Annotated in this window: 46 protein-coding genes, 1 tRNA gene and 2 pseudogenes (1 of these 49 running past the window's edge); 18 read left to right on the forward strand and 31 right to left on the reverse strand. The window is 42.7% G+C overall.

Annotated elements, in window-relative coordinates:
• A pseudogene (locus V7K97_RS01705) lies at positions 1 to 272 on the forward strand (hypothetical protein); the annotation flags it as partial.
• On the opposite strand, the gene V7K97_RS01710 reads toward V7K97_RS01705, so the two are convergent.
• Positions 273 to 1,478, reverse strand: coding sequence for a histidine kinase (locus V7K97_RS01710; RefSeq protein WP_334798979.1), 1,206 nt, complete (start codon positions 1,476 to 1,478; stop codon positions 273 to 275).
• Positions 1,479 to 3,095: 1,617 nt separating this feature from the next.
• Between V7K97_RS01710 and V7K97_RS01715 the strand changes: the two genes are divergently transcribed.
• The 3 genes from V7K97_RS01715 (at position 3,096) to V7K97_RS01725 (ending at position 6,923) form a co-directional block, all read left to right on the forward strand.
• A complete protein-coding gene (locus V7K97_RS01715; RefSeq protein ID WP_334798980.1) occupies positions 3,096 to 4,490 on the forward strand; it encodes an S-layer homology domain-containing protein in 1,395 nt (464 codons plus the stop codon).
• A gap of 290 nt (positions 4,491 to 4,780) precedes the next feature.
• A complete protein-coding gene (locus V7K97_RS01720; RefSeq protein WP_334798981.1) occupies positions 4,781 to 5,839 on the forward strand; it encodes an SGNH/GDSL hydrolase family protein in 1,059 nt (352 codons plus the stop codon).
• A 13-nt stretch (positions 5,840 to 5,852) separates the two neighbouring features.
• On the forward strand, positions 5,853 to 6,923 hold the full coding sequence (locus V7K97_RS01725) for a M42 family metallopeptidase (protein WP_334799164.1): 1,071 nt from the start codon (positions 5,853 to 5,855) through the stop codon (positions 6,921 to 6,923).
• 36 nt (positions 6,924 to 6,959) lie between these two features.
• Here V7K97_RS01725 and V7K97_RS01730 read toward each other — a convergent pair whose 3' ends face one another.
• Complete coding sequence (locus tag V7K97_RS01730; protein ID WP_334798982.1) at positions 6,960 to 7,223, reverse strand: hypothetical protein; 264 nt, start codon at positions 7,221 to 7,223, stop codon at positions 6,960 to 6,962.
• Positions 7,224 to 7,343: 120 nt separating this feature from the next.
• Positions 7,344 to 7,415: transfer RNA gene (locus V7K97_RS01735), tRNA-Thr, on the reverse strand.
• Positions 7,416 to 7,448: 33 nt separating this feature from the next.
• Here V7K97_RS01735 and V7K97_RS01740 point away from each other — a divergent pair.
• On the forward strand, positions 7,449 to 7,742 hold the full coding sequence (locus V7K97_RS01740) for a DUF3493 domain-containing protein (RefSeq protein WP_334798983.1): 294 nt from the start codon (positions 7,449 to 7,451) through the stop codon (positions 7,740 to 7,742).
• Positions 7,743 to 7,907: 165 nt separating this feature from the next.
• Here V7K97_RS01740 and V7K97_RS01745 read toward each other — a convergent pair whose 3' ends face one another.
• A complete protein-coding gene (locus V7K97_RS01745) occupies positions 7,908 to 8,639 on the reverse strand; it encodes an ankyrin repeat domain-containing protein (RefSeq protein WP_334798984.1) in 732 nt (243 codons plus the stop codon).
• 169 nt (positions 8,640 to 8,808) lie between these two features.
• Here V7K97_RS01745 and V7K97_RS01750 point away from each other — a divergent pair, with 169 nt between their 5' ends.
• Entirely contained in the window at positions 8,809 to 9,033 is a 225-nt protein-coding gene (locus tag V7K97_RS01750; RefSeq protein ID WP_334798985.1) for a hypothetical protein, read from the forward strand.
• Positions 9,034 to 9,113: 80 nt separating this feature from the next.
• On the opposite strand, the gene V7K97_RS01755 is transcribed toward V7K97_RS01750, so the two are convergent.
• The 8 genes from V7K97_RS01755 to V7K97_RS01790 all read right to left on the reverse strand — a co-directional run bounded on the left by V7K97_RS01755 (position 9,114) and on the right by V7K97_RS01790 (position 20,775).
• Positions 9,114 to 10,808, reverse strand: a complete 1,695-nt coding sequence (locus V7K97_RS01755; protein ID WP_334798986.1) for a DUF1565 domain-containing protein — start codon at positions 10,806 to 10,808, stop codon at positions 9,114 to 9,116.
• Positions 10,809 to 11,836: 1,028 nt separating this feature from the next.
• Positions 11,837 to 12,034: a hypothetical protein gene (locus tag V7K97_RS01760; RefSeq protein WP_334798987.1), complete on the reverse strand. Its 198-nt coding sequence runs from the start codon at positions 12,032 to 12,034 to the stop codon at positions 11,837 to 11,839.
• Between the two features lie 195 nt (positions 12,035 to 12,229).
• Positions 12,230 to 12,850: a low-complexity tail membrane protein gene (locus V7K97_RS01765; RefSeq protein ID WP_334798988.1), complete on the reverse strand. Its 621-nt coding sequence runs from the start codon at positions 12,848 to 12,850 to the stop codon at positions 12,230 to 12,232.
• A gap of 105 nt (positions 12,851 to 12,955) precedes the next feature.
• The gene (gene infB, locus V7K97_RS01770) at positions 12,956 to 16,117 is read right to left on the reverse strand and encodes a translation initiation factor IF-2 (protein WP_334798989.1); all 3,162 of its coding nucleotides are present in this window, start codon (positions 16,115 to 16,117) and stop codon (positions 12,956 to 12,958) included.
• A 600-nt stretch (positions 16,118 to 16,717) separates the two neighbouring features.
• Entirely contained in the window at positions 16,718 to 16,987 is a 270-nt protein-coding gene (locus V7K97_RS01775) for a YlxR family protein (protein WP_292822895.1), read from the reverse strand.
• 148 nt (positions 16,988 to 17,135) lie between these two features.
• Complete coding sequence (gene nusA, locus V7K97_RS01780; RefSeq protein ID WP_334798990.1) at positions 17,136 to 18,419, reverse strand: transcription termination factor NusA; 1,284 nt, start codon at positions 18,417 to 18,419, stop codon at positions 17,136 to 17,138.
• A 247-nt stretch (positions 18,420 to 18,666) separates the two neighbouring features.
• On the reverse strand, positions 18,667 to 19,128 hold the full coding sequence (gene rimP, locus V7K97_RS01785) for a ribosome maturation factor RimP (protein WP_334798991.1): 462 nt from the start codon (positions 19,126 to 19,128) through the stop codon (positions 18,667 to 18,669).
• Positions 19,129 to 19,326: 198 nt separating this feature from the next.
• Positions 19,327 to 20,775 carry a hypothetical protein gene (locus V7K97_RS01790; protein ID WP_334798992.1) on the reverse strand — a complete coding sequence of 483 codons (1,449 nt, stop codon included), beginning with the start codon at positions 20,773 to 20,775 and terminating at the stop codon, positions 19,327 to 19,329.
• A gap of 456 nt (positions 20,776 to 21,231) precedes the next feature.
• Here V7K97_RS01790 and V7K97_RS01795 point away from each other — a divergent pair, with 456 nt between their 5' ends.
• Positions 21,232 to 21,921 (forward strand): peptidoglycan-binding domain-containing protein, encoded by a 690-nt coding sequence (locus V7K97_RS01795; protein WP_334798993.1) that lies wholly within the window; start codon positions 21,232 to 21,234, stop codon positions 21,919 to 21,921.
• Between the two features lie 31 nt (positions 21,922 to 21,952).
• On the opposite strand, the pseudogene V7K97_RS01805 reads toward V7K97_RS01795, so the two are convergent.
• Together V7K97_RS01805 and V7K97_RS01810 are read right to left on the reverse strand one after the other, a co-directional pair.
• A pseudogene (locus V7K97_RS01805) lies at positions 21,953 to 23,131 on the reverse strand (RNA-guided endonuclease TnpB family protein); the annotation flags it as partial.
• A gap of 31 nt (positions 23,132 to 23,162) precedes the next feature.
• On the reverse strand, positions 23,163 to 25,058 hold the full coding sequence (locus V7K97_RS01810) for a serine/threonine-protein kinase (protein WP_334798994.1): 1,896 nt from the start codon (positions 25,056 to 25,058) through the stop codon (positions 23,163 to 23,165).
• 289 nt (positions 25,059 to 25,347) lie between these two features.
• Between V7K97_RS01810 and V7K97_RS01815 the strand changes: the two genes are divergently transcribed.
• On the forward strand, positions 25,348 to 26,256 hold the full coding sequence (locus V7K97_RS01815; protein WP_334798995.1) for a c-type heme family protein: 909 nt from the start codon (positions 25,348 to 25,350) through the stop codon (positions 26,254 to 26,256).
• Between the two features lie 55 nt (positions 26,257 to 26,311).
• Here V7K97_RS01815 and V7K97_RS01820 read toward each other — a convergent pair whose 3' ends face one another.
• Both V7K97_RS01820 and V7K97_RS01825 read right to left on the reverse strand, forming a co-directional pair.
• Positions 26,312 to 27,550: a serine/threonine-protein kinase gene (locus V7K97_RS01820; protein ID WP_334799166.1), complete on the reverse strand. Its 1,239-nt coding sequence runs from the start codon at positions 27,548 to 27,550 to the stop codon at positions 26,312 to 26,314.
• Between the two features lie 661 nt (positions 27,551 to 28,211).
• The gene (locus V7K97_RS01825) at positions 28,212 to 29,045 is read right to left on the reverse strand and encodes a Uma2 family endonuclease (RefSeq protein ID WP_334798996.1); all 834 of its coding nucleotides are present in this window, start codon (positions 29,043 to 29,045) and stop codon (positions 28,212 to 28,214) included.
• Between the two features lie 349 nt (positions 29,046 to 29,394).
• On the opposite strand from V7K97_RS01825, the gene V7K97_RS01830 reads away from it, so the two are divergent.
• The 3 genes from V7K97_RS01830 (at position 29,395) to V7K97_RS01840 (ending at position 34,110) form a co-directional block, all read left to right on the forward strand.
• Entirely contained in the window at positions 29,395 to 30,297 is a 903-nt protein-coding gene (locus V7K97_RS01830) for an alpha/beta hydrolase (RefSeq protein WP_334798997.1), read from the forward strand.
• A 283-nt stretch (positions 30,298 to 30,580) separates the two neighbouring features.
• The gene (locus V7K97_RS01835) at positions 30,581 to 32,251 is read left to right on the forward strand and encodes a phosphatidylglycerol lysyltransferase domain-containing protein (RefSeq protein WP_334798998.1); all 1,671 of its coding nucleotides are present in this window, start codon (positions 30,581 to 30,583) and stop codon (positions 32,249 to 32,251) included.
• A 476-nt stretch (positions 32,252 to 32,727) separates the two neighbouring features.
• Positions 32,728 to 34,110: a hypothetical protein gene (locus V7K97_RS01840; protein WP_334798999.1), complete on the forward strand. Its 1,383-nt coding sequence runs from the start codon at positions 32,728 to 32,730 to the stop codon at positions 34,108 to 34,110.
• Between the two features lie 298 nt (positions 34,111 to 34,408).
• On the opposite strand, the gene V7K97_RS01845 is transcribed toward V7K97_RS01840, so the two are convergent.
• On the reverse strand, positions 34,409 to 34,912 hold the full coding sequence (locus tag V7K97_RS01845) for a site-2 protease family protein (protein WP_334799167.1): 504 nt from the start codon (positions 34,910 to 34,912) through the stop codon (positions 34,409 to 34,411).
• Positions 34,913 to 34,936: 24 nt separating this feature from the next.
• Here V7K97_RS01845 and V7K97_RS01850 point away from each other — a divergent pair, with 24 nt between their 5' ends.
• Together V7K97_RS01850 and V7K97_RS01855 are read left to right on the forward strand one after the other, a co-directional pair.
• Positions 34,937 to 35,134 carry a DUF485 domain-containing protein gene (locus V7K97_RS01850; protein WP_334799000.1) on the forward strand — a complete coding sequence of 66 codons (198 nt, stop codon included), beginning with the start codon at positions 34,937 to 34,939 and terminating at the stop codon, positions 35,132 to 35,134.
• A 163-nt stretch (positions 35,135 to 35,297) separates the two neighbouring features.
• A complete protein-coding gene (locus tag V7K97_RS01855) occupies positions 35,298 to 36,866 on the forward strand; it encodes a sodium:solute symporter family transporter (protein ID WP_334799001.1) in 1,569 nt (522 codons plus the stop codon).
• A 355-nt stretch (positions 36,867 to 37,221) separates the two neighbouring features.
• Here V7K97_RS01855 and V7K97_RS01860 read toward each other — a convergent pair whose 3' ends face one another.
• The 3 genes from V7K97_RS01860 to V7K97_RS01870 form a co-directional block, all read right to left on the reverse strand.
• Positions 37,222 to 38,064 (reverse strand): tetratricopeptide repeat protein, encoded by an 843-nt coding sequence (locus V7K97_RS01860; protein ID WP_334799002.1) that lies wholly within the window; start codon positions 38,062 to 38,064, stop codon positions 37,222 to 37,224.
• 233 nt (positions 38,065 to 38,297) lie between these two features.
• Positions 38,298 to 39,218, reverse strand: coding sequence for a ribonuclease D (locus tag V7K97_RS01865; protein WP_334799003.1), 921 nt, complete (start codon positions 39,216 to 39,218; stop codon positions 38,298 to 38,300).
• Entirely contained in the window at positions 39,187 to 39,423 is a 237-nt protein-coding gene (locus V7K97_RS01870; RefSeq protein ID WP_334799004.1) for a hypothetical protein, read from the reverse strand. Before V7K97_RS01870 ends, V7K97_RS01865 begins: the two co-directional genes overlap by 32 nt.
• A 259-nt stretch (positions 39,424 to 39,682) precedes the next feature.
• Here V7K97_RS01870 and V7K97_RS01875 point away from each other — a divergent pair, with 259 nt between their 5' ends.
• Complete coding sequence (locus V7K97_RS01875) at positions 39,683 to 40,168, forward strand: BON domain-containing protein (RefSeq protein WP_334799005.1); 486 nt, start codon at positions 39,683 to 39,685, stop codon at positions 40,166 to 40,168.
• 361 nt (positions 40,169 to 40,529) lie between these two features.
• On the opposite strand, the gene V7K97_RS01880 is transcribed toward V7K97_RS01875, so the two are convergent.
• Entirely contained in the window at positions 40,530 to 42,110 is a 1,581-nt protein-coding gene (locus V7K97_RS01880) for a protein kinase domain-containing protein (protein WP_334799006.1), read from the reverse strand.
• 223 nt (positions 42,111 to 42,333) lie between these two features.
• Between V7K97_RS01880 and smc the strand changes: the two genes are divergently transcribed.
• Positions 42,334 to 45,945, forward strand: coding sequence for a chromosome segregation protein SMC (smc, locus tag V7K97_RS01885; RefSeq protein WP_334799007.1), 3,612 nt, complete (start codon positions 42,334 to 42,336; stop codon positions 45,943 to 45,945).
• A 58-nt stretch (positions 45,946 to 46,003) separates the two neighbouring features.
• The gene (locus V7K97_RS01890; protein WP_334799008.1) at positions 46,004 to 46,999 is read left to right on the forward strand and encodes a PRC-barrel domain-containing protein; all 996 of its coding nucleotides are present in this window, start codon (positions 46,004 to 46,006) and stop codon (positions 46,997 to 46,999) included.
• A 243-nt stretch (positions 47,000 to 47,242) separates the two neighbouring features.
• Here V7K97_RS01890 and V7K97_RS01895 read toward each other — a convergent pair whose 3' ends face one another.
• From V7K97_RS01895 to V7K97_RS01925, 7 genes are all read right to left on the reverse strand, one after another.
• Positions 47,243 to 47,800, reverse strand: a complete 558-nt coding sequence (locus V7K97_RS01895) for an NUDIX hydrolase (protein ID WP_334799009.1) — start codon at positions 47,798 to 47,800, stop codon at positions 47,243 to 47,245.
• Positions 47,801 to 47,831: 31 nt separating this feature from the next.
• The gene (gene hpxZ, locus V7K97_RS01900; RefSeq protein WP_334799010.1) at positions 47,832 to 48,218 is read right to left on the reverse strand and encodes an oxalurate catabolism protein HpxZ; all 387 of its coding nucleotides are present in this window, start codon (positions 48,216 to 48,218) and stop codon (positions 47,832 to 47,834) included.
• 72 nt (positions 48,219 to 48,290) lie between these two features.
• Positions 48,291 to 48,557, reverse strand: a complete 267-nt coding sequence (locus tag V7K97_RS01905; RefSeq protein ID WP_334799011.1) for a hypothetical protein — start codon at positions 48,555 to 48,557, stop codon at positions 48,291 to 48,293.
• Between the two features lie 292 nt (positions 48,558 to 48,849).
• Positions 48,850 to 49,626: a sulfite exporter TauE/SafE family protein gene (locus tag V7K97_RS01910; RefSeq protein WP_334799012.1), complete on the reverse strand. Its 777-nt coding sequence runs from the start codon at positions 49,624 to 49,626 to the stop codon at positions 48,850 to 48,852.
• Positions 49,626 to 50,279: an HAD family hydrolase gene (locus tag V7K97_RS01915; RefSeq protein ID WP_334799013.1), complete on the reverse strand. Its 654-nt coding sequence runs from the start codon at positions 50,277 to 50,279 to the stop codon at positions 49,626 to 49,628. The genes V7K97_RS01910 and V7K97_RS01915 overlap by 1 nt, the downstream gene beginning before the upstream one ends.
• 42 nt (positions 50,280 to 50,321) lie before the next feature.
• Entirely contained in the window at positions 50,322 to 51,590 is a 1,269-nt protein-coding gene (locus V7K97_RS01920; protein WP_334799014.1) for a tetratricopeptide repeat protein, read from the reverse strand.
• A gap of 328 nt (positions 51,591 to 51,918) precedes the next feature.
• Positions 51,919 to 52,587, reverse strand: coding sequence for a 2OG-Fe dioxygenase family protein (locus V7K97_RS01925; RefSeq protein WP_334799015.1), 669 nt, complete (start codon positions 52,585 to 52,587; stop codon positions 51,919 to 51,921).
• Between the two features lie 240 nt (positions 52,588 to 52,827).
• On the opposite strand from V7K97_RS01925, the gene sfsA reads away from it, so the two are divergent.
• A complete protein-coding gene (sfsA, locus tag V7K97_RS01930; protein ID WP_334799016.1) occupies positions 52,828 to 53,553 on the forward strand; it encodes a DNA/RNA nuclease SfsA in 726 nt (241 codons plus the stop codon).
• Positions 53,554 to 53,797: 244 nt separating this feature from the next.
• Here the strand turns inward: sfsA and V7K97_RS01935 are convergent, their stop codons facing one another.
• Positions 53,798 to 54,202: a fasciclin domain-containing protein gene (locus V7K97_RS01935; RefSeq protein ID WP_334799017.1), complete on the reverse strand. Its 405-nt coding sequence runs from the start codon at positions 54,200 to 54,202 to the stop codon at positions 53,798 to 53,800.
• 299 nt (positions 54,203 to 54,501) lie between these two features.
• On the opposite strand from V7K97_RS01935, the gene V7K97_RS01940 reads away from it, so the two are divergent.
• Positions 54,502 to 56,955: a HEAT repeat domain-containing protein gene (locus V7K97_RS01940; RefSeq protein ID WP_334799018.1), complete on the forward strand. Its 2,454-nt coding sequence runs from the start codon at positions 54,502 to 54,504 to the stop codon at positions 56,953 to 56,955.
• Between the two features lie 139 nt (positions 56,956 to 57,094).
• Here V7K97_RS01940 and V7K97_RS01945 read toward each other — a convergent pair whose 3' ends face one another.
• Both V7K97_RS01945 and V7K97_RS01950 read right to left on the reverse strand, forming a co-directional pair.
• Entirely contained in the window at positions 57,095 to 57,493 is a 399-nt protein-coding gene (locus V7K97_RS01945) for a hypothetical protein (RefSeq protein ID WP_334799019.1), read from the reverse strand.
• A gap of 93 nt (positions 57,494 to 57,586) precedes the next feature.
• Positions 57,587 to 57,671, reverse strand: partial view of an ester cyclase gene (locus V7K97_RS01950; RefSeq protein ID WP_334799020.1) — the end only. It continues 599 nt past the right edge of the window; only the last 85 of its 684 coding nucleotides appear in the window; the start codon falls outside the window, past its right edge; it ends in the stop codon at positions 57,587 to 57,589.

A 57,671-nucleotide genomic window follows, 5' to 3' on the forward strand; every position in this document is an offset into this window, starting at 1 on the left:
CTTCGGGGATCTTGCTACGCGTAGCGTCTCCAAGAGTTGCCGTTGGCGCAGCCTCTCCAAGAGTTGTATTGGGCACTTGTACTGAGCGTACCCCTCCGGGGATCTTGCTACGCGTAGCGTCTCCAAGAGTTGCCGTTGGCGCAGCCTCTCCAAGAGTTGTATTGGGCATGGGGAATGGGGCATTGGGAGTTAAGAATTATTCTCCTTGTCCTCTTCACACCCTCATTTCCCCTATGCCCCATGCCCCATGCCCCATTCCCAATGCCCATTAGTTAAGAAGGATAAACTGGGAGTGTGAAGTGAAACCATGCTCCGTTATTGGGGGCAGAGTCCACCCAAATTTGACCATAATGTGCTAAGACAATACGTTGGCATAAACAAAGACCAATGCCGTAACCTTCTGTGCCTTCATCTCGTTGCAGGCGAAAGTGGTTTTCAAAGATGCGATCGCGATTCTCTACAGGAATACCAGGTCCAGTATCGCCAATACTAAACTGGACTTTTTGGGTAGTGCGATGCAATCCAGAAATGCTAATCTTGCCTCCTTCTGGGGTGTATTTGATGGCATTATCCAACAGATTTACTAGCACTTGACGGATACGTTCTGGGTCAGCGTATACATAAGGTAAGTCGTTGGGAATATCAGTTTCTACCTCTTGGGATTTGGCGGTGTAGCGATCGCACAATTCTTCCAGTATTTCTAAGCACAATTTACCTAGCTGTACTTTTTGTGGTAAAATTGGAAACTCTGTATCTTGGCCACAACCTACCTGTAAAAGGTCGGCAATCATCCGATCAATGATCTTAGTTTGATTGCGGGCTTGCTTTAATAGATGCGCCGTCATGGATGGTTTGAGGCGCTGAAATTGGCCTGTCTCTAAATTGTAATTAGATTGAAGAGTTTCTATGGCGATCGCGGTAGCAGTTAGCGGATTGCGGAGATCGTGCGCCAGCATCGCAATTACCCGATCTTTAAACTGTAACTGCTCTTGGAGGTGCTCTTTTTCCTGTTTCAAGCGAAAAACTTCGTCTGAGAGTCGGATGAGTTCAGCAGAAACAGCAACTGAACGGATAGTAGATTTGGGTGATGTCGCCCTAGCATTGTCGTCTATCCGTTCTTGTAAGTCTTCCTGTAATTTTAAGTAAGCATCTACAGAGGCTTGCCAGCGAGGCCACCAGTTTTTCAATTGCGCTATGATATTACTCCCAGCTAAAACCTGTCGTGGTTCCGGGTGGATTTTGATTAAAGCTGGCGTTGCTACCAATTTAAAGTGTTCTGCTAAGTAAGGTTGTTGTCCAACATCAATAGTCTGAAGTTCAAAACTATACTCAGCCTGCAATTCTTTTAAGTAAGCACGTATTCGCTGTACCTGTTGGCGAGACTTAGGGCGTCCATCGACAAACAGTAACAGCTGGAGTGGAGCCTCAGAATAAATAGGCTGATCCTGGGAAACTTGCATGTAATCGTGTTTCAGCACTGGTAACAACCCGGTGACGCTTTACAGAAAGAAATGGACTGACGGTTGTAGATGGTCGTTGTTTTTTCTTCAATTTAATATGTATTTTAGATTTTCGTACTCTGATCCGATCTGCGTTTTTGACATCTGATATATCTTTTTCAGCCTTTTGCAGCCTTTTGGCTAACTTCATCTCCAAGAAACACCCAAGCCCCTTGAATATAAGTCTTAATTTGCCCTTAATCAAAAATTTTCGCCAGAGGCAGCAGGTGAAAGGTTTATTTAGGAAACTCCAAGAAATAAATTATCCAATATTGTGGGGTGGGCAACATGAGCGCCCTATGGGTTGGGCGGGCGAGACGCCCACCCCACAGGAGTTAATTGGATATTTTTTTATTTGTCAGTCCCTTAATACTATGTCAATTTGAGTAATCGCTTTGAACAAGCGATGCCTAGGTTGGGCAAAGCCTACGCCCAAGCAAACGCAAATGCTAATTGTATCTAATCTATCAGGAAGCTGGTAACTGTTCAGACCAAGTTTGTAGAGGTTTTTTCAACCGCCAGTGGATTCGATGAAGTGTCTTTTTGACTATGTACTGCTTCTATGTCTATGAATTGTGAAGCGCAACGTGTGCCTAGCTTTCCTAAAATAACAGTTGCCCTATCCCAGATGAACAGGGGATGGGTTGCCTGAGGAAAAGCTTTGGATAACAATAGAGGCGATGCCTAGGTTGGTAAACTACGCACTTTTAGAGGAAGTACTCACTCCTTTCGAGGTGTACAAGTAGCACTTTCCCCAGAAAATCAATTTAGAGATACTAGAGAAACTGCTGCGACACTTGACTGCTTTGCATCTAACCTCAGTCACCAAGAAGAATGAACTTACGCTAAGTTCCTGGAATTGTTTAACAGTGGCATTTTCCAGCTATTGCCTTACTCAGCTTACCATCCTTAGATGAATAATTTCCAAAATCGATTGTAAGCCAGTGTTAGCAAACTTTATCCATTCCCCTCTTTGGGTGAGGCTAAGGGGGGCTTTAGTCCTAGTCTATCACTTCAGCTGGTTGGCGATCGCACTAAGATAGTACAACACGGCGTAAATAAACCACCCATTGCAAATAACCTGTCATAATCCCTGTAGTGGAGTAATAGCTTAGTGCGATCAAATCACAAAACTCTTATCTAGCAGCTATTCCAGATTTATTTATGTTTTTTCCCGAAAATGTTAGTTTTTCAGAATTTTAGGGAACTCTATAAATAAGCATGGGAATTATCAAAACCTAATGGCTGTAAAACGAAGACAATACGGTAGCTTCTGCTACCGTTTACTCAAATTTTGAGATATCATTTTCACCAATAGAGACATTTACGAAGAAGATGCCGTGAGTCGGTAGTGTCTTTTGGCGATATAAAGAGTTAGAGGAACAGGGGGATAAGGAATACAAGGGGACAAGGAGAATAATTCTTAACTCTTAACTCAGCACTCCCAATGCCCCATACTTCTCTTCTTAGGCTGCGCCAACGACTGCGCGGTAGTTGAGCGTAGTCGAAACTCAGTACAAGTGCCCAATGCCCCATTCCCATTTAATGAACAGTCTGCGCTAGGGTAGGAATTGAAACATCAATTTGTGATTTCCTGTGCTTCCCTGTAAACCTCCAGCTGTATTTCTAATTTGGGCTGTTCTCCTCACTTCGTTAACAGCCTGTGCTAACAGTCCAGTCGCCAAAAACCTTGAGCAATCTTTGGCGGCAGATCCGAAACTGCAAAGCAATCCAGTTGTCTTTGGAGAATCTCAGGTTAACCAACAGCAAGCACAGCAAAACCAATCAACTGTTCAGTTACCAGGCGATTTTCCTAAAGATATCCCCCTATATGCCAATGCCAAGCTACAGGAAGTTACACCTGCTAGCGGTTCAGAAAACAGAATCTCAACTCGTTGGTTGAGTTCTGATCCCAGTAACTTTATTGCTAGCTTTTATCGCAGCCAGTTTCAAGCAAATAACTGGCAGATTTTGCAACAGCCAACAGATGATGGGGGAGGCGCTTTTGAAGCACGTCGTAACGATTTGCTGTTGAAGGTTTCCATTCAGCCAAAATCAGTTAGTAAGGTCACACCCAATCAACCCCAAACATCCACAGAATTACTGATTGATTACATACCCAATAGTACTGCAACGGCACAACCTACCCCAACTACAAGTTCTAACGAAACTACTAACGCCGTTCCTCAACCAGGAAATCCACAGTTCATTGGCCCAGCACCACCCGCAAACTTGGCAGTACAGCCACCAAGCACGGCTAATAACCAAACAATCCCTACAGTCACACCTGAATCGCAGGTATTCAACGATCTGAATAAGGTACCGCAAGAATGGCGGGAACATATCCAAGACTTGGCTGCATTAGGTGTTTTGTCTATAGAACCAAAGACAACTAAGAGTGATTCTAGTACCACAACTAACCAGTTTGAACCGAGTAAAGTCATTACACATCGGGAATACGCCCGTTGGCTAATTGCTGCTAACAATGCAATGTATGCCAGCAATCCAGCTAAACAAATTCGTTTGGCATCAGAAAGTACTCAACCAGCTTTTAGTGATGTGTCCGCAAAAGACCCTGATTTTCCAGCAATTCAGGGATTAGCCGAAGCTGGGTTAATTCCTAGTCCTTTGTCTGGAGATTCTACAGTAGTTTTGTTTCGTCCTGATGCACCCCTAACGCGGGAACAGTTACTACTGTGGAAATTACCCCTAGATACTCGCCAAGCTTTACCCTCTGCTAACTTAGATGCGGTTAAACAAACCTGGGGTTTCCAAGATGCAGCGCGAATTGACCCCAAGGCTTTAAGAGCAGTGTTGGCTGATTACCAAAATGGCGAACAATCGAATATTCGGCGGGTGTTTGGTTATACGACTCTGTTTCAACCCAAAAAACCAGTAACTCGTGCTGAGGCTGCTACGACTTTGTGGTACTTTGGCACTCAGGGTGACGGTGTATCGGCTGCTGAGGCTCTGAAATTAAAGCGAGGTTAAAAGCCAGTTACTTTATCCATATCATAAAAGTGAGCAATTATCACCTTTTATGAGGTAATTTTTGCCATTTCTTTGTACAATCCCGATTTTTTTGAAGAGAATGTAAATCTAAGTATTTTCAGCGTTTTTATCTGTGTTTGATGAATTTTTGAGGCATAGTTAAGTACAATAACGCAGAATGGCTGAATAAAGGTACTTAGTTTTGAAGTAACTGAGAAAAGATAAGTTGTCAGATTATTGCCCCTTGATTACTTTTAAACAGATTAAAAAATACCACAGGTAAAACAAATATGAAAAAACAAGCGATCGCAGTCGGATTTGTTCTATTTTCTTTCATGTTGCCGAACAAAGCCTCGGCTGCGAGTTTTGATCAGCTTTATGTGTTTGGCGATAGTCTTTCCGATACAGGTAATATATATAATGCTTCGGGTAAAACATACCCTCTAAGCCCACCTAACTTTGAAGGACGTTTTTCCGATGGACCGATCTGGGTGGATTATCTCGGAAATCAGCTAGGATTAAAGCCCACTTTATTAACTGATATTAATTTCACGACTATTCCTCCCACACCAATTCCTACCCAAGGGATAAACTTCGCTTTCGGTGGTGCTAGCTCTGGTTTAGATAACGCTATCCTTCCCAATGCAAATTTACCGGGAGTGCTTCAACAAGTCCTTGATTTTGCTGGAACTCTGCAAGCAAATCATCAAACTGCTGATCCAAATGCACTTTATACATTATGGGGAGGCGCGGATGATTTATTATTTGTTAACCCTAAAGATCCGACGACACCAATCAGTAATATATCTAAGGCGTTGAACATTCTCGCAGGAGTCGGCGCGAAAAATATTTTGGTGTTTAATTTGCCAGATTTAGGAAAGCTACCAGCTGATCAAACCTACGATCTCAACCCTACAACCCTTAGTGAATCGACTAATGAGTTTAACTTGGGTTTAGCAACAACTGTCAGCGCTTTGAGTGAAAACCCGGATCTCAACATCATCTCTGTTGATACTTATTCTTTATTTAATCAGGCAAGTGCATTGGGTTTGACAAATGTAACTGAGTCTTGTCTATCTAACCTAGATATATGTAACCCAGGTAACAACAAATTTCTGATCTGGGACGGTTTGCACCCAACAACGGCTGCTCAGAAGGTGATCGCAGATGCTGCACTGGCGGCGATTGATGCTAAATCTGTCCCTGAACCTTCGATCAACTTGGGGATTTTAGCCCTTGGTGCTTTTGGTGCCATAGGAGTACTGAAGCGTCAACAAAAAAGATCAGCACTTATGTTAGCCGGTCGGGTTATTGATGCACAATTGTCTCATACAACAGTTGAAAATTAAACGAACTGTATTGATGTGGGATTACGATCGCTTATTTCAAATTATTGAAGAATTAGTCATGCACCATTCCCCTAGTGGTGTAGAAGCTGAGATTAACCAGTTCTTGATGCAGCGATTTGCGGCGCTGGGTGTGGAAGTATGGTGCGATCGCGCCGATAATATTATTGCCAAGATTCCAGGGAAAAGTCCCGACCGAGCGATGTCTAACGACAAGCCGCTTCGCGTCTACGCTATCACTGCACACAAAGACGAAATTGGCGCAATTGTCAAAACTATCGGTGATCAAGGTCGTGTCAAAGTCAGTAAACTCGGTGGTTCTTTCCCGTGGGTTTACGGTGAAGGCGTTGTCGATTTACTAGGAGACAATGAAACCATTAGCGGTATTCTCAGCTTTGGTTCCCGCCACGTTTCCCACGAATCGCCCCAAAAAGTGCAGCAGGAAGATACTACTGTGAAGTGGGAAAATGCCTGGATTGAAACGAAGCTGACATCTGCTGAATTAGAAGCAGCTGGCATTCGACCTGGAACTAGAATGGTAATCGGCAAACATCGCAAGCGTCCAATTCGGTTAAAGGATCATATTGCCGGTTACACCTTGGATAACAAAGCCTCTGTTGCTATTTTGCTAGCGTTGGCTGAAAACCTGAAACAGCCAGTTGTTGATGTTTATTTAGTAGCGTCAGCTAAAGAAGAAGTAGGGGCAATTGGGGCGCTATTTTTCACTCAAAACCAGCGTTTAGATGCTTTAATTGCTTTAGAAATTTGTCCCTTATCTGAGGAATATCCTGTTAAAGATGGGGAAAGTCCTGTACTCTTATCTCAAGATGCCTATGGGATATATGATGAAGGGCTAAATGGCCAACTGGGCCATAGTGCCAAGCAGTTGAATATGCCAGTACAGTTAACAACTCTGAGTGGATTTGGTAGTGATGCTTCAATTGCCATGAAATTTGGTCATGTTGGGCGTGCTGCTTGTTTGGCATTTCCCACCCAAAATACACATGGCTTTGAAATTGCTCATTTGGGAGCGATCGCTAATTGTATTGATTTGTTAAAAGCTTTCTGCGAAACTGAGTTTGAGTGATAATTCTAGGCTTTTATTTGAAAGAGCGATCGCATATCAACCCAAAATAGCCAGAAAAAGGTTTTGCAAAGCCTGAAGGTCTGGCTCCTCAAGTCGTCCTAACTTTTTAATCACTAGCCCTTTATCCCAGATTTTAAGCAGAACTGGTTCAGAAAGTTTTGCTGCTGCAAAGGTCAGGCTATGGTCTGTATCTTGCTGATCCAGAGAATCAATAAAATTTTCAACTAGCAAAACTTTTTCGGGAGGTAGCTGGCGAATTTTTTCAAGTAGTCTTTGCTCTGAAATGCTATCAGTCTGCATTATTCATATTCTCCTTGCTGCCTTAATTATTTTGGTCATGCGTTCATTATAGTTTTTACACCCATTTTGCTAAATGCTTGATTTATGTCAAACTTTAGTATTGAATAATACTTTTATCAAAGCCGATGATGGGATTTGAACCCACGGCCTGCTGATTACGAATCAGCTGCTCTACCACTGAGCCACATCGGCGTACACAATCTAATAGTATAACATGATTTAATCATGGTAGATCAAAATCCCAAAAATCGCCTTAACCCTGAACAGTATGCCAGCCTCAAAGCAGAAATAGCTGCTCCTTATCGCGGCTTACGACAATTTTTCTACATCGCTTTCGGCGCTTCTGGCTCACTTGGTGCATTTGTCTTTTTCTTCCAAGTGCTTGCCGGACGCAATATTGAGAGTGCAATGCCAAGTTTGGCTCTCCAAGTAGGAATAGTTGCCTTAATGGTCTTCCTCTGGCGGTGGGAACAGCGTCGGCAACAACGCCCCCAATCGGGTAAAAATCCTAATTCCTGAAGGAAGTCCACCAGTTGAAATTCAAACTTGGTGTCGATAACCCTGTGTTAACATTATCGCCACAACACCCAGACTACGGCAATTTAAAAAATGTTATAGCGGTTCCCATTCAGATACGGTACAACATAACATCACGAGGTGTAGGGGCACGGCAGTGCCGTGCCCCTACGGGTGTACCTCACGTAAACGAGAACCGCTATAATCCAACTTTTGAGAGTGTGGAAATAGTTGATCAATTGCCTGCTCAACTAACCTAAATACAGGTTCAGGATACAGCGATGGATTTTGGGTGACATTTTCAATGAACTGATAGCTAATGGTTTTAATATCAGCACCTTTCTCTAAGAGAATTGGTATTAAGGATGAATACAAGCGTCTACCAAGAGCAAGTGTTAGAGGTGTCAGTCCATCGTGACTTAAGTAGTTAACATCTGCTCCTCGCTCAATTGCTTGTTGCACATCAGCAACTCTACCAACCATAAGAGCATAAATCAAAACTTCATTGGGATGGAATTTTTCAAAGCCTTTCTTACTCGCATTTCTTGCTTCTTGCCATCGGGATATATTCTTAGCGGATACTTCTACCTGTCTTTTTGAGTCCCAAGACCGAAAAAACGATCCTTTTAGCTTTGGTAAATAGACGTATCGTGCCCGCCAATTCGTTAGTCGCTTCTCATGGATAACCATTGCGATCAATTTGGATGAGCCACGATGACGACCTGCAACAACTATTCTCTCGTAACCATCACCCCAAGTTGGAGCAGAACAGTAAACCTTTGTGTTTGGACTGAAATGCTTTGTCCCATACTGGATTTCATGGTTTTCACCAAAGGGCTGCTCCGAAATCACATTTGCAACTAGACACCATTCAAGACATTTTTCAAATTGCTCAGTCATGGTTCACGTTCAGATAGCCATTAAGCATAATTTTATCGCAAGTTATACCAATTTAATGTGAAGTTGCACATATCTTGATCCCCCTAAATCCCCCGATAAATTGGGGGACTTTGATAGATGTTTTTCCGGTTCCCCCCTTATTAAGGCTTGCTCGGGGGGATCGAATTCTATGCAGCTTCATAAAAAATTGGTATTACTGATTTCACAATCTGGGCAACGAGAGAGAAAAAATAAAAAAATTATTAGAAAATTCCAAAAAGCAAAAATTTCTGAGAAACTAGAAATCGTTGAAATGGGGTTAGCCAATATAAAAACCCTGACCATAAACTCAATCACGTTCAAATGGGGTCAGCTATATTTAAAGACCCTAAATTTTATGTTTAGAAAACCCTAAAATTAAAGAAACTCACATTAATTGGAAGCGTCAGACTGATAAATTGTTAGTCTGGCGCTTCTAATTTGCTAACTAGACATTTACTGAGCTGTTACCAAATAGGATGAAGGAATTGGTTGAGCGCGTCCAGCACTGACGAGTGCCTGGTAAACAAAGGCAGCAACTTCGGCTCTAGTCGCTTCACGACTAGGATTGAGTTGCTTGACTGTGGGATAGTTGATTACTAATTGCCGTGCAGTTGCCGCCGCAACAGGAGCGATCGCATAATTAGGAATCTGGGCAGCATCGGTGTAAAAGTTAAGGACATTCTGATTATTCGTAGTTAAGCCCAAACCATTAGCTAAAGCGACTAATGCCTGCACTCTTTGAATTTGCTGCTGTGGCTTAAAAGTGCCATCGGGATAACCAGAAACAAATTGACTCTGGTAAGCAGATTGAATTGCAGCGTAAGCCCAGAAATTGGTTGCTACATCCTTAAACTTAATGACTGGGCGTTTGGCTGCTGGTTTTAGGGCTTTAGTGACAATAGTGGCGAATTGAGCGCGGGTTACAGGTTCATTGGGTTTAAAGCTGCCATCAGGAAACCCAGCAATAATATTTTGGGAAGCTAAAGCTTCGATGTAGCTTTTTGCCCAGAAATTTGTCGGTACATCTTTAAAGGCGGTAGTCCCTCCAGAGGGTACGTTAACACTTGCGGCAACAAAATCTACTGAGCCAAAAATCTTTTTCTGATCGATATCGTTGCCAACAGCGATAATTTTACCGGTTTTAGTGGCGTTGTTCACATCATAACGAGTGTTATTGCGGATCAGATTGCCACCAGGACTTTCGTTAGTACCAAGATCGGGTAAAGCATTAACGGTTGCTACTAAGCCATCCCGCTTGTTGTTCTGAATGACATTCTTACGCAATACCGGCTTCGCTGACTCTGAGATAAAAAGACCGTCTTGGTTTTCGACGATTTGGTTTTCTACAACTAGGGGTGTGGAAGTGCCACCGATCGCTAGACCAAAACCAGTATCCTGAAATAAATTACTCCGAATTTCTCCTTGGGCAGCTTTAGCAATTGAAATGCCATTGCCTTTGTTTTGCACAAAGATGTTATTTTCAATTTTGGGATTGCCTGTACCCGTGACAAAAACACCTTCTCTAACACTGTTAGTAAAAGTACTGTTTTTGATAATGGGATTAGTTGACTCTACCCACACACCCGTACCCCGGCTATTTGGGTTGGTAACGGTGACACCAGCGATCGTGGTATCTTGGTCGGCAAGGATGGTAATATCTTGTCTGGCAAAGGTGCGACTAGTGTAGAAACCTCCACCTGTAATTAATGTCGCCTGACCTTTAGTAGCTTCATCACCACGCAGTGTCACCCCTGGTTTAAGCAAAAGCGGGAAGGTTTCGCCACTTTGTTGGTTATAGCTACCAGGTGCTAATTGAATAACTGCGCCTGGTTGGGCTTGACTGAGAGCAAAACTGATGCTTTTGTAGGGCGCAGCTGAGGTTGCACCACCACCAGCACTATCTGTACCAGTTGCTGAATTAACGTAAATTACTGCGGCTGTTGTGGGGGCTTGCGCTGTAAGAGTTGGAACGATATTTTCTGGGTGAGTAGCATCAGCATTAACCTTACCCTGTAGTAGTATTGAACCACTAGAAAAAACAAGCATTGCCGTTAGTCCGGCTCCCACGCGCAAAGTATATCTGATATGACTGCTAGAAAGAAGGCGAAAATTTTTCGCTAGAGAAATGTGAAAACCCCGATATTTCATTTTTTGAGTCTGTGATGTGCTGAATTACGGTATGTAGAACAAGGTTAAAGATAGCAGCCTTGTAGCTGCTGTAAAACCCATGCAAAACTATACTGGATGATTAGCACTGATTCAGCTAAATTCCTTAGATAGATCACAGAACTTATACATTTTAGGGGCTACCTTGCCGCAGAAAATCAGTATTATTCACAGGACTTACGCAAACAATAGCCAAAAAGAATGATTTTCAGTAGGGGCAATTCATGAATTGCCCCTACTGCGTAGAGCGGGGGAGTGAATTAAGGGACTGTATTTTTACTTAGGGACTGACAAGAAATAAATTATCCATTTTGTGGGGTGGGCAAGATGAGCGCTCTAAATCTGGGACGGGTGGGGACACCCATCCGACAAAAAATTTGGGATGTTTTTTTATTTATCAGTCCCTTATATGCTTGCACCAGGCGATTAGAAGGATACTGTTGGCGAATTAATAGGGGGTCTAACCCCTTATCCCCAATCCATGTTAATTCAGTGCGTTGAAACGCACTTCAGCTATTAGCCTGCAATTTATTGCGGGGTCGGAAAGCAACGCAAAAGCAAGGTTTTAGGGGTGAGGGGTCTAACCCTTCACGAATTCGCCAACAGTATCTTAGAAGTCGCGGCTAAACGAGACTTTACCTGCCTCCGCAGGTTGAAAAGCCTTGATTTTGCCTTACTCCGCGTAGGCGGACTACCCTTCTCTTCGAGAGGCTGCGCCAACGGGTTCTCCAAAGGAGTACGTTTGTATAGCCGCGATTTCTAATCGCTAGCGCTAAGTGCAAGATGTGAGTTTAGATAGAGTAGTAATATTATTTTGGGTATAAAATTAGTCAATTTATACACCGTCTCGGCGACAGGTTTTGTGAGCCGCATTGGTACTTTCTGCTAGTCTTGACTAGCAGGTGTCGCTGATTGAAATTATTAAGAATAATCCCACAAATGAAGTAGAAGTTGATGGCGATCGCTTAGAGGGTATATACCATCAACTGCATCCCTTGCAAACATTGTGTTTAGTAAGCTAAAGTTTCTAAAGTTTCCCTTAAATACCGTTGTACCTGCTGTTCCAAACGAATTCCCTCTAATTGAGTATCGCGTTCTAGTTGCCAGCGCTGAAAACCGGAACTAGTGGAAATCGCGCATTTGAGACTATACCAAATTTCAGTATCAGCAGAAAATTGGCGATCGCTAGAAGCTGGAATTTGAGCCATAGTTCCTCATTCCTTTATTTTAACTTCAATGGTAACTGGGCACGGGGCATACAAGTAAAAAGAACCAAGTAAAAAGTAAAAAGAAAGATAAATTCAATATTTCTTTTAATTTTTAACTTTTAACTTTTAACTTGTTTCTCTGCCCCTGCCCTTCTCTCTAGCCCTTTAAAGTGAAATAATATACTTTACGGGCTGCTACGAATCTGTATTTATCCTAAACAAGGATTGCAACAATCGGGGCACGATTTGATTAACCCTCACCCCTAAAATTGTAAAATCTTGCTTAATCTTTTCTAAAGATAATGGCTCTATGCCAGCGAATTCTGTCTCATTAATCACCAAAACTCGCATTACACTCACAGGTATTTGTAAAAATAGATTGCTACCCAAAAAGGCTAATCCCGCAAGGACTAGTGCAAGGCTGCGCCATTGTGGAAGAAATTTGGCTGAATTTGCTACTAATGGGGCAATTTGGTAAAGATTCCACAGTATCCAAACTGACAATACTGCTGCCACTAATGCCAGGATACGATTTAACTTTGTATTAATTAAACAGAGAATTTTTCGCTGCCGTTCAGTCAGATTTTCTGGCTTTAGGGCTATTCCTAAAAGAGCAAATATATAAAAAGGGCGGCGTAACTGCATCCACAGCAGGGGTAGAACACCAATGGCGGCAACTAAAAATAGCTCCATCCAGACTGGTAAAAACGGCTCGCCTACAGATAGGAACAATAAGCAGAGTACTAAAAAAACAGGCAACGTCGCCAATCCAGCAACGTGAATCCACAAAATAGGTTCAGAGCGAAATGAATGCATATTATGAAAATTTCTGAGTTAAGAATTAGGAGTTAGGAATTAGCAGCCTTTAACTCCTAACTCCTAATTTATCACTCCTAACGTCTAACCATTTTACCCTCAACACTATCTGGTTAAGGTGAGTGTGCGGCGCTTCGTAACCATTTGATAGGATTCGATGATGTCACCTTCAACCCAATCATTGAATTTATCCATGCCGACACCGCATTCATAACCGGCGTTGACCTCACGGGCATCTTCTTTCATCCGTTTTAGGGAGTCAAGGACACCTTCAAAGATCACCTTACCGTTGCGTCGCACCCTGACTTTGCAGTTGCGAACTAGCTTGCCAGATTGAACGTAGCAACCGGCAACTGCACCACGACCGACTGGGAAGACGGCCCGGACTTCGGTTTGACCCAAGGGTTCTTCCACCAACTCTGGTTCCAAAAGACCTTCCAAGGCATCTTGAATATCTTCTAGGAGTTTGTAGATGACGTTGTATTCCCGGACATCTACACCTGCTTCATCGGCGGCTTGTCTTGCGCCACTGGCAAAGGTGGTGTTGAAGCCGATAATTACAGCGTTACTGGCAGCTGCTAAGTCGATATCTGTCTCGGTAATTTCCCCAGCAGTCGCCAACAACATCCGAATTTGGACTTCGTTTTGCGGGATTTGCTTGAGCGCTCCCACAATGGCTTCTACGGAACCTTGGACGTCTCCCTTCAAGATCAAGTTGAGTTCTTTCAACTCGCCTTCTTGGGCTTGAGCTGACAGGGTTGTAAGGGTAACACGACCTTGTAACAGGCGGGATAGGCGTTGTCTGTCGGCGCGATCGCTAGCGAGTGCCCTGGCTTCTTTTTCGTTGTAGAAGACCTCGAACTCATCACCTGCTGCTGGTACATCACTTAAACCTAGTACCTCGACAGCAAAGGAAGGAGAAGCAATTTCTACTCTCTTGCTTCTGTCATCCACCATCGCCCGGACTTTACCGAAAGCTGAACCAGCTACTAGGATATCTCCCACATGGAGTGTGCCATTCTGAATCAGCAGGGTAGCAACTGCTCCCTTGGCTTTATCCAGATGCGCTTCAATGACAGTTCCTTTGGCGGAACGATCTGGGTTAGCAGATAGTTCGCCAACTTCTGCTACTAGCAGAATCATCTCTAAGAGCGTATCCAGATTTTCACCTCTGATGGCGCTCACGGGAACCATGATTGTCTCACCACCCCAATCTTCTGCGGTCAAACCATACTGGGTAAGTTCTTGTTTCACCCGTTCTGGCTGTGCCCCTTCTTTGTCAATTTTGTTGATGGCAACAACAATTGGTACTCCCGCAGCTTGGGCGTGACTAATGGCTTCAATGGTTTGGGGACGGACACCATCATCAGCAGCCACTACTAACACGGCAATGTCTGTTACCCGCGCTCCTCGTGCCCGCATCGCTGTAAAGGCTTCGTGACCAGGAGTATCCAGGAAGACTATCTGCTGTGGTTTGCCCTCATGTACCACATCCACATGGTATGCACCAATATGCTGAGTGATACCGCCAGCTTCGCCAGCAGCCACTTTGGTTTTGCGGATTGAGTCGAGCAGGGTTGTTTTACCGTGGTCTACGTGACCCATAATTGTCACGACTGGGGGACGGCGATGGAGATATTCTTGGTCTTCTGCGCCGACCATTTCCGTAATTTTCCGAGCTTCTGCTTCTCGCTCGGCGGTTTCGACTTCTATTTCTAGTTCTTTTCCTACCAGGGTAATTGTGGGAATATCCAGATTTTGGGTGATACTCACCGCCATGCCTTTAAGGAAGAGGATTTTGACAATCTCTGTATCGGCAACGGCTAAAACGTCAGACAGTTCTTGCACAGTCAACGGCCCTGTGATCGTCACTTTTTCGGGGCGATCGCGCTTTGTATCGGCTTCTTGGCGACGGTTCTGGTGATGGTCGCGGCCGGAACCAGATTTGGAACCAGACCTGGAACCAGATTTTCTGGCTCTTGCAGTTGGGGCGCTAGCAAGGGTTGCACCTGGCATCTGTACAGGTCGAGTCGCTTTGGGTTTGGGAGGACGAGCGATGGAAAGGCTGACTTGGACTGTGGCTGGTGAGTCGATATCGTCATCATCCAGCAAATCTTCTTCAAACTCATCATCAAGTATGGGTTTGATCCGCTTGCCTTTGACACCAGCTTTCGCCTTCTCTTTAACTTCGTCAATGATTTCCTCTTCTACCCACTTTTTGCCGCCTTTGGTTGGTCGAGGCGGACTTGGGCGTTTTAAATCGAGGAGATCCGGTGTAACTGGTTCATCACCCAATCCTTGAGATTTGCCCGCCATTCCTGACATCTGTCTGGGTGGAGTAGCGATGGGCATGGCAGCAGCTACACCTTCACCTGGACGTGCTGGCCTGGGTCGTTGCCCTTCTCCCAGTTGTGATGGTGCAGATGGTCTAGTGCCCCTCTGCTCTGGTCTGGTGGGTGAAGGGGTAGGACGACTTGTTCTTTGTGGTGCAGCTGGTGAGGGTTGGTCAGTTGGCAGTTTAGCAACTTTTGGCTTAATCTGATCGCGATCGCCTTCAACGGGTCGTAGCCGTTGGTCGCGTTTGAGAACTGGCTTAAATGCCGGAGATACCTGCTCATCTCCTACCGGGGCTTCTTCTGCCGCCGGTCTGGATGGAGGAGCAACTAGTTGTGGTTTGATCGGTTTTTCCGCTTTCGGTCTGGGTGGAACTGTTTTTTCCGGTTTTGGGGATGCTATTTTTTCCGGTGCCTGATTTGCATTAGGCGTTTGTTCCAAGTTGGCGATGGGAGGTTGCTCTTGAGTCTCAGATTGAGTCCGGGGCACAGGTCTAGTTGGTGCTGCCGGCTTCATGGGTGAGGCTGGTGTAGCGAAAGGCCGTGGAGGAGAGGGAGGATTAGCTTCAGACAAGGCAGCTTGGGTATTGTTAGCAAGTGACGCCTCTGGGGCGTTGGAAGTAGTATTTCTCAATATTTTGGGTTTGCGTATTTCCAAAATTTGCTGTTTGTGGGGTGCAGCTGGTCGGTTACGTCCGCCGTTGGGTGGTGAATTGGGCTTATGGCTGGTTGTACCTAGTTCCTTTTTGGCAGATACATTCGTAGCTGCCAGCTTTTCTGCCGCCGCCCGGATGTTTTCTGCCTCGGATTCTGAAATCGTGCTGCTATGGCTTTTGACCGAGATGCTGAGCTGCTCGCAAATTGCTAATAGCTCTTTGTTATCCAAATTCAATTCCTTTGATAATTCATAGATTCTAACTTTGCCGTTATTCATCCACTCTTCCCCTTTAATTTACAGTTTTAGCGGATGGTTGCCTGGTTTGCGACATCTCCATCCTTGGATTACTGTTTTTAGGTTGCCGTTCAGTTTTTGCCGGTGCCTCCAATCAGGAAAGAGAGATGTTTCGGTTTAATAATGGCATCCCCACCAGGAATGATGGTTGAGGTATACCCATAAAAATTTCTTAAATAAAGGATTTTTATAGGAACCGTTGACGCCGAACTGCGCCTGAGCGCTACCAGGTTGCCATTTTGTAGTTTTTTGTTTTGTTGATTCTGAGTCTTCCACAACACAATCGATTACATCTTGTTCTGGGAATCTGGCCTCGCCCCTCGTTATTGGAGGGCCGAATGCCTTTTACACCCATTTACTATGTTGGCAGTGACATACTTCTACCCTGACTTGCGGTACAGTGTAGGCTTCTGTGCGACTACCGTTATTCCGTCGGACATAAACCAGACAGAGGCGGAGGGTCTCCGGCTCTGTTGAGCTTTGTTTTAATTCCACGGGATGCCCCACCGCAGAAGTTGATCAATACAAAAGTGTTGAACACTTTTGTACCGTCAGAATTTTACTTGCCCACAGAAAACTACTCTAAATTTTATTTTGGGTATTACTGGGGGCTAGACGTTGCGACAAGCTTTGGTACAGTGTTTCTGGCACTGATGCATGTAGCGATCGCCCTAGTCGATTTTTTTTTTGAGCTGCTTGTAGGCAACTCGTTTCGGGACAAATATAGGCAGAACGCCCCATGCCCTGATCTAATTGTACCTTTCCCGATGGAAAGACGCGGACAATCCGCCAAAACTCATCTTTTGAGCCTACTTTACGGCAACTAATACAGCGCCGATAATTTGGTTTCATCGGTTCTCTGTGATCTCAGTCCAGGATAATGGAAGTAAAAAGAAGTTTACTATGACTATTTTTTACTTATACCAAGTAGCTTTTGACAAAATAATCCTTGAGACTGAGACTAGAATCTACAGTATCAAAACTTTACAAAATTAATCAATTATTCATCATCGTGATTGTCAAAAGTATCTTCTTCTAATTCGTCCTGATTTTCATCCTCGAATTCTTCTTCATATTCCAGATCGTCTTCTTCTGATTCCTCTGATTGATATTGTGTTCTGACGGCTGCAAATTTGGCATCTTCTCCGGCAAAGTCATACTTAGCTTTGTCTTTGATGTCTATTTTCCAACCAGTCAGGCGGGCTGCCAAACGGACGTTTTGCCCTTCTTTGCCTATGGCCAAACTCAATTGATCTTCAGCCACTAGTACGTGAGTTTGGCGCGATTCTGGGTCCATTAGGCGCACTTCATCCACCCGTGCTGGACTTAAGGCATTAGCGATGTATGTTGCTGGGTCTGGCGACCAGCGAATTACATCTATTTTTTCACCGCGTAATTCATTGACTACCACTTGAATTCGCGATCCCCTAGCTCCAATACAAGCGCCAACTGGGTCTACATCGCGATCGAGGGTATCTACTGCTATTTTAGTGCGAGGTCCGACATAACGGGAGGGGGGGTTTGCCTCCCTCGCTACGGCAACAATCCGTACCACTTCATCTTCGATTTCTGGGACTTCGTTGGCGAAAAGATAAACCACTAAACCAGCATCAGCGCGAGACACAAGCAACTGTGGTCCTCGTTGCTGACCTTGGGAGACTTTTTTGAGATATACCTTGAAGGTGGCATTTGCTCGATAATTATCGTTGGGCAGCTGTTCCCGCTTCGGTAATTCGGCTTCTACTTCTGGCTGACCAAAATTACTGGTGACTGCCAGAACCACTGATTGCCGCTCAAACCGCAGGACTCTTGCTTGCAAAACAGTTCCTTCTAAATCTTGGAACTCTTCTTGCACCATCTGGCGCTGTTGATCCCGTAATTTTTGCGCCAATACCTGCTTAGTTTGCATTGCCGCCATCCGACCAAATTCTCCTTGGTCGGGGGTAACATCCAGCACTACAGAGTCCCCTAACTGCGCTTCGGGTGCTACTTGTTGAACTTCGTCTAAGGAAATCTGGTGGTCTGTATTATTGACTTCTTCGACAATAGTTTTAGTGGAAAGGACGCGAAACCCTTCTCCTTCAATATCGAGTTCTACTTCAAAATTCTCAAAATAATCTTCGTCAAACTGTCTGCGCTCTAAATTTTGGGCGCGGCGATAACGTTCGTAGCCTTTGAGTAGTGCTTCTCTAATCGCTGATTGAACTGCAAGCCGGGGTAAATTGCGATCGCGACTTATACTTTCAATTAATTCTTTTAATCCAGGTAAAGTAACCATTGACATAAGCAATCTCCTTTAAAAATTAGGGAGTGGGGATTGGGCATGGGGCATTGGGGAGCCAGCGCGGTCTTGGGGTTTCCCCCATCAGCGACTGGCGTCATGGGGCATTGGGTGCAAAGGAGTATTAGGTGCAAAGGGGAAAGACTTGCAGCAACTTCCCCTCTGCTCCTCTGCTCCCTCTGCTCCTTTGCTCCTTTGCTCCTCCAATCCCTAGTCCCTAGTCCCTAGCCTCTAGCCTTTAATCACTCGTTTATCGGCGCTCGTCTAACTGCACCTTAGTAATTAGGGAGCGGGGAATTTCGACTACACGACCTTTTTGGTTTAAGTAAAGTGCTGTCTCATCCCGGCGAATCAACTGACCAGTCCACTCTTGTTGTCCGTCGTAGGGGGGCGTTGTGGAGATGATGACAGGAAATCCTTTAAAGGAAATAAACTCCCTGTCTGTTACCAGTTGCCGCGAAATACCAGGACTAGACACTTCCAAGACGTATTTATCTGGAACGATTTCCGCAGTATCTAAGGAGGCTTCTAAAGCACGGCTCATCCTCTCACAGTCATTCAAACCGGTGTCTTGCTCAGGATTGCGAATGTCTACCCGCAACACTGGTGGACTTTGGTTAGTGTGAAAAACCACGCCAACCACTTCTAATCCCAGTTCTTTCGCCACTGGTGTCGCCAAATCAATAATTTGTGGAATTAAAGGATGAGCCATGAGAGAATTCAATAAAAAAAGTGGGCATCGACCCACTTCCTGCGATAGGTATATCTTCCAAGAAGTCTTGTGACGAACCAATTATGATTCGCCTAATTCGAGTTTAGCGCATTTCTTTTATAGTCGTGCATTGGGGATTGGGCATTGGGCATTGCTTTCTCCCTCATCTCCCTCATCTCCCTCATCTCCCTCATCTCCCTACCCTTCCCTGATTTTGGGCAGAGTAGTGCTTTTATCCACTACTGCTGGAACTGATACTTGTGTTCTTAGCTGCCTGGTTTGCTCGATAATTTGATCTATGTCTTCTTGAGACAAACGCTGGACGTAGTTGAGTTTGATTTCCTCTAAGAAGTCAAAAAGTAAACTCTGAATTTCTGAAAGTACGTGTTTTTCCTTGATCTCAGATCCCAAGGCTTGGCTGAAGCTTTCTACTAGTTGACTGGTGAGTTTTGCTCCCACAGGGTCTTCAACAGCACCAACTAAAGTTTTGTAAAGATTAGTTGTGATTTGAGTCGCCAATTGTTCGCTTAACTGGGTTTGAGCTTGTCCCACGCCAGGGAGATTCTGAAGGTTGCGGTAGACGGGGACTTGATGGAGGACGGTTTCGATGTTGTGGCGCAAAATGGCAACGATCGCAGGTTGGATATCAGGTAGCACTCCGTAGACAATTGTTTTTACCAAAAGACCTGCGATCGCTTCCAATTCATTCACATTATTAATATCTATGTAGGGACGTAAATTTTCTGGTTGCGAGAGCCAGCGCGTTAACTCACCCCGTTGAATTGAACCCTGAACCTGATTAATCACCCTCACTACTACAATTTCTGTGAGTTCTTCGGCAAAATTGGCGACAATCCCCTGATTAAGTTGCTTTCGTACTGAATGGAGATCCAATAACTGCGCTTGATCGAGGCGGATTACTACAGGTAAGATTCTCAAGCACCGCCAAAAAGGGAGTAGTAAAAATAGGTCGTACCAACGCCACAACAATGCTTCAAACCAGCTTAAACCAGGACGTTGCCGTTTGAGCAAGAAGGTACGCCCCAGCAATTCTACGCCAAATAAAATCACAAAGGGGAAGTCAACAATCCAGAAATTATCAACAGATTCGCCATTTTCACCGATTTGGCGGTAGTAGTTACTGGCAATTAAAGGGGCAATGCTCTGGTTAAAAAAATTAATTTCTTCAACCCAGCCTTTTTGTGATAAGTAAGGTTGACTCCAAAAAATGGCAAAGGACTGTTTTGCAGATTCGTTACCGATGTGCGATCGCATCCGCTTTTTAATTTTTTCCAGAGTCCCACTCTTATTCACTCCCGCAAACGGGTTAGTGTCAATCATCTCGTTGCTCAGACGCCTTATTTCCTCTAGCCTGCTATTTACCTGAGGCGACTGTAACCCTGTTTGACTGACTTGTTCTTCTAATACCTTGACTATTTCTAAATAATTTTTCGTCTCTCGATGGCGTTCAATACCTTTTATTGGGTCATAAATCTCAATAATTTGGGGAAGTTTTCGCAAATAAAAATCTCGCCCAGGTACGTAACTTAAATCAAACACAACTAAACCTAAATTTACGGTGGCAGCAATTGCCATAAATCTTTCAAACCAAAGATTCCCTTGTTTAGAAGATTTTATGTTTTTCATTTTTTGTCATATATTATACGTTTTAGTAGGTTTGGAATATAAGCTCTTTCACTTATTAATTTTCGGCTATTTCCCACAGATTACAGCTATTTGCAGTTGAGTAGACCCTAGCTAAAAGGACTGTTAGAAACCACAACTACATACACGAGGCTTTACCCACCTTCATGAGTGCCAATCCCCATTCCAATTTTCCCAGTCCCTAATACAACCTGTCCCCAATCGCCAGTTCAAAGGGTGTATTCGATTCAAATGATAACCGATGTATCTCTGCTCATACAAGATACTTCTTTTGATAGATGACATAAGCTAATTTCTATGAAAATAGTTAATTTTGACAAAAAAATCACAAATTATTCAAAATTCATTAAATAATCGTGAAAAAAGTTATTAAACAAACTTAAAATGCAGCTGTTAAACTTTATAATCCTGCTGATTTAACCCAAAGGAGTTTTAAGTATGTGGTGTGGGTTTGGAAAATCAAGTGCAACTTTTGCTGTTACTTGCCTGATGACTGCTAGTTTGGTAATTGGAGACACTGGTTTCGCAGCCTCTCAACGTAGCTATACGCCCCAGCAATTCCGTGAAGTATTGCGGGGATTAGGCTATAACGTCAAGGTAACAAATACTCCTTTGACGGACGAGGAAACTAAAAAGGCAATTCGAGAATTTCAGACGGGTTATAAGCTAAAACCAGTTGATGGGATAGCAGGGGCAAAAACCCAAGATTTTGCTGCTAATATCGTTAAAATTCTGCACAGAAATTTGAATGCAGTGGTGAAGCCAAATCCTCCCCTCCCGCGCGATCATTTTTATGGTTCACGGACGGAAGAAGTGGTGAAGGAATATCAGAAGAAATATCAGTTGCAAGAAACTGGAATTGCTAATTTAGCACTCCGCCAAAAGCTGAATGAAGAAGCAAAGACAATCTTAAGTCAACCAACAGCGAAACCGACAACTACACCGACAACTACACCGACAGCTAAACCGACAGCTAAACCGACAGCTAAACCAACGGCGAAACCAACGGCGAAACCAACGGCGAAACCGATGGCGAAACCGATGGCGACACCGACAGCGACACCGACAGCGACACCGACAGACACGCCGACAGCTACGCCAACAGCGACACCGACAACTACACCCTAGTTGCCACAAACAACTCCTACCACAGAGCGACTCAAGTCATCTGATTTGGTTTTTCTAAGGCTCTGCCCTTGGGTGTAGGTAGAATTGGAGGGTAGTCATTGTAAGGCATAGGGATGTACTGCACACCCGGTTGCCCTGCTTGCGGCTGCGGGTACAGATCCATGAGATCATAAATAGAATGGGGCAGTCCGACGGTTACGGACAGCCCCATTTCTGTTGCTTCTTCAATAGTGAAGCGCCCAGTTATCATTCTGATACCTTCTGCTCTAATATTTGTCGCGGCGTTTCCATCCCTATCATGATGAGTGGCACAGTGAGGACAAGTCCACTCTCGGACATCCAACGGCAACTCACTGAGTTGATAAAAACAATTAGAGCAGAGTTTTGAACTAGGGAACCATCTATCAATCTCAACTAACTTTCCACCTTTGCGCTCTAGCTTGTAGGCTAAAAAGTTCGTGAATGTTCCCCATCCAACATCAGATATTGACTTTGCCAAATATGAAAAGCGTACCATGCCTTTGACATTAAGATCCTCTACTATGACAGCTTGGCTATCGCTGACCAACTTATAACTAAGTTTATGTAGAAAATCCTGCCGCGAATTACTAACTCGCTCGTACACCTTGGCAACAACTTTTCTATATCTATTTCTCGAATTACTTCCTTTCTGTTTACGTGCTAATTTTTTCTGCTTACGTTTGAGGTTTTTCTCATGTTTGGCAAGGTGCTTAGGATTATCGTACTTAGAAACATGAACACCGTCAGTAACGACAGCAAAATGTTTCAAGCCTAGATCAATACCATAAATCTTACCTTCTGAAATAATTGGATTCTCGCCTTCTATTTCAGTCAGGATAGATGCGAGATATTTACCTGAAGGAGTTTTACTCACAGTAACAGTTTTGATTTTCCCGTCAATCGCTCTGTGTATTTTGGCTTTGACTATCCCGATATTGCCAGGAAGTTTGATATTGCCATCTACAATCAATACGTTTTGAGGATACTGAACAGACTGTTTACCATGTTTAGATTTGAATTTAGGAAATCCAGCACGTTTCTCAAAAAAGTTTTTGTACGCCGTGGTTAGATTAAGTGTTGTAGCCTGTAAAACTTGACTATAACAATCAGCTAACCAAATCGTATCTTCTGCTTTTTTGAGCGCTGGGAGAAGTGTGTTGAGCGATGCACGTGTAAGTCCTTTGCCTGACGTTTCGGAGGAAGAAATCTCGAATTACGAATTATTTACTACCCCTTCGCCAAATCTTGATAGTGTCGTCATCACCACCGCTAACTAAGCTTTGGCCATCGGGATTGAAGGCGACAGATCTAACATAGTTGGAATGCCCTACAAGTGTGCTGATTTCTCTGCCACTGTGTACTTGCCACAGTTTGATAGTGTTGTCCCAACTACCACTAGCGAGAAATTGTCCATCCTGGCTAAAGGCGACTGACCAAACTGAATCAGAATGACCAATGAGAGTACTAATTTCTCTGCCTGTATTTACGTGCCATAGTTTAATCGTGTTGTCACCACTGCCACTGGCGAGAATTTCCCCATCATTGCTGAAGGCGATACAGTTGACGAAGAAGGAATGACCTGTGAGAGTATAGATGTTTCTACCTGTGTATAATTGCCACAGTTTGATAGTGTAATCATTACTGCCACTAGCCACCATCTGCCTATCCTGGCTATTGGTTGCAGGGGTTTTCGGAGAGTAAGCCACTGACGAAACTGGGTCGGAATGACTTGTGAGAGTTTGGGTTTCTAAGCCTGTGTGTACCTGCCACAGTTTGATTGTACAGTCAGCACTGCCACTAGCCAGAAACTTACCATCTGGACTAAAGGCAACGGAATTCACCCAATTAGTATGACCAATGAGAGTACGAATTTCTTTGCCTGTGTTGACATCCCACAATTTGATGGTGTTATCCCAACTACCGCTAGCTAAGATTCCCCGGTTCAGGTCTGTAACTCCCCCGGATTTACCAGACTCCCCTTGATAAGAAAGGTTTGGAGAGATTGGGCTAAAGGCGACGGAATGAACCATACTAGAATGACTAGAAGACCAACGACCCAGTTGACGTACTAGCTTGCCAGTACCGACTTGCCAAAGTCTGATAGTCCTGTCATTACTGCCGCTAGCAATCAATTGCCCATCTGGACTAATGGCGATCGCATGAACCATACTAGAATGACCTTTGAGGGTCTGTACACACTGCCAGTTCTGCTGATCTAATACAACAGGTGGAGTCAGGCTCACTCTAGGCGTTATCACTAAGGTAGATAAGATTTCTGTTACATCTTCCCCAGTATCAGAACCCAATAAATCCAACCACTCTTGCACAGACTGAGGACGATAAGTTGACTCCAAATCCATGCCGCACATAATAGCCTGATTCACCCTATTGCTGATGTTGGGATTAAAATATTGTGGTGGTTCTAAATTAATATTGTGACGTCTATCATCTGCATTCGTAGGTATAACTGCGGTAAGTAAATTATATAAGGTAGCGGCTAAGGCGTAGATATCAATGTATTCTCCTCGTGGCGCTTCTGATTCATACTGCTCAGGTGGGGCAAAACCAGGAGTGCGATACACAGTATGCCTTTGAATCATGTTAGGAATAAATTCTCTAGCGATGCCAAAGTCTATCAGCACTGCTTCTGATTTATCAATACGGATCATGATGTTGCGTGGTTTGAGATCCCGATGCAGCAGTCCTTTAGAATGGATTAGGGTCAAAGCGTCGCCAATTTGCCGGATGTACAGCAGCGCCTCTGCTTCTGATAGCACCCCTATCCGCCTCAAGCGCTGTCCTAAGTCTTCGCCTTCGATGTAATCCATCACCATGCAGGGCAAATTTCCCTCATCAAAGATGGTTTCTATCTGTACTATATGAGGATGGTGGCACACAGCCAGTCGAACTGCTTCATCACGAAAGTCTTGCCTTAACTTGTTTCGGTGGAGTATCCAGGCGGGGTGATTCAGGATTTCTTCTTTGAGAGTTTTAATCACTCGTTGTTGATTCCGTTGATTTCTGGCAAGATAAGTAATGCCAATTCCGCCTTCACCTAGTTGTCTTTCGATAATGTAGCGTCCGCCGAATAAAGACTTTCCTGCATTCCACACCATTAGTAATATCTGACAATTGCTGGTATTTATTTTGGCACGCTATTCAGTTCAGCCCACAGGAATTTTTGGGAATTCCATGTGAATTGTTGTTGTAGCTTTTTAGAACTTAGTTACTTAGAGAAGATTTCCATTAACCTCAATAATTACTAATAGTATAAAGTTGGATATACCCTAATATTTAAAGTATGCCTTTTCACCAAAATATGATATTTGATTGCTCATGTTAGAGTAAACGATGACTTTAACCATATTTGTTCATAATAATTTGACTTGTAGATCATCTAAAATTATGCTAAAAAATCTGAATCTGAAACAAAAATTTACAATTCTGCTGCTGGTAATTCTGACATTCGGTTTGAGCTTGACTGGATTTGCTCTTTCTTCTCTGCTCAGAGAGAATGCTAAACAAGATATTAGCTCAACTGGCCTCATGCTGATCCAAACAATGAGTTCTGTTCGTAAATACACCAGTACTCAAGTGAATCCAGAGCTAGCTGATAAATTGGCTACTGAATTTTTGCCGCAAACTGTACCTGGATACTCAGCACGGGAAGTATTTGAGATTTTACGGAAAACAACAGACTACCGTGATTTCTTCTATAAAGAAGCAACTCTCAATCCCACAAATCTTCGGGATAAGGCTGACGGTTTTGAAACAGAAATTGTCGAAAGGTTCAAAAATAAATCAGACCTTAAAGAAGTGAGTGGATTTCGCTCAATTCCTGGTGGGGATATCTTTTATATTGCTCGTCCTTTAGTAGTTTCGGAAGAAAGCTGCCTGAAGTGTCATAGCACACCTGAAGCTGCGCCTCAAACTATGATTACTCTTTATGGTGCAGCTAATGGATTTGGGTGGAAGCTGAATGATATTGTTGGCGCTCAGATTATATCAGTACCGGCGAATGATGTCATCAGCAAAGCCAATCAGTCTTCCTTACTAATTATCCTAATTGTATCAACTATATTTATAGCGACTATTCTGTTAGTTAACTTGTTCTTGAATCGACAAGTTGTTATACCTCTCAAACGCATGACTCGCATAGCTGAAGAAGTTAGTACCGGACACATGGAAGTTGAATTTGAGCAGATGTCTAATGATGAAATTGGTAACTTAGCTAAAGCCTTTAAACGGATGCAATTAAGTTTAGAAATGGCAATGAAAAGAATCAAACGCACTCAGGGAGGTACGGGAGATTAAAAATTAAAAAAAAATTAAAACTTGTCTACGCCTAAATTCGTGTTGTCTAAAATATCTATGAGAATAAGCTTTTTTTGAATTCAAAAGCTGCTTGAAAGTTAGGAATCTCCCTAGCTATGAGTTCAATAAATTGGTCGGGTGAAATACAAGAATTTTGAGCTAATATTTCTTCTATAATCAGATTTGCCATTGGGCCGATGTGGTAGGCTAACTCTTGCTGACAACGCTTGATAAATGCCGGTTGCAGTGAAGGTTGTTGTTCCATTCGCCCAGTTTGTGGACTAGTCGGTGAACTAAAAATTGTTTCTTCCGGTTGGTTGTATGATTCGGATATTACCGACATAGCCTGAAATTCCGGTTTAAATACCGTCAAAGGCAAATCATCAAGTATGATTGCAGGAGATATTACCGCTTCTGGTTCTCCAATGCGCTGCAAATCTGTGATAACTTCCCTAGCTGTTTGGTATCGCTTGTTAGGTCTATCTGCCAACATACAATCAAGGACTTGGGCGAATCCATCAGTAATATGTGTATAATCGCGCCAATTCCATTCTAGTGAGTACTGATCCATTAGTAAAGATGGATCTCTACCGGTGAGTAGTACAATAGCTGTGACTCCTAAAGCATAAAGGTCACTACAGGGGGAACATAAACCCAAGCTAATCTGTTCGCGGGGAGCATATCCCACTTTGCCGACAAGGGACATTTTGCCAACAAAGGTTACTTGGTGGTGAGAACTTCTCCCTTCGTTCATGTCTGCAACTTGCTTACCGACACCAAAATCAATCAGCACTGGCAAATCGTTGCCATCGGGTAACATGATGTTATCAGGAGAAATATCTCGATGGATAATGTTGTGTTGGTGGACGTATTCTAAAACAGGTAAGAGATTCTTTAGCCACTGTATAACTTCGTCTTCAGAGAAATTTCTTCCTTGACGTTGAAGTTCTCCTAGCAGTCTCGAATATGTTTTACCGTCAACATACTCTTGTACTAGAAATAGCCGACCATCTCCTTCAAAGCAAGCCAAAAATTTGGGAATTTGAGGATGTTGCAATTGATGAAGAATTTTTGCTTCTCTTTTAAATAAGTTACGATATTGTTCTAGTCCACTCTCTCCTGTGCCAATGGGTGCAAATTCTTTGAGAACACAAGCTTCATTAAACCGACGAGTGTCAAAGGCCAAGTAAGTTCGTCCCAATCCTCCCTGTCCTAGAAGTTTTTGAATAATATAGCGGTTATCGATTAGAGTTCCAGCAGTTATTTCTGGCCTTGTGATATGTGACTGTGACATCATCATCGCACTCCTAGCGATTTTCTTGGTGATAAATTATCTAGTTTGCTGAAAGTCAGAACTCTAGCAAATAAAGGCTGATAACATCCTTCAAATTGAGGTTAGCACCACTGTCGAGACAAGGAAATACACTTTTCTACTATCTTTTGATGGTCTTGTGTGACTAAATAGACAATTTTTACTTGGGTAGATTTGATCATACCACTCATACTTACGTATTCTAGCAGCCGCAACATAACTAGTACCGCAAGGCGGAAGTCAAAAGTCAAAAGTCAAAAGTCAAAAGTATTATGGAATAAGCTCTTTAGGAATTTTAAATGGTTGCTCTATTTCCGCCGAACTGTACTAGTGTCTGCGGTAATACCTGCGAATATTGCCTTTTGGATTTGCTGCTGAACCTTATCTTACCCTTACAATACCTTTGCCAATTTACGAGGGTGAATTGATGGCTGAACTCTCTTTTCTCCCATGCTTGGCAAAAACAATCAGTCCTAAAAATTCCTTCAAGGTTTCCCACAAGGCTTTTTTAATGTATTGCCCGTAGTATCAAGGGTTTGACATCCAAAGATCCCTTATAAGCTTTCATGCTTATATATGGGTCATTTTGCCATTTTGGCCAAAATTTTTGTAGGCTCTTATTTTGGCAAAGGTATTGCTAAAGCTACAATAATTCATCTAGTTCATCAGGATTCACGCCTAACTGACGCAAACGTTCTGCTAATTTTTCGGCTTTTCGTTTGGCTTGAGCAGTTTCTTGTTTAGCTTCTCTAGCTTCTTGTTCAGCAATAATAGCTCGTTGAGTTGCAGCAGTGGCTTCCTCTGTGGGTGCGGGAATTAATTCTCCCGCTAAAGTGAACCACCTTAACCACAACCTTTCAATATCTCGAAATGAACCTTGCCATAAGCCTAAACTTAAATCTATCTCTGGCATTTGTAGGCATCCATCATTCAAATTCATCGGTTCATAATGACCGCCTACTAACTGAAAAGCCCGAAGTTCATTGGTGTAGCGACTAAAAACAACATAGTAGGGAATCCGCAAAATCCTTTCATAGACTTCCCATTTACTAGGAGGTTTATTTGCTGCACTTTCTCTTTTTGTGCCTAAATCTTCTTCTTCTGTACCTGGAGATAATAACTCAACAACCACGAAGGGATTTGCTGGCTCTTGCCAATTTACATAACTTAACCGTAAGTCCTGCCCTTTGTATAATTTTCCTACGCCTACGACACCAAACCAATCTGGGCGCTTGTACCACAAAGGATGCTGGAGATCATAGTAGAGATTGAGGTCAGCAGCACTGTAAACTAGTTCTGGATTCCAGTTAATGGGCTGAAAAGTTAAGTATAAAAGTAAGGGTTGTAAAAAGTGAAAATCATCTGGCAAACCTGGTTCCTCTGCGTTATAACTTGGTAAATCATACATCGTTGGTAGAGTTTCCCAAGGAGGAAGAGGCGGATCAGATTGAGGTATATAGTGATAAGAGGAAGTCATATCTTTTACTCTTTAAGAGAAAACCATATTTGCTGGATGCGTTGACGCACTTTTTACCAATAATTTGGTTGTAAAACTCCTAATTTACGGTCTAATAGACGCTTCTCTAATGTGTTTAAGTTTTTTCTTGGAGGTAGATATAAGCTATGTTGTATCCCAAAATTTGCGGGTGCGATCGCGTCATGTCATATTGTATTTTGGAAGCATGACAACTTCATAATTAGATATTAGGATACAAGATATTGACCATTGTGGCATAGTCGCAGGTATATGTAATGAGCAAATCAACCGTCTACTAGGGACTCATCCTCTGTTTTCATGGAGGTGTTTTGGAAAATGTTAAAAGAATATGAAGATTTCTAAATTTTTAATTAGCTTCGTAGGAGCGATCGCACTCCTCACCACCGTCGGTTATTATTATGTATTCATCTTAGGTGCGCCACAACTAGACCCGCCTCAAGAAGAGGCAAATACTGGGCTAAAGTTTCAATTAACAACCTTCAATTCCCAAGCGATGGGTGCAGTCCGTAACTACGGTGTGATTTTGCCACCAGGCTATAACAAAAATCCGCAAAAGCGCTACCCTGTGATCTTCTTACTCCACGGTGGTCATGATGATGCTCGTGCTTACGCTGATAAATATGCACTCTTAGACATACTCCATGAACTTTATCAAAGTGGAAAATTACCGCCATCAATTGTGATTACACCTGATGGTAATGATAATCGCGGTTCCAGTCCTTTGTATGATCCTGATTATTATGATGGTCCCAACGGCAAAATCAGTACTTTGATTGGCTCAGAATTAGTGCAAGTTGTCAAGTCCCGCTACCGCACTTTAGACCAACCCCAGTTTTGGGCGCTGGGAGGTCTGTCTTCTGGGGGATGGGGGGCTTTTAATATCGGGTTACGCTATCTAAACAACTTCCATATTTTGTTTAGCCATAGCGGTTACTTTACCGATAACAGCAGTTTACAAAATAGTCCCCAACAAATTGTGCAACAGCTACCACTTCAAGATAGGAAGCAATTGCGTGTTTATCTGGATGCCGGTCTGAACGATGCTGACTTGCTGGCTTCTACCAAAGCTTTTAACGAAACCTTAAATAAGTTAGACATTGCTCACGTATTTTATGCATTTCCTGGAGGTCATGGTTTATCTGGTGCAGACGTAGGCTGGAACTACTTCCACAAGCATCTTAAAGATTCGCTCTCTTATGTAGGTGAACAGTTTAAAAAAGCTAAGAGTTAGGGGTCAGGAGTTTGGAGAGACGCGATTAATCGCGTCTGTACATTAGGAGTTAAAATTTGAAAATTTAGGTTATATTGCTCCCATTGTGGTATGGCATTAAAATTAAGGTGTTATGGAGAAAATTCAAAACATTAAAAATCTGTATAATTAACAAAGTCGATAAAACTGGTATGTTTATTATTTTAGTCCCTAAAGAGAGTCGTCAAGCCAAAACTCCTAACCCCTAACGTACAGACGCGATTAATCGCGTCTCTCCTAACTCCTAATTAATACTTCTAGATTAATGACCAATAATTTAAAAAATCAGATTGCACTTTGGAGTGCAGCTTCTCTTACAGCTTTAGTCGGAGTAGTAAATTTGGTGTCAGCAGTGACACCTAACCTGTATGGACGAAATCACTGGTTGAAGGAATTTATACCATTTGAAACTCGTGCCAGTGGTCATGTATTTGCAGCACTAACTGGGTTTGTTTTACTCACACTTGCTACTAATTTATTACGGCGAAAAAGAATAGCCTGGTTACTGACCATTGGTTTACTAGTAATTTCCATTTTCAGCCACTTGCTAAAGGGACTGGACTATGAAGAAAGTCTACTCTCTGGAGTTTTGCTGCTGCAATTAATCTTGATGCGCCATTTTTTCACAGCGCAATCAGACCGTCCTTCAATTGCACGGGGAGTTCGAGCGCTGATAGGTGCTTTATTATTTACCCTGGCATACGGAACTATTGGATTTTATTTGTTAGACGGCAAATTTTCTGAAAACTTTAACTGGCGTGATGCTGTACTTCAGACTTTAGCGATGTTTTTCACTGCGGATAATTGGGGACTGCAACCAAAGAGCCGATTTGGAGATTTTTTTGCTAATTCTATCTATATTATTGCAGCAGGTACTATTACTTATGCAATGGTAATGCTGTTGCAACCTGTGTTTTGGCGGAATCTAGCAACATCAAATGAGCGGCAAAAGGCTAAAGAAATTGTTGAGCAATATGGATGTTCTTCTTTAGCAGCGTTCACACTTTTAAATGATAAAAGTTATTATTTCAGTCCTTCGGGTAATAGTGTAATTGCTTATGTTCCCAAAGGACGAGGTGCGATCGCCTTAGGAGACCCCATAGGCCCCATTGAAGACCGCAAAGAGACAATTGTTGCTTTCTGGCAGTTTTGCCAGCGCAACGACTGGTATCCTGGCTTTTACCAAACTATGCCCGATGATGTTGAGCTTTACAAGTCATTGGGGTTTCAGGTACTCAAGATTGGAGAAGAAGCGATCGTTGACCTAAAAAGTTTTACGTTGCAAGGGAAAGCGGGTAAAAACTTTAGACCATCAATCAATCGTTTAACTAAGCTAGGATACCAAATCGACTTTTACCAACCACCCATCTCCAATGATTTATTGCACCTACTCAAATCTGTAAGTGATGAATGGCTGAAAATGGTACAAGGTTCGGAAAAACACTTTTCTTTGGGTTGGTTTGACGAAGCTTACCTACGAGAGTGCGAGATTGCTGTGGTGCATAATCCCGAAGGTGAGATCAGCGCCTTTGCCAACATTCTTCGGGAGTACCAACTCAACGAAGCCACTATTGACATGATGCGACATCGCGCGTCCATCGAGAGTGGGACAATGGACTTTCTATTTATTTCCCTGCTTCAACATTTTAAAGAGTGCGGCTACGACAGCTTTAATTTCGGTCTTTCTGCCCTTGTGGGAGTTGGAGACAACCCAGAATCGCGCCGCTTAGAGAAAGTATTGCACTATCTTTATGGGCATTTGAATCGCTTCTACAACTTCAAAGGACTGCACGCGTATAGAGAGAAGTTCCGCCCCCGTTGGGAACCACGTTATTTAGTTTATCCCAGTTTAGCCACCTTACCAGATGTAGTTGTAGCATTGATTCGCGCAGATTCAGGCGATCGCCTCTTTGATTATTTCAAACCTGGAGCCTAAATGTGGACTCAAAAAATTTGGAATCATTTTGATCGAATTGCTTTGCAGGGCTATGTCTACGACGGGCTACGCCTACACAACTTGGCATTTATATGATACAATTGTACTATAAAATGATGAATGTCCGATAAGTATGCAACGCGAAGTACAGCTTTGCCTAAATTCGTAGGGGATGAACTCAAACAAACTCTGCGCTCCTCTGCGTTTAAACTTAAACCCTCAATTGTCCACGAATTTACGAAACTGTGTACAAAGTTTGGTAATTAAATTATTGTGTGTTTGCCCTTCAATTTTGCACAGTTGTAATAGGTTATTTTCTCAGAGTAATATAGCGTTTCTTACTTTACTGAGGTACATAATAGCCGCCTCTCGAAGAGCGGGGTGGGGTTCTTGTACCTCACTCAACTGGGAACTGCTATAAACCTCACTAAGCGTGGCTTTAAAAGATTCTTGACCTTTATACGAAAGGTAGCAATATGACAAATAATCAAATTTCTCTGGTAGAATTGCTCCAAATTTTTGCACAATATCGCAACAATATTATTGTCAACATCAAGCACCTGCAAGAACATTACCAGAGAACAGCTATCAAGCGCGTTAAAGGTGTGAGAGACGAAAATGGAGAACTGCTCCAACCTTGGTTGAGAACAGAATACATGGATAATGCTGAGTATGTTGGTATGGGCGAGTTTCACTTCAACCGCAATACTGCTACTATCAATATGCTTATCAAACGTAAAGCAAAACTTGCCAAACTTGAAGACAAAACTCCCACTCTTGAAGTAGCAGGGTTGCTAGTAAATGACCTCAATACCTTTAATAATTACACCATTGTCAGTGACGGCAAAATCAACGTCAAGTCCTTACAAGTCAAAATTAGCAGTAAAAAAGCCTTTGACTTACTCAAAGAAAAAGGCATACTGGATGCAGAAGAATTTGACTTCCATGCTGAACATACCATTCAGTTAGATAACTTACCGCTTGTACCTTCTGATGGACACTACAGCAGTATTGATGGCTTATTTTCTCAACTGGCAGAAATTAAAGTGCTTTCTAGTATTATTTCTGCTCACTTGAAACAGGAGTCAGATAGGTTTGTAGTAGCACAGGTAGATGAATTGAAAAACCACTATCTGTCTAAGAACATTTACATTAACTTCCCGACAACCAACGAATATCCCGATATCAATGAAGCTCTGGTTAATGGTTCTGTTGAATCAAGAGTTAGTTATAAAGTTGATATCGGCAGTAAAGATATTCTCAATCTCGGTAAGTTGTATTCTGCTAACAGATTTCTTGGTAGAATGTATCGTCTTTATGACAAAGAGACTAGGGAAGTTATCAAGAAGCCTAGTTTTGAAATGGCATTCCAGGAAAATCTCGCTTTTAGACACAAACTACTGTCATCACGTACCAATATTACAAAAGTTGATGAGTTGATGAAACCAATTTTTGATGATTTTTTAGGACTTGAGGATAACGGAATAGTGACAGCTATTCTATCAAAAGTTGGTGCTGATACTTTGGCGCAGATTTTGCAGGATAAAGATACTGTCACTAAGGAGGAAATGGTCGCAGCTTTGACAGCAGCAAAAACCAAATTAGAGGAATATACAGACAAAATTTACCGAGATAAAATTTCTCCTTTGGTTTTTTATATTGGTGTTACTGGTCTGTTACCGAATGAAATGGCGGTCAAGTCTATTACGGCTGAAGAACTTGCTACTCAATATCCAAACTTACAGTTTTCTAAATATGAGCAAGAAGGTAAGTTTTTTGTAGTGGGTGACAGCATTATTAGTGTGTATCCCCAGACTGAATATTACAGCAAAAAAGTGGCTGTTACTATGGAAAAGTAGATTGTGAATTAAACGCTTTTGCCGCCGATAGTTTCGTAGGGGGTGTTATGCGGTTAACGCCCCCTACGATTACTCTTAATGGATTATGGGTTGCCTAAAATACAGCTAGAGCCTGAATGAATTGTAGACGAACTTGAACTTGTAGGTGAAGATGTCAACCCAATAATACTACATATAATTTGTAAAGATATTAACAATAAGATAATGTAGTAAATTATTTTTAAATCTTTATTAACGATTTGAAAATAGCGCTCTACAAAAGAAGAATAACCTTTTCCTTAGCCTAAAAATTTGCTGTTTACATCCCCAACCCTGACCGGATAAACAAATCAGCAATGCTACCTAGTCCTATCCCAAAACCGGGAATTATAAATAGAAGCATCATGGCAAAGAGTCCGAATTGGGTATATTGCAGTGCCTTTAGCTGAGGAAAAATCTCACTGAAAACATGAAAGCCATCAAGTGGTGGAATTGGCAATAGATTAAACAGAAACAACGTCAAATTAATCCGAGCCGCTAGGTAAAGAAATTCAACACTCAAGACTCCTGAAAGACTAGGATTAAAGAAAAGTTTGAGCAGGACAATAAATAGAATGCCTAAAGCGAGATTGGATAATGGGCCTGCTGCTGATACCAAAATATTTCCTAGCTTCCCAGAGCGAAACTTAGATGGGTTGACGGGCATTTGTCCCCAAGCTATACCCATGAGACACAGAAAGATGAGCGATTCTTTGCCCATGTGAACTACAGGATTAAGCGTCAGATGACCAGTTTGTTGTGGAGTGTTGTCTCCCTGACTCATCGCAGCCCAGCCGTGAGCAAGTTCATGCAAAGTGATGGAAAATATGACAATTTAATCGCGTTCAATAAGCCCCTGCTGGGATCATTAGTAGTTCCTGGTCTCAGTCTGGGAATTTTACTAGGGGCGTTGGTAATTGTCTCAGCATGGGTATTAATTTTTATCTACGTGCGTTGGGCAAATAGCAGTTACGACGACCAAATCGCAAGGCTGACACGCAAATGAAAATTGGGCATGGGGAATGGGGAATGGAGATGAGGGAGATAAGGGAGTAGGGGAAAAAGAACATTGATTTATTTACCAATGCCCAATGCCCAATGCCCAATGCCCAATAGCTAGCTATTAGCTATTTCTAGTCCAAAATCCAAAATACTAAACCAAAAAAAGCATGGATAGTGTGTGGTTCAATCTGCCACTGGCGGCGGATATTACTAGTCTTGGTAAGTTTAACCCGTTAGCGATCGCTTTCTTCTTTCTGTTTGTTGTCAGTTCTTTAGGCATTACCTATTGGGCGGCAAAGCTGACCAAAAATACCGCCCACTTCTACACTGCTGGCGGTAATATTAGCGGTTTCCAAAATGGGCTAGCCCTAGCAGGAGACTTCATGAGTGCAGCTAGCTTTTTAGGTATCACTGGGCTGGTGGCACTCAACGGCTTTGATGGCTTAATTTATTCTATCGGCTTCCTGGTGGGCTGGCCGATTGTCATGTTCCTAATTGCCGAACCACTACGCAACTTAGGTAAATATACTTTTGCCGATGTAGTGGCTTATCGGTTGCAGCAAAAACCTGTACGTATCGCATCCGCCATTGGAACGCTGGTAGTAATTAGCTTTTACTTAATTGCCCAGATGGTAGGGGCTGGTGAGCTAATCAAACTATTGTTTGGCTTTGATTATGAATTAGCTGTGGTCATCGTCGGTTGTGTGATGATGGCTTATGTGATTTTTGGCGGGATGATTGCCACCACCTGGGTACAAATTATCAAAGCTGTTCTGTTGCTTGCTGGAACAATTTTACTAGCTATTTTAGTACTGTCACGATTTGGCTTTAACCCACTCGCTCTTTTCGCTGCCGCATCTGAAAAGTATACAGGTGTATTAGCTCCAGGCAAACAGGTTTCTGATCCCTTTGATGCGATTTCTTTGGGGATGTCGTTGATGTTTGGTACTGCTGGATTACCCCACATCCTAATGCGTTTCTACACAGTACCGGATGCTAAAGCAGCGCGGATATCGGTTACTTATGCCACAGCGATTATTGGCGTTTTTTATCTCCTTACCTTCATCCTGGGCTTTGGAGCGATGGTATTAGTAGGACAAGATGCCATCAAGAAAATTGGTAGTGGTGGTAACATGGCTGCGCCGATGTTGGCAGAATTTCTCGGTGGTGATGCTTTCTTAGGCTTTATTTCTGCTGTTTCCTTTGCAACTATTTTGGCAGTTGTCGCTGGGTTGACACTCTCAGGTGCGGCTGCATTGTCCCACGATTTGTGGGTGAACGTGGTACGCTCTGGTCATGCTGACGAGTCAGAACAGCTAAAGGTGGCTCGTGGTGCAACAATGGTTTTAGGATTAGTAGCGATATTCTTAGGTATTTTGTTTAAAGGACAAAATGTGGCTTATATGGTAGGTTTAGCATTTGCGATCGCAGCTAGTGCAAACTTCCCAGCGTTGCTGTTATCAATGCTTTGGCGACGCTTTACTACCAATGGTGCGGTTGCGAGTATGTTAGTGGGTACTGTCTCCTCCTTGGTGCTGATATATTTGTCACCGACAATTCAGATAACGATTCTTAAGCACGCTTCTGCACCCTTTCCACTGAAAAATCCTGGATTAATTAGTATCCCACTGGCGTTTATTGTGGCGATCGTCGTTTCACTATTGAGTACTGAACAGGAGGCACAGGAAAAATTTGCCGAAGTTGAGGATCGCATTCACATTGGTTCTGGGATGTGATTTTGTTAACGGATAAAGAAGTAAATTTAAGCCCCAGCCAATAGAATTCGCGGCTACACAAACAAAGTCCGCCTGCGCGGACTAAGAGGAAATTAAGGTTTTTTAACCCACGTAGGTGGGTTTTGCCTGTGTAGACGCGGTTTCTAACCCAATACAGTTCAGTTAAGCAATTTTTTCCTTCTCCCTCTTCTCTCTCTGTGTCGCGCCAGTTGCTTCAAGTCGGGGAACCCGCCCAACGCACTGGCTTCTCTGCGCCTCTGTGGTTCGTAAAAAAAACGACTTTGACAAAGAGTGCTAGCCTTAACTGAACCGTATTGGTTTCTAACCGCCCTTTTCATGTTGGCTCTACTTTTATCTACTGTCCAAGTTCTTTGATGTTATTCATCACTTGTTGGTACAAGTCATTGTTACCCTGACTTTGAAAAATACTTGCGGCTTGTTGTAAATCCTTGAGTGCCCCCTGTTTGTCTCCATTGGTGGCGCGGGCGTTTCCTCGGTTATTGTAGGCAGGGGCAAAGTTAGGATTGAGCCGAATAGCTTGATTGTAATCTGCGATCGCACCCTGTGGATCTCTATTGGCAGCACGGGCATTGCCTCGGTTATTATAAGCGATCGCATATTTGGGGTTGAGGAGAATCGCTTGGTCAAGATCGTCTATTGCCCCTTTTTTGTCTCCATTGGTGGCGCGGGCGTTCCCTCGGTTATTGTAGGCTTCGGCATAGTTGGGATTTAGGCGAATCGCTTCACTGTAATCTTTAACTGCTTCTCTGTTACCTCCGACTGAGGCGCGGGCATTTCCCCGGTTATTATAGGCTTCAGCGTCGTTAGGATTGATCCGAAGGGCTTGATTGTAATCTGCGATCGCTTTTTCCTTATCTCCCAAATCAAAATAAGCTAGTCCCCGGCCATTGTAAGCAGCGCCATACCGAGAATTTTGAGCAATTGCCTTACTATATGATGCGATCGCAGCTTGCAAGTCGCCGTTTAAATGCTGATTCTTTCCCTGAAGATAGAATTCCCCACCAATGGATGTTGTAGCTGAACGACGGCTAGGTGGGTTGACTCCGATTTCTGTTACCAACACATTGTCATTCTTACTACAAGAAACACTGCTAATTGCAGTCAACGTAGTCAAAATAGCTATGGTAAATACCTGATTTACCCTTGTTCGCTTTTGCCTAAATAAACGCCGTCTCATAAGTTAATATAAACCGCTATAACACCTGAGCAAAATTAGTACTAAAATCTAGATATTAATTCTTTAACTCAATCATCATTCTAACTTTTAATAGACTTTTAAATTTAATTTACAAACTTCCCTAATATTTTATAAATATCTCTGAGAATCCAGGAGGAAATAATTATAAAGTCTCAAGATATATTCTTCACAATAACTCTATAATTTCTGCAATTTGTAGCCTAATGAACAATTTACTCATCCTCGGTTTCACTCCCTTGAGTTTTAGAAGTTAGCCGCCAAGAGGTGGTTTTGTCAATATCTACAGAAAGCTGTTCGAGATTTTGCCCTAAATCTTTTTGAAGTTTCTGAGTTAGTGTAATGGGAAAATCTAAATTAATACCTTCGGTTTGTGCTAGTCTTGCCAATTCTGTAAAAGTAGCTTTGACTGTAGTCCGCTCATAACTAGTTAGCTTATAATCAGAAGTTTCCGATATATTTTGAACTTGCATGGCTTTTTTCATGCGTTCTTCTAAATGCTCAAATTCAGAATTCAACAACTTCCATTGCCGCTCAAGTTGTGAGTATCTGTTACTTAGTGATATTAAGTCTTCCGTTGCGGGATCTGGGTTAGCTTGGGCTTGTAATCTTAACAGATTTAAGTGGATTTGAGCAAGATAAATACAATCTAAGTAAGCATACTCTATCTGCTCTTCAGTTAGGGGGCGTTTTGCCCAATCGCTTTTTTGCTCTTGTTTATCGATATTGTTAAAGCTACAAAGTTTTGTCGCTATGGTCTTGAGCTGATAATTGGGTAATGGTAAAAGATAGTAGGGAATTTTTTTTGCCATTTCCAAGGTGCAAGTAATATTTTTAGCCTTCTTGTTACCGAGAAGCTTTAGATCATAGCTGGCATTGTGAAAAACTTTTTCAATAGCAGAATTTATCATAATTTTTTCAATAAATTCAGCTATAATATGAGGCTGATCTAGGACATCTAAAAGATAGACGCGATCGCCACTCATATCTTGGGGATTATCTAATACCTGAATCAGCGACAGTCGGGGATTGCGACTTTTATAGTCAGCCACTTCTGTATCTATCCACAGTGTTTTGGCATTGGTATATTCAGCGACAATGGCACTAATTTGACTGGCGGAAGTAAGGTAGGGCATTGGCTAATATTTCCTGATATTTAGGGCATTGTAAGTAAGCCATAGTTTTATAAAGTAACATTTTGTTGGTAATTTTGCTGGCACAGGATTGCAAAAACGCTGAAGTTTTCAATTCATCATAGATATCGCCAAAGCGAATCAAATCTGATAACATCGAGTCACCACTGTTGCGGCATAGTCTACCATTGAAATAGCTACTGGGCATCTACGTTAAATTCATCGAGAGCTTAGACTGTATGCGGAACCATCGTAGTTAGCAACCGTCAGTAAAATTGAATTGGCATTTCTCAAAACAGGGCGCAAAATCTTAGCTTCAAGAAATCGTCTAAGTTTCAATTTTCGTTAACCTGAGTGCTTGCTTGGGTAATTTTACCACTTCAGATTTAATGGTTTTTTAACATCTGCTCCTCACCATGACACACACATCAATTAATCGCTTCAAGTACTCAATTAGGAGATAGATAATGAAAAAGCTAATTACATTATTAGTTACTGGCGTTTTGGTAATTGGTGCTTTTGGCTGCCAAGACGCTCCTAAAACTGGTTCGGAAACTCCTAGTACTACTAACGAAGCCGCTCAAGTACCAGCAAAACCAGCTTCTCAGACAAGTCAAACTACGGATAAAACTATTGCCAACATTCCAGCAACAGAAACGACTCCTTCAGTAGCTAGTACAGGTACTAAAGTTAAAATTGATTCTGAAAAAACGCCTGCAACAAAAGCTAAGAGCGACTTAAAAACGGAAGTTAGCGAAAAGTTGAACAAAGGCTTACCAGGCAATAAGTTACAAGTTGAAAACAAAGAGGGTAAAATTATCCTCAAAGGCACAGCCGCTTCTAAAGAAGAACTCAAGAAAGCTCAAACCTTGGCTAAAGAAGTTAAAGGTGTGAAAACGGTGAAGGTGGAAGCAAAAGTCGAAGCTGCGAACAAGCCAGAAAATAATAACTGATCGTGAGTTTGCTCAAATAAAGGTAAGTAAGTTCGTATAGCGGTTCTCGTTTACGTGAGGTACATCCGTAGGGGTACGGCACTGCCCTGCCCCTACACCTCGTGATGTAATACCGCATCTGAATGGAAACCGCTATAGTACAATACTGTTAAGTTAAGGGCTACTGGCAACAATTTTGGGTTTTCTAGACGCGATAAATCGCCGTCTCTACAAGTGTTTTGGGCTTATCTGAACTGTATTGCGCTAGAGTAAGGACTTTAGTCCTTATTTTCTAAGCACTAAAGTCCTTACTACAAACTCTTCATTACTAGCTTGAATTTGGCTGTGATATTTGATGATCGTTTTTGATTCCAAGATGACATTATTTGGTATCACTAACAACCCATCTGCTATTTTGGGCATCCCATAAAAGGAAAAAGCTTACAGAAGCAGGAACTACCTTTCCCGTTTTCATCAAGTATCTGATATTAGCATTTACTGTAGCTGTTTGTGGAGTTGCTTCTACCAAACTAACTTGTTCAACATTTACGCTTTGAACCTTTCCTCCCCACCAGTCAATGTATGAAAGATAGCCATCTGGATGCAGGGCTTTATTATTTTGATAGTTAGGAGACAGTTGATTCCATCCAGTTTGAAAATCACGCTTATTAATAGTCTCAAAATAATTTTGTACAGCTTGTTCTGGTGTTGGTCTATCGATTTGAGACTGTGTTGAAGTAGGCAATTCAGCAGATTGGGTGGGAAATGGCGATCGCACAGGCACAGGTGACACTTCTTGCTCCTGTGGTTCCTGAACTGTGGTAGGTTCTGGAGTAGTGGAAACTGGGGATTGTGCAGGTGTCGGCGGATCTTGCACTTGATCGCGGCTTGGGGAAGATTCAGGTGAAACCCTCGACTGTTCCACTGGTTGGGGCGATCTACTCAGGGCAAAACCAATGATTATCGAACCACCGATCAAAGCACCTACAATTAGACTGGGGAGAAATACTTCTCTGTGCCGACTATTTTGAGGGTCAGGTTGAGATGAAGCCCCTGGGCTGAGAGCAACTGTATTTTGAAGTGTTGCAGGTGCAGTTCCTACTGGTGGTTGGATATAAGGTACCGTCGGCGGGAAGGTGACTGTACCAACTTGCAAGGCTTCTAGCATTTCTTTGGCAGTAGAAAAGCGATCGCGCGGATGGTAGGCGATTGCCCGATCTATCACCTGCATCATTTTCTGGCTCAGATTCACAGCGTGTTGATGCCAGATAATTTCCCCGGTAGAGGAATCTGTTTCTAATTCTTGTGGCTGTTTAAGAGTGAGCAGATAAATTGCTGTGACTCCTAAACTATATAAATCACTAGAATAAAGTGGTCTACCTGCTGCTTGTTCACTGGGCATATATCCAGGTGTACCAATCACAATTGAACTCGTAGGATTTCCTTGGGAATTCACTACTGTTCCCATCGTTTCCCGGATCGCCCCAAAATCAATCAGCACTGGCTGGCGATCGCGATGACGCCAAATGATGTTATCTGGCTTGATATCTCGATGGATAATCCCTTGACTGTGTACGTATTCCGTTATTGGCAATAAACTTATTAATATTTCTCTGACCGCATTTTCACTTAATGCTCCTTGCTGGTGAACTTTTTGAGTTAAGGTATCACCTTCAATCCACTCTTGAACTAAGTAGAATTGACCATCTAGCTGGAAGTAAGCATACAAGGTGGGTATCTGTTTAGTTGCGCCGCCCAAGTCTTCTAAAATTGCCGCTTCCCGCTTGAACCTCTCTTGCACTAACTGGTAAATCTGAGGATTATTTTGAATTGGTCTAAGCTGTTTAATTACACAACAGCGATTAGACGGCATTTGGGTATCTTCTGCCAAGAAAGTCTCACCAAATCCGCCATTACCCAAAGTCCGAATTACTCGATAGCGGTTGTTTAGCAGGGTTTCCATAAATTATGTCCCAAGTTTTACCCACCTTGAAAGGACTAATCCTAGTTGTGTTTCTTACACCAGCATAATATTTATGGGTCTAATGTTTATCTTAAGAGCGCCAGGATCACCACCCACCAATATCATTGAAGCGGTTCGATCATCCTGAATTCTCACCTACCCTCTTGCGAATTTTTAATTAGTTGATACACTTGTTCTTCATTAGCCCAGTGAACCACGGCCTATGGTGCATATCAAGCGCGTGGAACTTACCAACTTCAAATCCTTCGGTGGCACTACCTCAGTCCCATTGCTACCGGGGTGTACCGTCATATCTGGGCCAAATGGTTCGGGTAAATCTAATATTCTCGATGCACTGCTATTTTGCCTCGGACTCTCCAGTTCTAAGGGAATGCGAGCCGATCGCCTCCCGGATTTAGTAAATAACACTCAAACGGCTAAAGGACGGGCTTCTATTGAGGCTAGCGTCACTGTGACTTTTGATTTGTCAGATGAAATCTCACACAAAGACACAAAGGCACAAAGTGAAGAAGTAGAAATTTCCGACTCCCCACTCCCCAATGCCCAACGCCCAACTGAATGGAGTGTTACTAGAAGGCTGCGAGTCACTCACCAAGGAAGTTACACGTCGAATTACTATATCAATGGTGAAGCTTGTACGTTGACAGAATTACATGGGCAACTAAGTAACCTGCGGGTTTATCCTGAAGGCTACAACGTGGTGCTGCAAGGAGATGTCACCAGCATTATCTCGATGAATGCACGGGAACGGCGGGAAATTATTGATGAATTGGCTGGGGTGGCGGCGTTCGATCGCAAAATTGTCCAAGCCAAATCAACTTTAGATGAGGTGAAGGAAAAGGAAGATAGCTGTCGGATTATTGAGACAGAATTAACTGCACAGCGCGATCGCCTTTCCCAAGATCGGGCTAAAGCTGAGAAATATCAAAAACTCCGCACGGAATTTCTAGCGAAGCAATCTTGGGAAGCTGTATTATCATGGCGATCGCTACAAGCACAACAAGAAAAGTTAGTTAACGAAATTCAAACAGGCGATCGCAATTCGACTGAACTCACTAGCCAACTCACAAACCTAAATTCCCAAATCGTCCAAAAAACTGCGGAACTAGAACAACTCAATGCCCATGTCAAAGCATTGGGAGAAGAGGAACTTTTGGCGGTACAATCTACCCTCGCCACCCAAGAAGCAGAACGTAAACAACTCCAGCGTCAACTCACGGAATTACAAACGACTTCCCAAGAAACCGCCAAACGTCTAGCTCAAACTCAACAAGAAATTCAACAACACCATCTTTCCCTAGAAGAAATTGCCAAAACCCAAATTGTAGAGACGCGATTCATCGCGTCTTCCCAGCAACAAAGAGATGAAACACAGCAAGCTCTAGAAACCTCCCGCGAAGCAGCAGCAGAAATCGCCTCGGCTTCGGAAGCGTGGGTGCAGCAACAAACGGCATTCAACCGTCAAATTGAAGCTTTGCTGCACACCCTAGAACCCCAACGCACCGAACAAGCACAACTCAGAGAACGCAATAATCAATTACAGCAGCTGATCCAAGAGCAAACTCAGTTAATTGAACGCGACGAACCCCTGTTAGCAGAAAAACAAGCTGAATGCAGTCGAGTTGAAACGGAATTTCACACCTCTAGCGAACCCATCCAAAATTTAGCCCAAAATCTCTCAGCCACAGAGCAAGAATTACAAATCCAACAGGAAACCCAAAAGCGGTTACTTTCTGAGCAACGAGAAAAACAACGCCAGTTGGATAAAATCGAGGCGCAAGCCCAAGCACAACAAGAAGTCCAAGGAACCCAAGCTAGTAAAGTAATTTTACAATCGGCAATGCCTGGACTTTGTGGCTTAGTTGTGCAGTTAGCAAAGGTGGAACCCCGCCATCAGCTAGCCTTGGAGATGGCTGCCGGTGGACGCTTGGGACATATTGTAGTAGAAGATGACAGCATCGCCGCCGCCGGGATTGAACTGCTCAAACAGAAACGTGCAGGGAGAGCGACTTTTTTACCACTAAATAAAATTCATGCTCCCAAATTTACTCAAGATGCAACGCTGCGTTTCGCTAACGGCTTCGTTAACTATGCTGTTAACTTAGTGGATTGCGATCGCCGTTACAAAGATGTATTCAGTTATGTTTTTGGTAACACGGTAGTATTTGCCAACCTGGAGGCGGCGCGGAAAAACTTAGGATTGTATCGCATTGTTACCTTAGATGGGGAATTATTAGAAACCAGTGGTGCAATGACTGGTGGTAGTAATACTCAGCGTTCAGCGTTGCGGTTTGGTAATGCAGAAGCGGCGGAATCTGATGAAGCGATCGCTCTCAGAAGTCGCTTGGTAGATATTGAGCGGGTTTTAGAGCGTTGTACTGAAGCGATCGCTACTTTGTCAATCAAAACAAAAAAACTCACCCAAGAACTCACCGAAGCGCGTCAGGCGCGGCGCGAACAGCAGTTGCAATTGGAACAGTTGCAGAAAGACATTAAGAGTTTAACAACGCAATTAGAGGGGACGCGATCGCAACTCGCCCAAAACAGCCAAAAGTTAGGCACTGCTCAATCTCGATTAGAAATTTTAGAGCGGGAATTACCGGGACAAGAAAATCAATTGCAACAATTGCGACACGCCTTAGCAGAGTTGGAAGCATCTCAAACTCCCAGCGAATGGCAACAAATCCAGGCAAAAATTAAAATTCAAGAGCAACAATTGCAACAACGCGAAACGGCATTACGGGAAGCCGAACAAAGATTAAAAAATTTGGAAAATCAGCAACAGCGATTGCAAGAGAAAATCCAAGAAGCAGAGACGCGAATCACCGAATACGAAACCCAACAAATCTCTTGTAGAGACGCGATTCATCGCGTCTCCACACAAATCACAACGATAGACGACCAAATCACCCAAACCCGTTTATCGTTGAGTGAAATGGAGCAAAATTTGGGAGAAGAGAAACAAAAACGCGACGCTACAGAACTAGAAGTGCGATCGCACCTTTTGCGCCAACAACAATTGCAATGGGAAATAGAAAAACTTAAGGAAATCCAAGAGAAGCGACGGGAGGAATTAGTTGCTTTACAAAGCCAGTTGCGGGATGTGGGAGCAGAATTACCGAATCCGTTGCCGGAAGTACCAGATCAGGTAGATTTAGAAGAATTGCAAAAAGAATTGCGATCGCTTACCAAACGCTTACAGGCAATGGAACCTGTTAATATGCTGGCGTTGGAAGAATACGAACGCACTCAAAACCGCCTTCAGGAACTCACCCAAAAATTAGAGACACTAGAAGGGGAACGCACCGAATTACTTTTACGGATTGAAAACTTTACCACATTGCGGCAACTTGCCTTTAAAGAAGCTTTCGATGCTGTCAACGAAAACTTTCAATCAATTTTCGCCATTCTTTCCGACGGCGACGGCTTCTTGCAACTTGAAAATCCCGAAGATCCCTTTAGCAGTGGACTGAATTTAGTCGCCCACCCCAAAGGCAAACCCGTACAGCGCCTAGCTTCCATGTCTGGCGGAGAAAAATCACTCACAGCCTTGAGCTTTATCTTTGCCCTGCAACGCTACCGTCCATCGCCATTTTACGCCTTTGACGAAGTAGATATGTTTCTAGATGGAGCAAACGTAGAGCGATTAGCTAGAATGATTAAACAACAGTCACAACAAGCGCAATTTATAGTTGTGAGTTTGCGTCGTCCGATGATAGAATCAGCCGAACGCACAATTGGCGTTACTCAAGCACGAGGAGCTTACACTCAAGTTTTGGGGATTAAGTTACAATCATCCAATACATCTGCTTGAGTTTTTGTTAATAATAGTGTATGGATAAACCGGATTCGAGATCAGGACTCGGTATAGAATGACCTCCGAACAGATAATTAGGCGTTCCGACATATTAAATACCCAGGTGATTACCCGCGACAACGGCAAGCGGCTAGGCATCATCAGTCAAGTCTGGGTTGATATAGATCAACGAGAGGTTGTGGCTCTTGGTTTGCGAGACAGCCTGATCTCCATTTCGGGCATACCGCGCTATATGTACCTCAACAACATCAGCCAGATTGGTGATGTCATCCTGGTTGATAATGAAGATGTCATTGAAGATATCGAAGTTGAATCTCTCAGTAATCTAATTAACTGGGAAGTAATCACAGAAACAGGTGAAGTATTAGGCAAAGTTCGGGGCTTCAAGTTCAACGGCGAAACCGGCAAGCTTGAATCTATAGTCATTGCTTCTTTAGGATTGCCCCAAATTCCCGACCAAATCTTGAGTACTTACGAGTTTTCAGTAGATGAAATTGTCAGCACTGGCCCCAATCGGTTGATTGTGTTTGAGGGAGCCGAAGAACGAGTAAATCAGTTGACATCTGGTTTACTAGAGCGTCTGGGTATCGGCAAAGCACCGTGGGAGCGAGATATAGAAGAAGAAGGCTATACTCCACCACGTACAATTGCAGCACCAAACCAACTACCTAGTGGAGTGCCATTGCAGCCACCCAGACAAAAAGTTCGCGCCCCCGAACCCGTAGCGCGGGAAGAAGAATGGAATGAAGACTATGTGGAAGAAGAAAGGCCACAGCGTCAGGTAATGAAGGCGCGGCAGTATGAATCTATTCAATACGAAGAGGATGAGGAAGAAGATAACTGGAGCGAGGCAACAGGCAGCGACAGGTATCAACAACCGCAGCCGCCGCTAAAATATCAAGCCCAGCCCTATAGCAAGCCTTATGTTGACGAATACGATGATTATGACGACGTAGAGGGCGATGCTTGGGAAGATGCGCCGAAGCCTGTGAATATTCCCAAGAAAGTCAAGGAAAGACAGCCAGAATACGAAGAAGAAGGCGGATATTAACTAATTAATAATGACGCTCTCTACTAGACGGTGCGCGTAGCTTGCTTCCCCGTAAGAGTACACGGACTTCCTAATGCCACGCTAACCTAATTCGTAATTCCACTGGAAAATTACGAAGTATTTTAAGATTAATTTAGCCCTTTCCTTACTTACAAGGAGAGGGCTAATTTTTGAGAACGCTCGAACCATAGAGGCGTAGAGGACAACACCTCGGCTATGCATTGAATTTTTACTTCTTTGCTTCTAATAAAATTGCACTTTCCCAAGTTTTTTGAGAGCCAAAAATAATGAGCTAATATGTAATGCTTGCAGCAATATACCATTATCAATAACTTCAATTATCTTTTCCAGCGGCAACAAAACTACATCAATTTGTTCGGTAACATCTAACTTTAAATCAGCTACACCTTCCACATCTATTGCTAAAAAACAATGGGTTAGATTAGTATGATTTGCTGGGTTTGGTGATAGTATACCAGTTTCAAAAAAATTATTGCTAGTGTAACCAGTCTCTTCTAATAATTCGCGTTTTGCAGCTTTCAGCGGGAAAACATCTTCAGCCTCTACAGCACCACTGGGCAATTCTAGAATTGTTTTTTTCAGACCGTGGCGATATTGCTTTACTAAAATAACTTCCTGATTTTTGGTTAAAGCTACAACATTAACCCACGTTGGATATTCAAGAACATAATAGGGGTCAACTATTGTTCCATTAGGCATTTGGCAAGTATCAGAGCGTACTGAAATCCATCTGTCTTTTACTATGTGTCTAGATTTTAATACAACCCAATCAGTTGTCATGTCTACTCCTAAATCAAAACTTCTCGCACCATCACACTGGCAATAATGAAACATGGGCTGAAACCACCTTCCATCCTTCGGTAAACCTGTACCAAGTCTGGCTTTGTCGCCCGAAACGCTCTACACCATTGATCATCCGGCGAAATTCTAAAGTCACTGTTGCGGCATCTTTCCCAAAGGTTACAACCTTGAGATTCGAGATTTCTCGCTCTATTTTTGGGTTTGGTCGATTCTGGCGAAAGTTACGAACTTCATCGCCGCCATAGAGGTTTTCTGTAATTCCAAACCGCACTACTTCGGGCGCATCCCAAAACAAGCTATCCATCACCTCCAAATTGTTATTAGAAAGGGCTTCTTCATACTTGAGGTACAAATCAGTTACTTCAGTTACAACAGTAGGGTCATTTATAGTAGTCATTATTGTTACCAATTTTTGGTATCATGAATGATTATGCAGGAAGCATCTCACCTTTGCAAATATACCAAGCGATTAGAAATCGCGGCTACACAAACTAAGTCCGCCTACGCGGACTAAAAGAATTTGAAACCCACGGAGGTGGGTTTTGTCTGTATAGCCGCGAATTCCATTCGCCAGGGCAGGTGTGTTTTTACACTCATTTGAGATGCTCACCAACAACTGAAGCAAAGTCCGTCCGGCAATTATCTGCAAAATAAAGCCGAAGCCAGCTGCAAATAATGAGAGTAGCGAAAGCCAGAACACACGGGATAGGGCAAAGACAATCAAGCTTACTCCCATAAAACCTATACCCAATGCTAGAACTTTACCCGACTCCAGTACATTGCTATGCTTAGTTAAAAAGAGGAATAAAATCGGTTTGAGAGCAACTAAATTTATTTATGGAAAAGGAAATAAAGATTTGTTTCGATACACGTAGTGCAAGAAACAAGGCATCCTTTTTAAATCCCCTAAATTTATTTATGGGGATTCTCTTTTTACTTTTTACTTTTTAACGTAGCCACTTGTCAAGAGAAGGGTGTACTTCATTTACTTGCAAAGTGCTGTATCACCCCTGAGTAGTTCCCAGTTCTTAACCGTGAATAAAAAAGTAGGTAGTCATGGTAAAGGCAACAATCATGACAAATTTCCGAATTGAGTCGGGTTCAAGTTTACGAGCATAATGGGCGCTTAAATAACCACCAAGAGAGCCACCGACTGCCATCAAAATAGCTTGATGCCAAGCAATTACACCTGCAAAAATAAATGGAATAATCGCAATACCATTGATACAACTCCCTAAAAATGTCTTAAAAGCATTCATTTTGTGAATACTTTTCATACCTAAAAATGTCAGAGTTGCCAGCATTAAAATTCCTAAGCCTGCACCAAAGAAGCCGCCATAGATGGCGATCGCTAGTTGAGCTAGTACCAAATTAAACAACGGTACAGATTCCGGTGATGTATTCTGGTTTTGACGCTGCAACCACTTTTTGAACGGTTCGCCAAAGGTAAATACAACTGTTGCTAGCAGCAATAGATAGGGAATCAGCTTTTTAAAGACATCTGGTGATGTATACAACAAAGCTATGGAGCCAATCATGCCACCAAATAAACTGACACCGCATAGAAGTAAAAAATCTCGCCGAGCAATGCCCAAATCTTGACGATATGCTCCAGCACTGGCTAGAGCCGCCACCCACATCGCGGTATTATTCGTGGCATTAGCTGCGATCGGGGGTACACCCGTAAAGATGAGAGTTGGAAACGTGATAAAGCTTCCACCACCCGCTACAGCATTTAAGCCGCCTGCAATGAAAGCGGTACTAAAGAGAAGTAAGCTATGGAAAAGTGTTAATGATGGTGGCATTATTTACGAATTACAAGTTTGGGAATATCACTTGGAGAATGGGCAATTAAGTCAGCACCATGAGCTTTCAATTCCTCTTCGGTTCCATAGCCATAGGTAACGCCAATTGAGGCGATTTGATTGTGCTTGGCTCCAATAATGTCATGTGAGCGATCGCCTACCATCACCACAATAGAGGGTAAAAGTTTTTCTGTTAATAAAATATGGTGAATTAAGTCGCCTTTTATGCTCCGCGTTCCGTCAAGTTCACTACCATAAACACCATCAAAAAGCAATGACAAGCCAAAATATTCAATAATCTCTGTAGCATAAATATATGGTTTAGAAGTCGCAACAAAAGTTTTATAACCAGCAAAACGAATGGCTTTTAGGATTTCTGGAATCTGGGGATAAAGGGAGTTTTCAAATAATCCGATTGTGGCAAAGCGATGACGATACAGTGAAATAGCCTGTTCAATTATTGTGTCATCTAAGGTCTTGAGTAATTGCGAAAAGGTGTCTTTCAATGGTGGACCAATACACCAATGCAATTCATCAGCATCCGGTGGTGTATAACCGAGTTCAGAGAGCGCATACTGAATGCAACCAGTGATGCCAGGTTTAGGATCTGTCAAAGTCCCATCTAAATCAAAAAGGACTGCGGAGGAAGGCATATCTTAATATACAAGAACTACTAACAAGTCTGGACTACAATTCTATCTATTGCGATCGCGTTCTAAATCAGCAATCACTTTTTGCAAATACCACTCGTCTGACATACCCGGATGGTAATCCTGTTCTTGCTGAATCAATCTTTCGGCAATTTCCCAGTATCCCCCAACCATTCGCAAAAGTCGCTGACGTAGCAGGTGATATTTTTGCTTTTTTGACTCGGGACTAAATTTCTGGATTTTTTCGAGGCTATTTAAGACTTGTTGATAATTTCCCCAGTCTTCTTGTTCACAAAAGATACTCGCCGCCCGTTGATAATCTTCCACGGCGTTTTGCATTTCTTCTAAGTAAGTATAGGCAATGCCACGATTGTAGTAAGCTTGAGGATCATCGGGATTGATTTGTAGGGCTTGGGTGTAATCTTGAATTGCACCGAGATAATTACCCGTTGTCCGGTAGGCATTACCTCTGGCAATATAGACTAAGGGATCTTGGGGTTGCATCTGGAGTGCTTGGTTAAGATCCGCGATCGCACCTTGATGATCTCCCAATACAGAACGGGCTTTGCCTCGGTTACGATAGACAATGGCATCTTGAAAATTTAGTCGCAATGCTTGATTAAAATCTGCGATCGCTTCTCGATAATTCCCCATTTTACAACGCACAACCCCACGACAGCAGTAAGCTTGGGCATCTTGCGGATCGGCTTTTAATAACCAGTTTAAATCGGCGAGTGCCTCTTGAGTATCTCCCTTTTCAGCTTTTTCTAATAATTGCGTAAAATAATCATTGGTGGATAAAATTGGCGCATTAATGGAACGTGATTCCTGAAGGGCAGGTAATTCTTTGGGTTGTAGCTGTTTAATTCGTTCTAGACAGAGGCGACAATTCTCTTTGTCTTGTTGTTCTAGATATAATTGTGCAGCCTTTTTAAAGTTAGCGATCGCATCTTGAATATAACCCTGTTTGCGCCGCACCATCCCCCGGAGATTATAAGCAGCAGCATAATTGAGATTGAGACGAATCGCGCGTTCCACATCCTCCAGCGCCCCCGGTAAATTTTTCAGCGCTACCCTAGCCAATCCACGACAATAATATGCCTCTACACTCTCAGGATTTAGCTTCAAGGCTTCGGTATAATCTGAAACAGCATTAAGGATTGCTCCTGAGTCATAATATGCCAAACCCCGTTGTAAGTAAGCTTCGGGAAAGTAAGGTGTCAGTTGTAAAGCATGGTTAAATTCTTCAATTGCTCCAGCGTAGTCTTTTTGCCTAGCCTTTTCCAATCCTCTATTGTAAAGTTCGTCATTCATGGCATTTGTTTGGTTAATTCAGTTAGTTGAATTCCAGCAGGCTTGTTTCGTAGTCTAACCTATGCACTCATCCTTAATATTCTAAGTATTCACTGTGGCTTTGCTTTATTTCGGATTTTCGATAAAATCAAACGAACACAGCACCCTAAGTTGTATAAAGGGAATTTGCCAAAATTATTAAGTGTATTTTCCAACAATGTAAAAATAGCTATGTAACTTTCGTTTTCTCAGCCAGATTATTTCCAATTACAAACAAAAAAGCTGGGGAAATGACTACATTCAATTCCCCATATCTCATAGATTGTAAAATATTTACAGTTGACTAAAATTATTCTGAAAGCAAGCTAGGAGAAGCCAGTACAAAAACATCCCTACTTCCTTGAGCGTCAGTCTGTGGTTTTATGGGAGTGGTGAAATGGAAAAAATCACGATCATTGACCAATAAGATTTCTCCGGGATTGAGAATCTTGCTAAACACAGGCTTTTCCTTTTTGGCAGTATATAAATGTGTTTCTCCCCCTTGAATATTCTCTCTATCTACTGAGAAGATGCCAATAAAATCATTGCCATCTTTATGGATACCTTCAGGTGCAGGATTCCCAAAATTATCTGGAGAGCAAATAGTTCTAATTTGATGAACTCCGATTTCTGCTTCCGGATGAAGTTTGCAAGAATCACTAAATGCTAAGACAAGATTTCTAAAAATATCAAGTTCTATGAGTGCATCATCTAATTCGGCAAACTCTCTTTTTATGCCACCCACTAATGGATTATACTCTTTACTTTGAAAGAGGTAGCTATGAGGTAATTTAATTAACTGATTTCCAGAAACTGTGAATCGAGATAATCTTCTCGAACGATAGTTGCCTTTGATATAAGGGTCAATAGGCATATTCCTAAAAAATGGCTTGAAACCTTCTGGATTGATTGAATTTACTTTTCTTAAAGTAAACAGAAAAGCATATTCTAATTCCGTTTCTGTCCACAATTTTTGCATAGGATTTACCTCCTTGCACATTAAAATTCTCCCGGATTTTTTCTGGGAGGCTTACAATACTTAGTCTATGCTACTTTTTATTAATATGTTGTTAATTTGACTACAAAAATTGACAACCCATGATATATAAAGTTGCTTAAGTTCTGCCACAAGGCGGAGTCGCTGCTGAAAATATTTGCTGATGGGAGTTCGCTGGGGAAGGAATCGACGTATATTTACTAGCAGCAACAAGGTTTCATAATGATAGATTGGCTTTACCGGTATCCACCTTTATATTCTGGTATTTTACTCAAGCGTTACAAGCGGTTTTTTGCTGACGTTCAACTTACTTCTGGCGAAATAGTGACAGCACACTGTCCCAATACAGGGCCAATGACTGGAGTATCGACTCCCCAAAGTGCGGTACAGCTTTCCAAAAGCGATAATCCTAACCGCAAATTGGCTTACACTTTAGAACTAATTCAAGTACATGACAATGAGCCGACTTGGGTAGGCATAAATACTTTTTTGCCCAATCGGGTGGTAAAGCTAGCTTTGGCGAAACATCTTTTCCCCGAATTGGGCGACTATAGCCAAATCAAGGGCGAGGTGGTTTATGGGTTAGATAAAAAAAGTCGAGTAGATTTTTTCTTAACGGGCAGTGATGAGGAACGCCCGATTTATTTAGAAGTGAAAAATACAACTTTTTCTGAGGGGAGATTAGCCTTATTTCCTGACACGGAGACTACAAGAGGACAAAAACACTTGCGAGAACTAATGGCGCTGCTACCTTTAACTCGTGCGGTGATGTTTTACTTTATCAATCGCGGTGATTGTATCGAGTTCTCCCCTGGCGATCGCACAGATCCTCTATATGGTAAATTATTACGGGATGCGATCGCTCTCGGTTTAGAAGTCTTACCTTGCCGTTTTGACATTTCCCCCGAAGGTATCCGTTATTTGGGTTTGGCAAAACTAAAAATTTGATTACATCTAAATTACGTCTCTACACCCATAAAACAATAAATCCATCTAGATACTGTCTAGATGGATTTATTGTTAGTTGGTGTTTAGTGACATACTCCCATTGCTGATTCGGAGTACCGAATACAGTATGGGCTTTTTACCCAACCCGGCTATTGCTGAGGAGTCGATGAACTTTATTAAACAGACAGAATGCCCTAACGCCCCTATAGATTAATGTCATATAGATTGGCGATTGGTCATAGGTCTAGTCTGCAGGAATCAAAACGGTGTCAATCACATGGATCACACCGTTATCAGCAGCAACATCTGCTGTTGCAACTTTTGCATCATTGATCTTAACGCCGTTAGAAGCGTCAATTTTTACATCTGAACCTTCAACTGTTTTAGCTGTCTTCAGCTTAACTACATCAGCAGCCAGTACCTTACCTGATACAACATGATAGGTCAAGATTTTCTTGAGCTTTGCAGGATCTTTCAGTAAAGCGTCTACTGTACCTGCTGGAAGCTTCTTAAACGCTTCATCAGTAGGTGCGAAGACGGTGAATGGGCCAGCGCCTTTGAGTGTATCTTCCAGACCAGCTGCTTGGATTGCTGCAACTAGTGTCGTGAAAGAACCATTGTTCTTGGCAGTGTCAAGTATGTTTGCCATGTGTTTTACCTAGTTCTGTGTAACTTGTTACAAATCTAAACTATTTCTTTAATAAAATCCATCTATCGTTAGGCGTATGTAAAATAAAATTTTTTATTGATATCATAAAAGTTTATATATATTTTTATACAAGTAAAGAATTATATGTGATCTGCGTGGATGAGTTACAACCCAGATTCCGCAGGTGCGACACCGAATAGCCCGTCGTAGACATCGCTAACCCACATTCACAGTTAGATTACAATCTAGGTATAGTTTCTCTGACTGGAGTTGTTCATCGGGTGATTCAATCCGATTCAATGACAAAGCACACCAGACAAGTATTACTTAGTGCGCTCAAGGTGGTTGTCTTATGCCTGACACTGTTCCTACTATGCACAAGCAATAGTTGGGCGCAAATCACTACTGACACTAAAATTGCTCCCCTGATTCAGAAGCTAATAGATAATGATGCCCACATCAGTAGCATTGCCGCAGATGCATTAGTTAATATCGGTTCGCCAGCAGTGCCATCTCTGATTGAAGCTTTGAAAAATCAGGATATTAATCTTCGTTGGCACGCCGCTTCGGTTTTAGGAGATTTGGGTGCAGAAGCAGCACCAGCCGTTTCTGCCTTAAGTGCGGCATTGCACGATGAAGATGGACAAGTCCGCCTGTACGCCACTTTAGCTTTAGGAAATATTGGTACAGCAGCCAAAGCAGCAGTTCCATCCTTGATGGCGGCATTACAAGATAAGGAGCAATTCGTTCGCATTTATGTTCCTTCTGCACTCAGGAAAATTGGTGTAGAAGCGAAAGTAGCTGTCCCAGTATTAACTGCTGCCTTAAAAGATCATAACCCCACAGTCCGTTACAATGCTGCCTACGCTCTGGGTGCAATGGGTACAGAAGCAGTATCCTCTGTCCCTAATTTAATTGCCCTGTTGAATGATAACCAGTTTTACGTGCGTTTAGGTGCGCTCAAAGGTTTAGGAGGAATTGCGGCAGGCTTTCAGGATAAAGCAAATGCTTTACCTAGCTCAAAGTTGCAGAAAGTCATCTTAGATTTTGAGCAGGTATTGACAACTATCCAAGAACACAAAGATAAATTCACAGAGACGGACAGTAAGCTGATACGTCGCCCTCTCAATGCCCTGAAAGCAGAAAAAGAAACTCGCCTGTTTGATAGAGTTCTAGAATGGCTATTTGGGCATAAATTATTATTGGGAATTGCCGCCTACCTGATCTTATTACCTTCTGTGTGGTTTATTCTCTTGCGGGTAGCCCCTTTGTGGTTGTTGAAAATTAACAACGCCCTCAAACCTTATACAGATTTTTCTCTCCCATTTATCAGTGTCAATGTACCTCTGCGATATGTGCTATTTGTTGGCTGGTTTCATTACCATCCCAGAGTATTAGATGCATGGGTAGCTAAATATATTGAAGCAGCCCGCGAACAATTTCCCAAAAAGGATACAGTTAGCAGTCGCGTCTGTTACATTCCCATTCCTGTTGTTCTGGATGGTATAACAGTTCCTCAACTTATGAATGAGAATTTGCGCTCAACTTTCGACAAACAACGTAGCTGCCTAGTAATTACCGGGGAAGGGGGTGTAGGTAAAACCAGTTTAGCGTGTCAAATAGCTGGATGGGCAATGGCTGAGGCTGAAGACCAACAACTCTGCAAACACTTGATGTTACCTGTGCTTTTGGAAGAAGAATTTCGGTTAACTGAAGGTAAGTTGCCGCTTTTAGAAGCTATCAGAGGACAGTTGCAAGCTTTAATTGATGAACCAGAGCCGATTTGTCAAGAATTACTGTTACGTTTGTTAAGAAAGAAACGGATTCTAGTGATTGTAGACCGGTTCTCAGAAATGAATGCTACTACACGAGAAGCAATTGAGCCGGAGTCCCCAGAGTTTCCGGTGAATGCGCTGGTGATTACTTCCCGAATTGAGGAAAAGCTGGGGCGGGTTAATAAGACGATAATTAAACCCTTGCGGATTGAGGCTAATAAACTATCGTCCTTTATGGAAGCTTATCTGATGCAGCGAGGTAAACGCGATCGCTTTACCGATCAGGAATTTTTTGACGCTTGTAACCGTCTTTCTCTGATGGTAGGTCAACATAATATCACTGTTCTGCTGGCTAAACTTTATGCTGAACAGTTAATCGCCAGTAGAGAGGTTGCATCTAATATTTCTGCGTTGCCAGAGAATATCCCCAATTTGATGCTGGGTTATATCAATGAACTCAATCGTGATGTTACAGACGATCAATTTGATGACCGCACTGTTCATCAAATTGCCAAAACCATCGCCTGGGAATGTTTGCAGCAAAGCTATCAACCGGGAACCGCCAAGCGTGCCGATGCTATTGCTGCATTAGCAAATTTGGGTATTGATAACCCCGAAGCACACCTCAGTTATCTGGAAAAGCGCCTGCACCTAATTCAAACTATCGGTTCTGCCAAAGACAGAATCCGTTTCTGTCTTGACCCTTTAGCTGAGTATCTTGCCGGTTGGCATTTAATAGAATTCTATGGCAATAACGATGGTATATGGCGATCGGCTTTTTTCAAAAAGGCAGATGATTTAGTCAAAACAGGCAGACAAGATGCCATTAAAGGCTTGTTATTGGCAGTGCGAGATTGCTACTTATCTGAGGTTCAAGGCAGCAAAGAAACGGATTTTGTACCCCAGAAGTTGGGTAAGCTGGCTGGGTTTACACCTTCAGTCACAGCAGTTAGTACTGTACAAACAGTAATACCATGAGCGATCGCATTGATGTAAGCATAGCTAAATTCCTCTTTCTGGGTAGTGATATGCATTTAACTGAAATTTATTGTTTATTCTTTATAGCAATTCTCTTTTGAATAGTTACTAGGTAGGGGCATTGTAAATCCCTGTTAAATCACCGCCACCATCGCCCCACATCCACAATCGCACGGGCAATTTCTACCGTTGCTACTTGACCACCTAATGCAAAGATAACTGGAAACAATGCCTTGATATCTTGCAGCAAATTATGGCGAGTGCGAAGGGATAGCTCATGAAGTGTATCTTGCCAAAGGGGGAAAAGTTCCCTAGATGGCATTTGTGACAAACTGTCAGCTAAGGCACTCAAGGCTTCAGCACGAAAACCCTCAAACTGAATCGCCCTGGCAGCAGCAAGGGCTTCTGGCAATAACTCTGGCAGATTCTGGGCTAAGGCACTCAAGGCTATGGCACGATAATCCTCATCCTGAATCGCCCTGGCAGCAGCAAGGGCTTCTGGGTATTTCAGGTAAATTAAGTACACGGGTAGGGGCACAACATGTTGTGCCCCTACGAGAAATCTATATGTATCAGGGTTTTAGTGAAATGGTATTAGCCTATGGTGTAACGCACACTATATATACTGATTTTAGGAATGGAAAGGACAACCACCTACGGTTAATTTCTGAAGAAAGACATTATTATCAAAATAATGCTCTAAAGACTCAATCTTC

Origin of the sequence: Nostoc sp. (assembly GCF_036917815.1) — a bacterium.
In the GTDB taxonomy this organism is placed as follows: domain Bacteria; phylum Cyanobacteriota; class Cyanobacteriia; order Cyanobacteriales; family Nostocaceae; genus Nostoc.

What these genes read in the sequence shown, in the direction of transcription:
- V7K97_RS01880 (WP_334799006.1), bottom strand. Translation starts at nt 42,110, where the DNA reads ATGGAAACCCTGCTAAACAACCGCTATCGAGTAATTCGGACTTTGGGT.
- V7K97_RS01720 (WP_334798981.1), top strand. Translation starts at nt 4,781, where the DNA reads ATGAAAAAACAAGCGATCGCAGTCGGATTTGTTCTATTTTCTTTCATG.
- sfsA (WP_334799016.1), top strand. Translation starts at nt 52,828, where the DNA reads ATGATAGATTGGCTTTACCGGTATCCACCTTTATATTCTGGTATTTTA.
- V7K97_RS01850 (WP_334799000.1), top strand. Translation starts at nt 34,937, where the DNA reads ATGCAAAGTGATGGAAAATATGACAATTTAATCGCGTTCAATAAGCCC.
- V7K97_RS01845 (WP_334799167.1), bottom strand. Translation starts at nt 34,912, where the DNA reads ATGAGTCAGGGAGACAACACTCCACAACAAACTGGTCATCTGACGCTT.
- V7K97_RS01765 (WP_334798988.1), bottom strand. Translation starts at nt 12,850, where the DNA reads ATGCATTCATTTCGCTCTGAACCTATTTTGTGGATTCACGTTGCTGGA.
- V7K97_RS01870 (WP_334799004.1), bottom strand. Translation starts at nt 39,423, where the DNA reads ATGCCCAGTAGCTATTTCAATGGTAGACTATGCCGCAACAGTGGTGAC.
- V7K97_RS01895 (WP_334799009.1), bottom strand. Translation starts at nt 47,800, where the DNA reads ATGACAACTGATTGGGTTGTATTAAAATCTAGACACATAGTAAAAGAC.
- smc (WP_334799007.1), top strand. Translation starts at nt 42,334, where the DNA reads ATGGTGCATATCAAGCGCGTGGAACTTACCAACTTCAAATCCTTCGGT.
- V7K97_RS01910 (WP_334799012.1), bottom strand. Translation starts at nt 49,626, where the DNA reads ATGCCACCATCATTAACACTTTTCCATAGCTTACTTCTCTTTAGTACC.
- V7K97_RS01875 (WP_334799005.1), top strand. Translation starts at nt 39,683, where the DNA reads ATGAAAAAGCTAATTACATTATTAGTTACTGGCGTTTTGGTAATTGGT.
- infB (WP_334798989.1), bottom strand. Translation starts at nt 16,117, where the DNA reads ATGAATAACGGCAAAGTTAGAATCTATGAATTATCAAAGGAATTGAAT.
- V7K97_RS01790 (WP_334798992.1), bottom strand. Translation starts at nt 20,775, where the DNA reads ATGAAAAACATAAAATCTTCTAAACAAGGGAATCTTTGGTTTGAAAGA.
- hpxZ (WP_334799010.1), bottom strand. Translation starts at nt 48,218, where the DNA reads ATGACTACTATAAATGACCCTACTGTTGTAACTGAAGTAACTGATTTG.
- V7K97_RS01740 (WP_334798983.1), top strand. Translation starts at nt 7,449, where the DNA reads ATGGTAGATCAAAATCCCAAAAATCGCCTTAACCCTGAACAGTATGCC.
- V7K97_RS01760 (WP_334798987.1), bottom strand. Translation starts at nt 12,034, where the DNA reads ATGGCTCAAATTCCAGCTTCTAGCGATCGCCAATTTTCTGCTGATACT.
- V7K97_RS01820 (WP_334799166.1), bottom strand. Translation starts at nt 27,550, where the DNA reads ATGTCACAGTCACATATCACAAGGCCAGAAATAACTGCTGGAACTCTA.
- V7K97_RS01905 (WP_334799011.1), bottom strand. Translation starts at nt 48,557, where the DNA reads ATGGGAGTAAGCTTGATTGTCTTTGCCCTATCCCGTGTGTTCTGGCTT.
- V7K97_RS01830 (WP_334798997.1), top strand. Translation starts at nt 29,395, where the DNA reads ATGAAGATTTCTAAATTTTTAATTAGCTTCGTAGGAGCGATCGCACTC.
- V7K97_RS01865 (WP_334799003.1), bottom strand. Translation starts at nt 39,218, where the DNA reads ATGCCCTACCTTACTTCCGCCAGTCAAATTAGTGCCATTGTCGCTGAA.
- V7K97_RS01825 (WP_334798996.1), bottom strand. Translation starts at nt 29,045, where the DNA reads ATGACTTCCTCTTATCACTATATACCTCAATCTGATCCGCCTCTTCCT.
- V7K97_RS01840 (WP_334798999.1), top strand. Translation starts at nt 32,728, where the DNA reads ATGACAAATAATCAAATTTCTCTGGTAGAATTGCTCCAAATTTTTGCA.
- V7K97_RS01860 (WP_334799002.1), bottom strand. Translation starts at nt 38,064, where the DNA reads ATGAGACGGCGTTTATTTAGGCAAAAGCGAACAAGGGTAAATCAGGTA.
- V7K97_RS01745 (WP_334798984.1), bottom strand. Translation starts at nt 8,639, where the DNA reads ATGACTGAGCAATTTGAAAAATGTCTTGAATGGTGTCTAGTTGCAAAT.
- V7K97_RS01915 (WP_334799013.1), bottom strand. Translation starts at nt 50,279, where the DNA reads ATGCCTTCCTCCGCAGTCCTTTTTGATTTAGATGGGACTTTGACAGAT.
- V7K97_RS01925 (WP_334799015.1), bottom strand. Translation starts at nt 52,587, where the DNA reads ATGCAAAAATTGTGGACAGAAACGGAATTAGAATATGCTTTTCTGTTT.
- V7K97_RS01775 (WP_292822895.1), bottom strand. Translation starts at nt 16,987, where the DNA reads ATGAAACCAAATTATCGGCGCTGTATTAGTTGCCGTAAAGTAGGCTCA.
- V7K97_RS01890 (WP_334799008.1), top strand. Translation starts at nt 46,004, where the DNA reads ATGACCTCCGAACAGATAATTAGGCGTTCCGACATATTAAATACCCAG.
- V7K97_RS01725 (WP_334799164.1), top strand. Translation starts at nt 5,853, where the DNA reads ATGTGGGATTACGATCGCTTATTTCAAATTATTGAAGAATTAGTCATG.
- V7K97_RS01810 (WP_334798994.1), bottom strand. Translation starts at nt 25,058, where the DNA reads ATGGTGTGGAATGCAGGAAAGTCTTTATTCGGCGGACGCTACATTATC.
- V7K97_RS01855 (WP_334799001.1), top strand. Translation starts at nt 35,298, where the DNA reads ATGGATAGTGTGTGGTTCAATCTGCCACTGGCGGCGGATATTACTAGT.
- V7K97_RS01795 (WP_334798993.1), top strand. Translation starts at nt 21,232, where the DNA reads ATGTGGTGTGGGTTTGGAAAATCAAGTGCAACTTTTGCTGTTACTTGC.
- nusA (WP_334798990.1), bottom strand. Translation starts at nt 18,419, where the DNA reads ATGTCAATGGTTACTTTACCTGGATTAAAAGAATTAATTGAAAGTATA.
- V7K97_RS01935 (WP_334799017.1), bottom strand. Translation starts at nt 54,202, where the DNA reads ATGGCAAACATACTTGACACTGCCAAGAACAATGGTTCTTTCACGACA.
- V7K97_RS01920 (WP_334799014.1), bottom strand. Translation starts at nt 51,590, where the DNA reads ATGAATGACGAACTTTACAATAGAGGATTGGAAAAGGCTAGGCAAAAA.
- V7K97_RS01815 (WP_334798995.1), top strand. Translation starts at nt 25,348, where the DNA reads ATGCTAAAAAATCTGAATCTGAAACAAAAATTTACAATTCTGCTGCTG.
- V7K97_RS01750 (WP_334798985.1), top strand. Translation starts at nt 8,809, where the DNA reads ATGCAGCTTCATAAAAAATTGGTATTACTGATTTCACAATCTGGGCAA.
- V7K97_RS01940 (WP_334799018.1), top strand. Translation starts at nt 54,502, where the DNA reads ATGACAAAGCACACCAGACAAGTATTACTTAGTGCGCTCAAGGTGGTT.
- V7K97_RS01835 (WP_334798998.1), top strand. Translation starts at nt 30,581, where the DNA reads ATGACCAATAATTTAAAAAATCAGATTGCACTTTGGAGTGCAGCTTCT.
- V7K97_RS01730 (WP_334798982.1), bottom strand. Translation starts at nt 7,223, where the DNA reads ATGCAGACTGATAGCATTTCAGAGCAAAGACTACTTGAAAAAATTCGC.
- rimP (WP_334798991.1), bottom strand. Translation starts at nt 19,128, where the DNA reads ATGGCTCATCCTTTAATTCCACAAATTATTGATTTGGCGACACCAGTG.
- V7K97_RS01755 (WP_334798986.1), bottom strand. Translation starts at nt 10,808, where the DNA reads ATGAAATATCGGGGTTTTCACATTTCTCTAGCGAAAAATTTTCGCCTT.